At 71.0% G+C, this 57,145-nt stretch carries 48 protein-coding genes and 1 CRISPR repeat array (2 of these 49 cut by a window edge); of the genes, 23 read left to right on the top strand and 25 right to left on the bottom strand.

Going from position 1 to position 57,145, the window contains the following annotated elements; translation table 11 throughout:
- Positions 1–301, top strand: the 3' portion of a protein-coding gene (cas2e, locus tag KBX00_RS11070) for a type I-E CRISPR-associated endoribonuclease Cas2e (RefSeq protein WP_301547712.1). The gene continues 107 nt to the left of window position 1, outside the view; 301 of the gene's 408 nt are visible here — the last part of the coding sequence; its start codon lies off the left edge, out of view; its stop codon occupies positions 299–301.
- 312 nt (positions 302–613) lie between these two features.
- A CRISPR array of direct repeats spans positions 614–2,838; the repeat unit is 29 nt; unit sequence CTGCTCCCCGCGCACGCGGGGATGATCCC.
- A gap of 686 nt (positions 2,839–3,524) precedes the next feature.
- On the opposite strand, the gene KBX00_RS11065 is transcribed toward cas2e, so the two are convergent.
- A complete protein-coding gene (locus KBX00_RS11065; RefSeq protein ID WP_210825918.1) occupies positions 3,525–4,604 on the bottom strand; it encodes a tartrate dehydrogenase in 1,080 nt (359 codons plus the stop codon).
- The gene (locus KBX00_RS11060; protein ID WP_210825917.1) at positions 4,601–5,290 is read right to left on the bottom strand and encodes a GntR family transcriptional regulator; all 690 of its coding nucleotides are present in this window, start codon (positions 5,288–5,290) and stop codon (positions 4,601–4,603) included. Before KBX00_RS11060 ends, KBX00_RS11065 begins: the two co-directional genes overlap by 4 nt.
- Positions 5,291–5,391: 101 nt before the next feature.
- Here KBX00_RS11060 and KBX00_RS11055 point away from each other — a divergent pair, with 101 nt between their 5' ends.
- The 6 genes from KBX00_RS11055 (at position 5,392) to KBX00_RS11030 (ending at position 11,563) form a co-directional block, all read left to right on the top strand.
- Positions 5,392–6,666 (top strand): MFS transporter, encoded by a 1,275-nt coding sequence (locus tag KBX00_RS11055; RefSeq protein WP_210825916.1) that lies wholly within the window; start codon positions 5,392–5,394, stop codon positions 6,664–6,666.
- A gap of 10 nt (positions 6,667–6,676) precedes the next feature.
- Entirely contained in the window at positions 6,677–7,609 is a 933-nt protein-coding gene (locus KBX00_RS11050) for an NAD(P)-dependent oxidoreductase (RefSeq protein WP_210825914.1), read from the top strand.
- Positions 7,606–9,216, top strand: a complete 1,611-nt coding sequence (locus KBX00_RS11045; RefSeq protein ID WP_210825911.1) for an FAD-binding dehydrogenase — start codon at positions 7,606–7,608, stop codon at positions 9,214–9,216. Before KBX00_RS11050 ends, KBX00_RS11045 begins: the two co-directional genes overlap by 4 nt.
- A gap of 6 nt (positions 9,217–9,222) precedes the next feature.
- Positions 9,223–10,584: an acyclic terpene utilization AtuA family protein gene (locus tag KBX00_RS11040; RefSeq protein WP_210825909.1), complete on the top strand. Its 1,362-nt coding sequence runs from the start codon at positions 9,223–9,225 to the stop codon at positions 10,582–10,584.
- Entirely contained in the window at positions 10,581–10,898 is a 318-nt protein-coding gene (locus KBX00_RS11035) for a DUF4387 domain-containing protein (protein ID WP_210825907.1), read from the top strand. The genes KBX00_RS11040 and KBX00_RS11035 overlap by 4 nt, the downstream gene beginning before the upstream one ends.
- 158 nt (positions 10,899–11,056) lie before the next feature.
- Positions 11,057–11,563, top strand: a complete 507-nt coding sequence (locus KBX00_RS11030; RefSeq protein ID WP_210825905.1) for a hypothetical protein — start codon at positions 11,057–11,059, stop codon at positions 11,561–11,563.
- 72 nt (positions 11,564–11,635) lie between these two features.
- Here the strand turns inward: KBX00_RS11030 and KBX00_RS11025 are convergent, their stop codons facing one another.
- From KBX00_RS11025 to KBX00_RS11005, 5 genes are all read right to left on the bottom strand, one after another.
- Entirely contained in the window at positions 11,636–12,430 is a 795-nt protein-coding gene (locus KBX00_RS11025; RefSeq protein WP_307868437.1) for a carbohydrate ABC transporter permease, read from the bottom strand.
- 83 nt (positions 12,431–12,513) lie between these two features.
- Positions 12,514–13,536 (bottom strand): carbohydrate ABC transporter permease, encoded by a 1,023-nt coding sequence (locus KBX00_RS11020; protein WP_210825903.1) that lies wholly within the window; start codon positions 13,534–13,536, stop codon positions 12,514–12,516.
- A gap of 10 nt (positions 13,537–13,546) precedes the next feature.
- On the bottom strand, positions 13,547–14,845 hold the full coding sequence (locus KBX00_RS11015; RefSeq protein WP_210825902.1) for an ABC transporter substrate-binding protein: 1,299 nt from the start codon (positions 14,843–14,845) through the stop codon (positions 13,547–13,549).
- Positions 14,846–15,493: 648 nt separating this feature from the next.
- Positions 15,494–16,228, bottom strand: a complete 735-nt coding sequence (locus KBX00_RS11010) for a hypothetical protein (RefSeq protein WP_210825901.1) — start codon at positions 16,226–16,228, stop codon at positions 15,494–15,496.
- A complete protein-coding gene (locus KBX00_RS11005; protein ID WP_307868436.1) occupies positions 16,221–16,808 on the bottom strand; it encodes an RNA polymerase sigma factor in 588 nt (195 codons plus the stop codon). The genes KBX00_RS11010 and KBX00_RS11005 overlap by 8 nt, the downstream gene beginning before the upstream one ends.
- A 68-nt stretch (positions 16,809–16,876) precedes the next feature.
- On the opposite strand from KBX00_RS11005, the gene KBX00_RS11000 reads away from it, so the two are divergent.
- Positions 16,877–18,124, top strand: a complete 1,248-nt coding sequence (locus KBX00_RS11000) for a YncE family protein (protein ID WP_301547711.1) — start codon at positions 16,877–16,879, stop codon at positions 18,122–18,124.
- A 38-nt stretch (positions 18,125–18,162) separates the two neighbouring features.
- Here KBX00_RS11000 and KBX00_RS10995 read toward each other — a convergent pair whose 3' ends face one another.
- The 3 genes from KBX00_RS10995 to KBX00_RS10985 are packed head-to-tail and all read right to left on the bottom strand — an operon-like array spanning position 18,163 to position 22,404.
- Positions 18,163–19,620 (bottom strand): hypothetical protein, encoded by a 1,458-nt coding sequence (locus tag KBX00_RS10995; protein ID WP_210825899.1) that lies wholly within the window; start codon positions 19,618–19,620, stop codon positions 18,163–18,165.
- Positions 19,617–21,455, bottom strand: coding sequence for a dynamin family protein (locus KBX00_RS10990; RefSeq protein ID WP_210825897.1), 1,839 nt, complete (start codon positions 21,453–21,455; stop codon positions 19,617–19,619). The genes KBX00_RS10995 and KBX00_RS10990 overlap by 4 nt, the downstream gene beginning before the upstream one ends.
- 55 nt (positions 21,456–21,510) lie before the next feature.
- Positions 21,511–22,404 (bottom strand): IniB N-terminal domain-containing protein, encoded by an 894-nt coding sequence (locus KBX00_RS10985; protein ID WP_210825895.1) that lies wholly within the window; start codon positions 22,402–22,404, stop codon positions 21,511–21,513.
- 297 nt (positions 22,405–22,701) lie between these two features.
- On the opposite strand from KBX00_RS10985, the gene KBX00_RS10980 reads away from it, so the two are divergent.
- From KBX00_RS10980 to KBX00_RS10960, 5 genes are all read left to right on the top strand, one after another.
- The gene (locus tag KBX00_RS10980) at positions 22,702–23,970 is read left to right on the top strand and encodes an Hsp70 family protein (RefSeq protein WP_210825893.1); all 1,269 of its coding nucleotides are present in this window, start codon (positions 22,702–22,704) and stop codon (positions 23,968–23,970) included.
- Between the two features lie 5 nt (positions 23,971–23,975).
- Positions 23,976–26,495, top strand: coding sequence for a helix-turn-helix transcriptional regulator (locus tag KBX00_RS10975; protein ID WP_210825891.1), 2,520 nt, complete (start codon positions 23,976–23,978; stop codon positions 26,493–26,495).
- A 48-nt stretch (positions 26,496–26,543) separates the two neighbouring features.
- Positions 26,544–26,966, top strand: a complete 423-nt coding sequence (locus KBX00_RS10970; RefSeq protein WP_210825889.1) for a roadblock/LC7 domain-containing protein — start codon at positions 26,544–26,546, stop codon at positions 26,964–26,966.
- A 132-nt stretch (positions 26,967–27,098) separates the two neighbouring features.
- Positions 27,099–27,968: an AraC family transcriptional regulator gene (locus KBX00_RS10965; protein ID WP_210825887.1), complete on the top strand. Its 870-nt coding sequence runs from the start codon at positions 27,099–27,101 to the stop codon at positions 27,966–27,968.
- Between the two features lie 114 nt (positions 27,969–28,082).
- Positions 28,083–30,140, top strand: a complete 2,058-nt coding sequence (locus KBX00_RS10960) for an alpha-glucuronidase (RefSeq protein ID WP_210825885.1) — start codon at positions 28,083–28,085, stop codon at positions 30,138–30,140.
- 28 nt (positions 30,141–30,168) lie between these two features.
- Here KBX00_RS10960 and KBX00_RS10955 read toward each other — a convergent pair whose 3' ends face one another.
- Positions 30,169–30,819, bottom strand: a complete 651-nt coding sequence (locus KBX00_RS10955; protein WP_210825883.1) for a class I SAM-dependent methyltransferase — start codon at positions 30,817–30,819, stop codon at positions 30,169–30,171.
- 141 nt (positions 30,820–30,960) lie between these two features.
- Between KBX00_RS10955 and KBX00_RS10950 the strand changes: the two genes are divergently transcribed.
- Positions 30,961–31,845 (top strand): AraC family transcriptional regulator, encoded by an 885-nt coding sequence (locus KBX00_RS10950; RefSeq protein ID WP_210826141.1) that lies wholly within the window; start codon positions 30,961–30,963, stop codon positions 31,843–31,845.
- Positions 31,846–31,919: 74 nt separating this feature from the next.
- Entirely contained in the window at positions 31,920–32,528 is a 609-nt protein-coding gene (locus KBX00_RS10945; RefSeq protein WP_210825881.1) for a TIGR03086 family metal-binding protein, read from the top strand.
- Positions 32,529–32,576: 48 nt separating this feature from the next.
- On the opposite strand, the gene KBX00_RS10940 is transcribed toward KBX00_RS10945, so the two are convergent.
- Complete coding sequence (locus tag KBX00_RS10940) at positions 32,577–33,449, bottom strand: SDR family NAD(P)-dependent oxidoreductase (RefSeq protein ID WP_210825879.1); 873 nt, start codon at positions 33,447–33,449, stop codon at positions 32,577–32,579.
- A 101-nt stretch (positions 33,450–33,550) separates the two neighbouring features.
- On the opposite strand from KBX00_RS10940, the gene KBX00_RS10935 reads away from it, so the two are divergent.
- On the top strand, positions 33,551–34,396 hold the full coding sequence (locus KBX00_RS10935) for a helix-turn-helix domain-containing protein (protein WP_210825877.1): 846 nt from the start codon (positions 33,551–33,553) through the stop codon (positions 34,394–34,396).
- Between the two features lie 44 nt (positions 34,397–34,440).
- Here KBX00_RS10935 and KBX00_RS10930 read toward each other — a convergent pair whose 3' ends face one another.
- On the bottom strand, positions 34,441–34,899 hold the full coding sequence (locus KBX00_RS10930; protein WP_210825875.1) for a GNAT family N-acetyltransferase: 459 nt from the start codon (positions 34,897–34,899) through the stop codon (positions 34,441–34,443).
- An 86-nt stretch (positions 34,900–34,985) separates the two neighbouring features.
- Between KBX00_RS10930 and KBX00_RS10925 the strand changes: the two genes are divergently transcribed.
- Positions 34,986–35,486, top strand: coding sequence for a GNAT family N-acetyltransferase (locus tag KBX00_RS10925; RefSeq protein WP_210825873.1), 501 nt, complete (start codon positions 34,986–34,988; stop codon positions 35,484–35,486).
- Positions 35,487–35,626: 140 nt separating this feature from the next.
- On the opposite strand, the gene KBX00_RS10920 is transcribed toward KBX00_RS10925, so the two are convergent.
- Entirely contained in the window at positions 35,627–36,388 is a 762-nt protein-coding gene (locus KBX00_RS10920) for an SDR family NAD(P)-dependent oxidoreductase (protein WP_210825871.1), read from the bottom strand.
- 77 nt (positions 36,389–36,465) lie between these two features.
- Between KBX00_RS10920 and KBX00_RS10915 the strand changes: the two genes are divergently transcribed.
- Positions 36,466–36,915 carry a MarR family winged helix-turn-helix transcriptional regulator gene (locus KBX00_RS10915; RefSeq protein WP_210825869.1) on the top strand — a complete coding sequence of 150 codons (450 nt, stop codon included), beginning with the start codon at positions 36,466–36,468 and terminating at the stop codon, positions 36,913–36,915.
- A 75-nt stretch (positions 36,916–36,990) separates the two neighbouring features.
- On the opposite strand, the gene KBX00_RS10910 is transcribed toward KBX00_RS10915, so the two are convergent.
- The 6 genes from KBX00_RS10910 to KBX00_RS10885 all read right to left on the bottom strand — a co-directional run bounded on the left by KBX00_RS10910 (position 36,991) and on the right by KBX00_RS10885 (position 45,253).
- Positions 36,991–37,674 (bottom strand): DUF624 domain-containing protein, encoded by a 684-nt coding sequence (locus tag KBX00_RS10910; protein ID WP_210825867.1) that lies wholly within the window; start codon positions 37,672–37,674, stop codon positions 36,991–36,993.
- Positions 37,671–39,191, bottom strand: coding sequence for a xylan 1,4-beta-xylosidase (locus KBX00_RS10905; protein WP_210825865.1), 1,521 nt, complete (start codon positions 39,189–39,191; stop codon positions 37,671–37,673). Before KBX00_RS10905 ends, KBX00_RS10910 begins: the two co-directional genes overlap by 4 nt.
- A 71-nt stretch (positions 39,192–39,262) precedes the next feature.
- Positions 39,263–40,900, bottom strand: a complete 1,638-nt coding sequence (locus KBX00_RS10900; protein WP_210825863.1) for an extracellular solute-binding protein — start codon at positions 40,898–40,900, stop codon at positions 39,263–39,265.
- A 47-nt stretch (positions 40,901–40,947) separates the two neighbouring features.
- Complete coding sequence (locus tag KBX00_RS10895) at positions 40,948–41,880, bottom strand: carbohydrate ABC transporter permease (protein WP_307868434.1); 933 nt, start codon at positions 41,878–41,880, stop codon at positions 40,948–40,950.
- Positions 41,877–42,857 carry a sugar ABC transporter permease gene (locus KBX00_RS10890; protein ID WP_301547710.1) on the bottom strand — a complete coding sequence of 327 codons (981 nt, stop codon included), beginning with the start codon at positions 42,855–42,857 and terminating at the stop codon, positions 41,877–41,879. The genes KBX00_RS10895 and KBX00_RS10890 overlap by 4 nt, the downstream gene beginning before the upstream one ends.
- Positions 42,854–45,253 (bottom strand): glycoside hydrolase family 3 N-terminal domain-containing protein, encoded by a 2,400-nt coding sequence (locus tag KBX00_RS10885; protein WP_301547709.1) that lies wholly within the window; start codon positions 45,251–45,253, stop codon positions 42,854–42,856. The genes KBX00_RS10890 and KBX00_RS10885 overlap by 4 nt, the downstream gene beginning before the upstream one ends.
- Before the next feature lie 296 nt (positions 45,254–45,549).
- Here KBX00_RS10885 and KBX00_RS10880 point away from each other — a divergent pair, with 296 nt between their 5' ends.
- From KBX00_RS10880 to KBX00_RS10870, 3 genes are all read left to right on the top strand, one after another.
- Positions 45,550–46,581: a LacI family DNA-binding transcriptional regulator gene (locus KBX00_RS10880; protein ID WP_210825858.1), complete on the top strand. Its 1,032-nt coding sequence runs from the start codon at positions 45,550–45,552 to the stop codon at positions 46,579–46,581.
- 21 nt (positions 46,582–46,602) lie between these two features.
- Positions 46,603–47,649, top strand: a complete 1,047-nt coding sequence (locus KBX00_RS10875) for an acetylxylan esterase (protein ID WP_210825857.1) — start codon at positions 46,603–46,605, stop codon at positions 47,647–47,649.
- Positions 47,650–47,911: 262 nt separating this feature from the next.
- Positions 47,912–49,345, top strand: coding sequence for an endo-1,4-beta-xylanase (locus tag KBX00_RS10870; protein WP_210825856.1), 1,434 nt, complete (start codon positions 47,912–47,914; stop codon positions 49,343–49,345).
- A 98-nt stretch (positions 49,346–49,443) separates the two neighbouring features.
- Here the strand turns inward: KBX00_RS10870 and manD are convergent, their stop codons facing one another.
- The 3 genes from manD to KBX00_RS10855 all read right to left on the bottom strand — a co-directional run bounded on the left by manD (position 49,444) and on the right by KBX00_RS10855 (position 54,018).
- The gene (manD, locus tag KBX00_RS10865; RefSeq protein ID WP_210825855.1) at positions 49,444–50,640 is read right to left on the bottom strand and encodes a D-mannonate dehydratase ManD; all 1,197 of its coding nucleotides are present in this window, start codon (positions 50,638–50,640) and stop codon (positions 49,444–49,446) included.
- Positions 50,641–50,844: 204 nt separating this feature from the next.
- Positions 50,845–52,452, bottom strand: coding sequence for an RICIN domain-containing protein (locus KBX00_RS10860; RefSeq protein ID WP_210825854.1), 1,608 nt, complete (start codon positions 52,450–52,452; stop codon positions 50,845–50,847).
- A gap of 192 nt (positions 52,453–52,644) precedes the next feature.
- The gene (locus KBX00_RS10855) at positions 52,645–54,018 is read right to left on the bottom strand and encodes a PHB depolymerase family esterase (RefSeq protein ID WP_210825853.1); all 1,374 of its coding nucleotides are present in this window, start codon (positions 54,016–54,018) and stop codon (positions 52,645–52,647) included.
- A gap of 217 nt (positions 54,019–54,235) precedes the next feature.
- On the opposite strand from KBX00_RS10855, the gene KBX00_RS10850 reads away from it, so the two are divergent.
- Entirely contained in the window at positions 54,236–55,867 is a 1,632-nt protein-coding gene (locus tag KBX00_RS10850; protein ID WP_210825851.1) for a glycosyltransferase 87 family protein, read from the top strand.
- Between the two features lie 5 nt (positions 55,868–55,872).
- On the opposite strand, the gene KBX00_RS10845 is transcribed toward KBX00_RS10850, so the two are convergent.
- Both KBX00_RS10845 and KBX00_RS10840 read right to left on the bottom strand, forming a co-directional pair.
- Positions 55,873–56,124, bottom strand: a complete 252-nt coding sequence (locus KBX00_RS10845; protein ID WP_210826187.1) for a hypothetical protein — start codon at positions 56,122–56,124, stop codon at positions 55,873–55,875.
- A 27-nt stretch (positions 56,125–56,151) separates the two neighbouring features.
- Positions 56,152–56,871: a spermidine synthase gene (locus KBX00_RS10840; protein WP_210825849.1), complete on the bottom strand. Its 720-nt coding sequence runs from the start codon at positions 56,869–56,871 to the stop codon at positions 56,152–56,154.
- 111 nt (positions 56,872–56,982) lie between these two features.
- Here KBX00_RS10840 and eccB point away from each other — a divergent pair, with 111 nt between their 5' ends.
- Positions 56,983–57,145 carry the 5' end (the start) of a type VII secretion protein EccB gene (gene eccB / locus KBX00_RS10835; RefSeq protein WP_210825847.1) on the top strand. The gene runs 1,214 nt beyond the window's last position, so the window shows 163 of its 1,377 coding nt (coding positions 1–163); the start codon lies at positions 56,983–56,985; its stop codon lies beyond the right edge, outside the window.

Below are 57,145 nucleotides of genomic sequence, written 5' to 3'. Positions count from 1 at the left end.
GATCCGGCAGCGACTCTGGGCCAAGGTCGTCGAGATGGCCGGACCGGGACGGGCACTGCTGGTCCACCAACAGCCGGGCGAGCAGCGGCTCTGCTTCCAGGTGCACGATCACCACTGGCAGCCGGTGAACCTCGACGGCATCACCCTGATCCGCCGACCCGCTGCCCGCCCCACCTACAATCCCGCCACGTCCCGAGGCTGGAGCAAGGCGTCGAAGCGCCGCCGCTTCGGCCGCCGAGGCACAGACAGCGCCGCTCCCGTGGCAAGGGCCTCGGAGCAAGGTGAACACCGCGACAGCTGACCCCCAGACCACCGGGTGCTTCCGGATTTCCCGCTCATGGCCGCACGGGCACAGGATCTGTCGGGCCAGGTTCTGAAAGCAACGGTTGCTCCGTCGCCGAAACAGCACCTCGCCGCCGGCGGCTCGCCGCCGTGCTGCCCGGCACCATTCGCGCTGCGGGTGACCCTCGCCATGGCACCCGCTACCCTCGACCCAGGCTTCCGCCGCACCACGTCCCACCACCGGTGACCCATGGCAGAGGAGCGAAGGATCTTGAGAGTCAAAGTGAAGGAAAACAGCACAGTTGATCTTTAGCGCCGCAGGTCAGGAAGTCTGCTCCCCGCGCACGCGGGGATGATCCTGACTACGCGCGGCTGCGTCTTAGCCGCGCCGACTGCTCCCCGCGCACGCGGGGATGATCCCCCTCAGCGTTGAGCAGCGCCTGAGCCCTACGGCTGCTCCCCGCGCACGCGGGGATGATCCGGGATGGCGGAGCGCGGCGGAGGCGAGGGCGGCCTGCTCCCCGCGCACGCGGGGATGATCCCGTGTCTGGGCTGCGGGGCGTGGCCGGGTGACTCTGCTCCCCGCGCACGCGGGGATGATCCCAGCCGGGGTCGGCTCCAACGAAGGGGCTGGCCCTGCTCCCCGCGCACGCGGGGATGATCCCTCACCGAACCCCGCGACGCCGAACGGCGCGTCCTGCTCCCCGCGCACGCGGGGATGATCCCTCCGTCCAGGCCGACTTCACCGCCGGGGAGTCCTGCTCCCCGCGCACGCGGGGATGATCCCTCCCACAACGCCGTGCTGGCGGACTTGATCCACTGCTCCCCGCGCACGCGGGGATGATCCGATGTCGTCCCACATCGACCGGTACTGGGCGACCTGCTCCCCGCGCACGCGGGGATGATCCCGGGTGAACGTCGGTTCGATGCACGCCGCGGCGCTGCTCCCCGCGCACGCGGGGATGATCCCACGCTTAGCCGCGAGCTGCTCGACGCCGGATCCTGCTCCCCGCGCACGCGGGGATGATCCCGATTCCGATACCGACCAGTGCCAGCGGCAGAACTGCTCCCCGCGCACGCGGGGATGATCCCCAATCAAGATCGAGGGTCTGTCGGAGTTCACCCTGCTCCCCGCGCACGCGGGGATGATCCCGACGTGGCATGATGCGCGAGCCCACCCCGCCACTGCTCCCCGCGCACGCGGGGATGATCCCGAGACGTACGGCCTCACGAACGAATTAGGTCTCTGCTCCCCGCGCACGCGGGGATGATCCCCGGGTGACGGTGTCCCGCTCGTTCGGCAGCTCCTGCTCCCCGCGCACGCGGGGATGATCCCGCGCCGCGACGGTGCTGGCCATGCTGGCAAACCTGCTCCCCGCGCACGCGGGGATGATCCCAAAGACCATGAACATCCGGAACTGCCGACCGCCTGCTCCCCGCGCACGCGGGGATGATCCGTCGACCCCACCGCCCCCGCCGAAGCTCGCCACCTGCTCCCCGCGCACGCGGGGATGATCCCGGGACCAGTTGGTGGACGACCGATGAGGAGCCCTGCTCCCCGCGCACGCGGGGATGATCCCTTGCACCATTAGTGCGTGCGGTTGGTCTACTCCTGCTCCCCGCGCACGCGGGGATGATCCCCTGCAACTACTGACCGACAGTGCTACGACCGGCTGCTCCCCGCGCACGCGGGGATGATCCCCTGCAACTACTGACCGACAGTGCTACGACCGGCTGCTCCCCGCGCACGCGGGGATGATCCCCGGGGGGCCGGCAGTGATGCCCCTTTCAGAATCTGCTCCCCGCGCACGCGGGGATGATCCCAACGGCGGCCAGTGCACGGCGAGGCTCGACGTCTGCTCCCCGCGCACGCGGGGATGATCCCCACCCTCGCACGACGCATCCTGAACATGCGACCTGCTCCCCGCGCACGCGGGGATGATCCCACGACGGCGGCCGCCTGGTCGCCGGTGAAGGACTGCTCCCCGCGCACGCGGGGATGATCCCGACGGCGAGTTTGGCGCGGAGTACCGGGCGTTCTGCTCCCCGCGCACGCGGGGATGATCCCTACCAGGGTCTGGTGCACGATCCCGCCGAGGCCTGCTCCCCGCGCACGCGGGGATGATCCCTACCAGGGTCTGGTGCACGATCCCGCCGAGGCCTGCTCCCCGCGCACGCGGGGATGATCCCGGCACCACCCCCGACGTGGCCGGGGCACGCAACTGCTCCCCGCGCACGCGGGGATGATCCCGGGGGTGGACAGCGACAACCGCCAGCACCACTCTGCTCCCCGCGCACGCGGGGATGATCCCGGGATGAACCCGTCCGCCCGGCGGGTGGGCACCTGCTCCTCGCGCACGCGGGGATGATCCCTGCTCCCCCGAATGGGAGATGAACGTGGAGATCTGCTCCCCGCGCACGCGGGGATGATCCCGGGCGATGGGTGTCCGTTCGTATCTCGCCACGCTGCTCCTCGCTCAGGCGGGGGTGATCCCGAGGGACGGGACCGGCAGCTGGAGCAGACCCGTTGATCCCCGCGCACGCGGGGGTGATCCCCGGGCTGTCGGTGTACGGGTTTCAGTGCAGAGCCAGGTACGCCAGACGTACACAGGCCGGGATGTCTGCCGCTCCGGCTCGGCCGGCGGCTGCGGACGCAGTGACTCCTTCCTTGCTCACGCTGGGTTACCAGTAGAGCAGGGTCGGCACCTGGTTCGCGGAGATCCTTACGGCCAGGTGATGGCCCGTGGCAGGGTGTGTGGGCCCTGTCGAGCTGAACCGGTTGTGCTATCACGCCGTGCGCTGTCGCGGTGGCCACGGGCTGTGACCCGGACTGCGTTCCGGCTGCGATCCGTTTGCGCTATCAGGTCGACAGCATCCACACACCCCACCCCAAGCCTCCTGCCGCAACGGGTCGGACGTCGACAGAGCCCATAGTCGCCTTGATCAACATGAGGATGCTCCTGGCGGTCGGGCGATGGGTGCGACCCGGCGCGTGCGCATCGGCAGATCCACGTCGAGTGATGAAGATCGGCTGGGCTTCCGCAAACCCCACGCAACGTCACCGACTTGGATCGCGGCCAAGTCGAGGGCTCTCGCCGACCAGGATCGAGATTGGCGCGGTGTGCACTCCGCAGCCGTACCTTCCGCACCCGGACCTGTACGCCGACACGGGCCTCCGCGCAGCTCACCGGCCACCTGGCCTGCTCCCCGGGCACGCGGGGTGATCCCGCCGGGGGTGAGGCTCAGCGCTCGCGGACGCGTTCGGCGATCGCGTGGCTCAGTTCGGCGGTGGTGCCGGTGCCGTGCAGGTCGGGGGTGAGGGGCGACTCCTTCGGCCCGAGTGCCAGGACGTCCTCGATGGCGCCGAGGAGGTGGGCGGCGGCCTCGGGGTGGCCGAGGTGGTCGAGCATCATCGAGCCGCACCAGATCTGGCCGATCGGGTTGGCGATGCCCTGGCCGGCGATGTCCGGCGCGGAGCCGTGCACCGGCTCGAAGAGGCTCGGGTGGTGGCGGTCGGGGTTGATGTTGGCACTGGGGGCGATGCCGAGGGTGCCGGTGCAGGCCGGGCCGAGGTCGGAGAGGATGTCGCCGAAGAGGTTGCTGGCGACGACCACGTCGAACCACTCGGGGTGCAGCACGAACTGGGCGGCGAGGGCGTCGATGTGGAACCTGTCGACCCGTACGCGGGGGAACTGCTCGCCCATCGCGGCCACCCGCTCGTCCCAGTACGGCATGGAGATGGCGATGCCGTTGCTCTTGGTGGCCGAGGTGAGGTGCTGTTTGGGGCGGCGCTGCGCCTGCTCGAAGGCGTAGCGCAGCACCCGGTCGACGCCGATCCGGGTCATCACCGTCTCCTGGAGCACGGTTTCCCGGTCGGTGCCCTCGAAGATGCGCCCGCCGACGCTTGAGTACTCACCCTCGGTGTTCTCGCGGACCACCAGGAAGTCGATGTCGCCGGGCTCGCGGTCGGCGAGTGGGCTGCGGACGCCGGGCATGAGCCGGCACGGCCGCAGGTTCACGAACTGGTCGAAGGTGCGCCGGAACTGGAGCAGGCTGCCCCAGAGTGAGATGTGGTCGGGCACCACGGTGGGCCAGCCGACCGCCCCGAAGTAGATGGCATCGAAGGAGCGCAGCGTCTCCTCCCAGTCGGGCGGCAGCATCCGCTGGTGCCGCTGCCAGTAGTCGGCGCTGGCGAAGCCGAAGTCGGTGAACTCCAGCCGTAGGCCGAAGCGCCCGGCGGTCGCCTCCAGGGCTTCGATGCCAGCGGGTACGACCTCCTTGCCGATCCCGTCGCCGGGGATGACGGCGATCCGGTGGGTCATCGGCCCCTCCGCAGTGCGTCGAGGCCACCCTCGGCGTCGGCGATGGCGATGCGTTCGGCGGTGGCGGAGTCGCCGGCGCGCAGCGCGCGGACCAGGGCGCGGTGGCTGGTGTAGCGCTCCATGCCGAAGGTGTCGTCCTCGGCGACCCGCCGCAACAGCAGCTCGCGCCGCTGGGGGCGGGTGAAGACCCGGCTCTGGTCGAGCATCCGGACGAGGACCGGGTTGTGGGCGCAGGCGTTCACCGTCTCGTTGAACTCCACCATGGTGTCGAGCAGCGCGGTGAGGTGCCGCTCGGTCGGCAGGCCCTGACTGCGGCGCTCCTTCAACAGGATCAACAGGTCGTCGGCCCGGTCGAGGATCTCGTCGAGGGTGTCGAGCTGGTCGGCGGTGGCGTGCCGGGCGGCGAACCGGGCGACCAGCCCGCGCAGGCCGACCTCGACCTCGGCGAGGTCGTCGATGGCGGCGTCCCGGATCTCGGCTACCAGCACCGTACGCGGCCCGATCCGCTCGATCAGCCCGTCGGACTCCAGTCGCCGCAGGGCCTCGCGGACCGGGGTGGGGCTGATCGACAGGCGTTCGGCCAGCCCGCGCTCGGTCACCTTCTCTCCCGGTGCGAGCTCACCGGCGGCGATGGCGGCGCGGACCTGACGGTACGCCTGGTCGCCGAGCGTCTCGGTCACTGTCATGGCCACACCCTAACGCATGCCATCGCAAAAGTTACACGCGACTGTTGACGAGATTGCTATAGCAAACTAGCGTGACGCGGCACACGTTACGTGGAGGCGACATGGCCGAAATGAAAACCCGCGACGAGGTGTCGTATCGAAAGATCACCTTCTTCATCGCGCTCGCGCTGTTCGCGCAGGAGTCGACCTGGAACTTCTACGACAACCAGGTGCCCGTCCTGCTGCGCGAGCACGTCACGAGCGCCGCGCTCGTCGGCGCGCTGATGGGCATGGACAACCTGCTGGGAATCTTCATCCAGCCCTGGATCGGCAACCGGTCGGACAACACCCGGACCAGGTGGGGGCGGCGCATCCCGTACCTGGCGGTGGGCATGCCCCTGGGCGCACTGTTCTTCCTGCTGCTGCCCTGGACCACCTCGCTGGTCACGCTTGTCGCGGTGATGGTCTGCTACGCGCTCGTCGCGAACACCATGCGACCGCTCGCCGAGGCGCTGACCCCGGACTTCGTACCACCACAGCGGCGCGGCCGGACCAACGCCGTAGTCAAGATCGCCACGTCGCTGACCATCATCGTGGCGTCGCTGATCAGCCTTCTGGTGGTGGACGACCACCCTCGGGCGGCCTTCGTCATCCCGGCGGCGATCATGCTTGTCGTCACCGCCGTGATCATCATGAAGGTGCGCGACAGCCGGTCCCCGGCCTATCAGGCCGCGGTGGCCGAGGACGCGAACGCCGGACCTGACCAGACGAAATCACCACTGTGGCGGGTCGTCACCGAACTGGTCACCAGCCGGGACCGGCGCCGGGTACTGCTGCTGCTCACCGTCTTCCTCTTCGGCGGCGCCTGGTTCGCCTCCCGGTCGCTGATGACCCCGTACGGCATGGAGGTGCTGGGTCTGACCCGTGGTGAGGCCGGCGGGCTCACCCTGCCCAGCGGCGTCGCGTACCTGATCGCGGCCTATCCGGCCGCGCTGGCGGCCGAGCGCTTCGGTCGGCTGCGGGTGATCCTGATCGGCATCGCCGTCTTCGCCGGGGCGCTCGCGGCCGGTGCCGTCGTGCGGACCCCCACCGGCACGGTCGTGCTGTTCTGCCTCGCCGCCATGGGTGCCGCCGGGTTCCTGATCAACGCGGCGGTCGCGTTGTGGAACCTGGCCCCGTCCAGCCGGATGCTCGGCGCCTACACCGGGCTCTACGCGGTCACCTGGTATCTCGGCGGCTTCGCCGGGCCGGCGCTTGTCGGTGCCGCGGTCGACCTCGTCGGCTGGAACTGGATGCTGCTCGACATCGCCGTGCTGGCCACGCTCGCCGCCGTGGTGGTGATCCGGCTGGCCCGCCTGGAACGGACCCGCGAGACGACCCCCGCCGTAGCACAGTGAGAGAGAGCCGATGCCGACCATCCTGATCACCACTGACTACCTGAGGCCAGGAGACGAGGTGGACAGCTATCTCACCGGCCAGGGCTTCGTCACCCGGCATCACCCGATGCGCGGGCCGCGTGAGCCGGCGGAGCTGATCGCCGCGCTGGCCGGTGCCGACGGCGCGCTGATCGCGAACGAGCCGGTGACCGAGCAGGTGCTGGCGGCGTCGCCCGGGCTGCGGGCGATCGTGCGCACCGGCGTCGGGTACGACTCGGTGGACGTCGCGGCCGCCACCCGCCTCGGCATCAGCGTCAGCAACCTGCCCGGCATCAACGCCAACGCGGTCGCCGAGTACACGATCGCCTTGCTGCTGGCCCAGGCCCGGCACCTGGTGCCGATGGCAGCCGGGGTCGCGGCCGGCGGCTGGCCGCGCAAGGACGGGCACGAGCTGTGCGGCAAGACCCTCGGCCTGATCGGCCGGGGCGCGGTGGCCCAGCGGGTGCGACCGCTCGCCGAGGCGTTCGGCATGACGGTGCTGGGCCACGAGGTGCCCCTGGAAAGCCTGCTCCGCGACGCCGACTACGTGTCGGTCCACACCGCGCTGACCCCGCGTACCCGGCACCTGATCGACGCGGCGGCACTGGCCCGGATGAAGCCGACCGCTCATCTGATCAACACGGCACGCGGCCCGATCGTCGACGCGGCCGCCCTGGCCGAGGCGGTCCGGTCCGGCCGGATCGCCGGTGCGGCCCTCGACGTGGTGGACGTCGAACCGCTGCCCGCCGACAGCGTGCTGCGCGGTGTCGACGGCATCACCGTCTACTCGCACATGGCCGGCCAGACCACCGAGGCCCGCCGCGACGCCGGCCTGCTCGGTGCCCGCGAACTGGCCGCCGCCCTGGCCGGGAAACCACAGACCTCCGTCAACGCCCACCTGATCGACCCGGAGCAGAGAAGATGACCGCTGACGTGATCGTTGTCGGGGCCGGCCTGGCCGGTCTCGTCACCACCGCCGAGCTGGTGGACGCCGGGCACAGTGTCCTCCTGCTCGACCAGGAGCCCGAGCAGAGCCTCGGCGGCCAGGCGTTCTGGTCGTTCGGTGGGCTGTTCCTGGTCGACTCGCCCGAGCAGCGCCGGATGGGCATCCGTGACTCGCGGGAGCTGGCCTGGCAGGACTGGCTGGGCAACGCCGGGTTCGACCGGCCCGAGGACGAGTGGCCCCGGCGCTGGGCCGAGGCGTACGTCGACTTCGCCGCCGGCGAGAAACGCGCCTGGCTGCGCCAGCTCGGCATCAAGCTGTTCCCGATCGTCGGCTGGGCGGAGCGCGCCAACAACTCCGTGCCCCGCTTCCACATCACCTGGGGCACCGGGCCGGGCCTGCTGGAGCCGTTCATCGCCAAGCTGCGCGCCGGGAAGGTCACGGTCAGGTTCCGGCACCGGGTCGACGAGATCGTGCGAACCAACGGCGTCGTGTCCGGCGTACGCGGGAAGATCCTCGAACCGAGCGGCGCGGAACGCGGCGCCGCCACCAGCCGGACGGCCGTCGCGGACTTCGAACTGTCCGCGCCCGTGGTGGTGGTGACCTCCGGCGGCATCGGCGGCAACCACGACCTGGTCCGTCGCAACTGGCCGGAGCGACTCGGCACGCCGCCCGAGCACATGATCTCCGGAGTGCCGGCCCACGTGGACGGCCGGATGATCGACATCGCTGCGGCGGCTGGCGGAGCGGTGATCAACCCGGACCGGATGTGGCACTACGTGGAGGGGTTGCAGAACTGGAACCCGATCTGGGCGGCGCACGGTATCCGCATCCTGCCCGGGCCGTCCTCGATCTGGCTGGACGCCCTCGGGAAGCGGTTGCCGGCGGAGCTGTCGCCCGGCTTCGACACCCTCGGCACCCTCGCCCACCTGCGGTCCACCGGGTACGACCACAGCTGGTTCGTGCTGACCCAGAAGATCATCGAGAAGGAGTTCGCGCTGTCCGGGTCGGAACAGAACCCGGACCTGACCGGCCGCAGCGTCCGTCAGGTGCTGGGCCGGATCCGGGCCGGTGCGCCGGCACCGGTCGAGGCGTTCAAGAACCGCGGTGCGGACTTCGTCGTGGCGTCCGACCTCGACGAACTGGTCAAGGGGATGAACGCGCTGACGGAGACGCCGTTGCTGGACCCGGCCGAGGTCCGGCGGGTGGTCGAGGCGCGCGACCGGCAACTGGACAACCCGTTCACCAAGGACCTGCAGATCGCCGCCATCCGGAACTTCCGCAACTACCGGGGCGACCGGCTGATCCGGACCGCCCCGCCGCACCGGATCCTCGACCCGAAGGCCGGACCGCTGATCGCCGTACGCCTGCACGTGCTCACCCGCAAGACCCTGGGCGGCCTGCACACCGACCTCGACGGGCGGGTTCTGGACGCCGCCGGGCAACCGGTGCCCGGCCTCTACGCCGCCGGCGAGGCGAGCGGCTTCGGTGGTGGGGGCATGCACGGCTACCGCGCCCTGGAGGGCACCTTCCTGGGCGGCTGCCTGTTCTCCGGCCGGCAGGCCGGCCGAGCGATCGCCAAGAAGTGAGGAACGATGTCCACCAACCCTGACTCCGTACGCATCCTCGTGCCGGTCGGCATGCTCGGCGCCGGCTTCCCGCCGGAGACCGTCGAGCGCGGCCTGGCCCTCGGCGCCGACGTGATCGCCGTGGACGGCGGCTCGACCGACTCCGGGCCCTACTATCTCGGTGCCGGTACCGCCAAGACCGCCCGCGCCGCGGTCGCCCGCGACCTGCGCCTGCTGCTGCGGGCGGCGGCTACCGCCGGCATCCCGCTGGTCATCGGCTCGTGCGGCACCAGCGGCACCGACGCCGGCGTCGACTGGGTCGCCGGCATCACCCGGGAGATCCTCGCCGAGGAGGGCCTACAGCTGCGGCTGGCCACGATATACAGCTCGCAGCGGGCGGCCGAGCTCGATCTGGACCGGATCCGCCCCCTGCCACCGGCCGGCGAACTGGACCGGGCGACCCTGGAGAGCTGCACCAACATCGTCGGGATGATGGGCCACGAACCGATCGCCGCGGCCCTGACCGCCGGTGCCGACGTGGTCCTCGCCGGACGGGCCACCGACACCGCCGTCGCCGCCGCCTATCCGCTGCTCAAGGGGATGCCGGCCGGACCGGTGTGGCACGCCGCGAAGATCGTCGAGTGCGGCGGGCAGTGCACCACGAACCCGCGTGCCGGCGGTGTGCTGGCCACCGTCGACGCGACCGGCTTCACCATCGAGCCGCTCGATCCGGGCAACGCGTGCACGCCCACCTCGGTGGCCGCGCACATGCTCTACGAGACGGTCAACCCGTTCACCATGCGCGAGCCGGCCGGCACCATCGAGGTCGGCGACGCGGTCTACCAGGCCCTGGACGAGCGGCGCGTCCGCGTCGAGGGCTCCCGGTTCGAGCCCGCCGCGCAGCACACCATCAAGCTGGAGGGCGCCCGGATCACCGGGTACGAGACGATGTCGTTCACCGCCATCCGCGACCCGCACATCCTCGGTCAGATCGACACGTGGACCGCCCTGCTCCGGAAGATGATCACTGAGTGGGTGTCCGGGACCATCGGGCTGGGCGAGGGCGACTACGCCTTCGACATCCGCCGGTACGGCTACGACGCGATCCTCGGCTCGCTCGATCCGGCTACCGGGCCGCCCCGCGAGGTGGGCGTGATGCTCCTGGTCCACGCGGCCGACCAGGAGACCGCGACGGCGGTCGCGAAGGTGGCCAACCCGCTGCTGCTGCACCTGCCCACGCCGGACATGGACTACCTGCCCAGCCTCGCCTTCGCCACGTCGCCGGCCGAGACCGAACGCGGACCGGTGTACGAGTTCGTGCTCAACCACGTCGTCGAGGTGTCGTCGCCGACCAGCCTGTTTCGCGTCTGCCTGGAGGACAACCGATGACCGTCGTCGCCGATCTCGCGCTGGAGGTCCGGTCGAAGAACGCCGGTCCGTTCTGGGTGACGATGGAGGTGTTCGCCCGCGACGCCGACGCGTACGCGGTCCTCGCCGACCCGTCGTTCCTGGACGCCTCGGTGATCGCCCACCGCTACGGGGTCACGGCGGAGGACGTCCAGTTCTACCGGATCCCCGCGCTGAACGTCGTGAAGATCTCGTTCCCGCGGCCGGTGGTGCAGGGCAGCCTGCACGACCGTGACATCCACGCCGGTCAGCACCATGTGCCGCTGGCCTTGCTTGCCGTCCCGCCCGTCACCTGACCGTCTCGCCGCCCCGGCGCGGCGACCCGCTTCCGCCGGGCACATCCGGATCTCGGCCATACCTGAGCAAAGGCGGGGGAATTTACCGATTCAAGTTTCGGCGGGTCGTGCTGGAGTGGTCACGGGGCGGCAAGCGGTGCCGCGGCGGAAGGATGACCATGGAAACCCTCGGAAGGCTGGCCCGGGCTGCGGTCCTCGGTGGGGCGCTCGCCATGCTCGTGGCGTGCGGGAGCGATGCCGGCTCCGGTTCTTCGACGCCGGAGGCGGTGGAGAGCGTCACGGCTCCGGACGATGCCGCCGGGTCCCTGACCGAGCCGGAGGGCGAGGAGTGTGCACGCCTCACCACCGACGAGGTCGCGGACGTGATCGGGGCGCACGACGGTGGCCAGCACGACTACCAGCTCGGCGGCTGCGTGTGGACGGCGACCTCCGGTGGGCAGGCCATCCATGCCACGGTCCTGTCCAAGGACGAGTACGAGGCGGTGGCCGAGATCGGGGAGCCGGTGAGCGGATCCGCCGACGGCGCGGTCTACGACGACATCCACGGCGAGCTGTGGTTCCCGTGTGGCGGTGACTTCTGCGGCATCAAGGCCGACATCGGTGAGTCGGACCGGCGCAAGGATGTCGCGCTGCGGATGGGCACGCTCCTGCAGGGCCGGGTGTAGCACCTGAAACGCCACGGCCGTCTCGACACGATCTGAGTCGTACCGAGACGGCCGTGGGCGCAGCTGCTGAGGTCAGCCCTTCACAGCTCCGGTCAGTCCGCCGACGATGCGGCGTTGGAACAGGCTGAAGAACACCAGTGCCGGGATCATCGACAGGGAGGTGAACGCCAGGACCTTGGCCGTGTCGACCGAGTACTCCGAGGCGAAGGCCTGCACGCCGAGGGGCAGCGTGAAGGTCTCCTCCCGGTTCAGGATGAACAGCGGCAGCAGATAGCCGTTCCAGCTCTGGATGAAGGTCAGGATGGACACGGTGATGACGCCCGGCATGGCCAGCGGGAGCACCATCCGCCAGAAGAAGCCCAGTCGGCTGCAACCGTCGATCGACGCGGCCTCCTGGATCTCGTCGGGGATCGCCCGTACGAACGGGACCAGGATGATGATGGTCAGCGGGATGCCGAACCCGATCTGCGGCAGGATCACCCCCGCCAGCGTGTTCATCAGCCCGAGCGTCTTGACCAGGATGTACAGCGGGGTGATCGCCACGGTCAGCGGGAACATCAGACCGGCGGCGAACAGCGCGTACATCGCCCCCCGACCCCAGAACCGGTAACGCGCGATGATGAAGCTGGTCATCAGACCGAGCGTGACCACCCCGGCCGTGGTGGCCAGGGCCACGATCGTGGAGTTGAAGACCTGCTGCCAGAAGGTGCTGCCGGTCAGCACGTCGAGGTAGTTCTGGGTCTGCCAGGTGGTGGGCAGCCCGGCGGGGTCGGTGGTGATCTCCGCGTTGGTCCGGAAGCCGCCCAGGATGATGTAGACGACCGGGGCCAGCATCGTCGCGATGAGCAGCAGCGCGACGAAGTACACCGACGGGTCCGTCCAGCTGAACGGTCTTCTGGACCGGGATGACCTGTGCGGTGCCCTGCGCCCGGTTACGGCGGTCACGGCCATCAGCGCCTCCCTCCGGTGATCGCGCCCTCGGTGTCCCGGCGCAGGATGAACCGCTGGTACAGCAGGGCGGCGAAGAGCGAGATGAAGAACAGCACCACGGCGACCGCGTTGCCGTACCCGTACTCTCCCGCGTTCCGTCCGTTGGCCACCATGTAGGTGGCCATCGTCGACGTCCCGGCCGTTGCCGCCACGTACTGGCCCCAGATGATGTAGACCAGGTCGAACAGCTGCAGGGCGCCGATCATCGACAGGAAGGCCCAGATGCGGATCGTCGGTCCGAGCAGCGGCAGCGTGATGCGTCGCTGGATCTGCCAGTACGACGCGCCGTCGATCGCCGCGGCCTCCGTCAGCTCCTCCGGGATGCCCTGTAGGCCGGCGAGGAAGAGGATGACGGCGAAGCCGATGTACTTCCAGGTGAGGATGCCCATCAGCGTCCAGATCGCGATCTTCGGATCGGCCAGCCAGTCGGTCTGGAGCCAGCCGAGCCCGACTTTCTCGAGGACGGCGTTGACCACGCCCTCCCCGTGCAGCATCAGGCTCCAGCCGGTGCCGACCACCACTTCGGCGATCACGTACGGGATGAAGACCAGCACCCGGATCAGCGTCTGCCCCCGCATCTGCCGGTTCAGCAGCAGGGCGAGCAGGATGGCCGCCGGGCCCTGGAGCAGCAGCGACAGCACCACGATGATGCCGTTGTGCCGCAGGGCGTCGATGAAGGTGCTGTCCTCGAAGATCAGCAGGTAGTTGCGGAGGCCGACGAAGTCCTCAGCGGGCCCGTAGCCCTGCCAGCTGAAGAAGCCGTAGTAGGCGGCCATGGCCACGGGAAGGATGACGAAGGACAGGAACACGATGAGTGTCGGCCCCGTCATCAGTGCGATTTCCAGCCGGGCGGCCCAGCCGATGCCCTTGCGCCGGCGGCGCGGGGCCGGGGGCGACACGACCGGCGTGTCACCCCCGACCTTCGTCAGACCCGGTGTCGGGTCCGGCGCGAGCCGTACGCTCTCGTGTTGCGTTTCAGACATGGCGGTGGGACTACTGCGTCCTCTTGGCGGCGTCCTTGACCGCGTTGACGATGCTCTGCGGGTCCCCCTTACCGGCCAGCATGTTCACCACAGCGGTGTTCAGGGCGTTGCCGACGTTCTGCCCGTAGACCGTGTCGAGCCACTGCGAGACGAACGGTGCCTGGTTGTAGGCGGTGAGGATGGACTGCAGGTGCGACTCGGTGACGGCGGCCTGCGCCTCGCTGTTCACCGGCGGCGCGTTGAACGCCTCGTAGTAGGCCTTCTGCACGTCGGTCTTCGCGATGTAGTTCAGGAAGGCGGTGCACTCGGCCTTGGGGGCCTGTGCCGAGCAGGAGTAGCCGTCGACGCCGCCGAGAATCGCGCCGGGCTGACCGGCACCACCCTCGATGCTGGGGAAGGGGAACCAGCCCAGGTCGGGCAGCGGCTTCTGGTCCGGGGTCAGGGAGGCGATGACGCCGGGGTTCCAGGCGCCCATCAGTTCCATCGCCGCCTTCTTGTTGGCGAGCAGACCGGCGGAGCTACCGGCGCCCTGCTGCGCCGACGTGGTCAGGAAGCCGCTGTTGAACGGCTCGCTCGCGGCGAAGTTCTGCACGTCCTGGCCGGCCTTGAGCCAGCAGGGGTCGTCGAAGTTCATCGTCTGGCCGGCCTGGGTGATGGTCTCCGAGCTGCACTCCCGCAGCGCGAAGAAGTAGTAGTAGAAGGCGGCCGGCCAGGCGTCCTTGGCGCCGAGCGCGATCGGCTGGACGTCCGCCGCCTTCAGCTTGGTCACGGCATCCTGAAGCTCGGCGAGGGTGGCCGGGGGCTGGGCGATGCCTGCCTTGGCGAACAGGTCCTTGCTGTAGAAGAAGCCGCCGGGCAGCACCGCCACGGGCATGGCGTACACCTTGCCCTCGATCGTCTGCGCGGTGAACGACCCTTCGGAGATCACCTTCTTGGTGTCGTCGGTGATCGAGTCGGTGAGGTCCATCAGCTGGCCGGCCTTGACCATCGCGGCCATCTTGCCGCCGCCGCGCTGCATGAACACGTCGGGTGCGTCGCCGGAGTTGAGCGCGGTCTGGAGCTTGCCGTCCAGATCCTCGTTCTGGATCGACTGGATCTCGATCTTCACGTTCTGGTTCGCGGCCTCGAAGTCGGCGACGGTCTTGTCCCAGAAGGCCTTGCCCGGGCCGATACTGGCGTTGTGCCAGAAGCTCATCGTGACCGAGCCGTCACTGTTGCGACCCTCCGAGTCGCCACCGCCGCAGGCCGCCGTCGCCAAGACGCCGGTTGCCAGGGCCACCGACACAGCCAGTAGTTTTCTCGCCCTCATCAATCTTCCCTCTCTGCCGATTCCGCCCACCTGAAACAACCTCTGCGGACGAGTCGCCGGCCGGAACGTGCACCATGGCGACGCCGAAAGGTTTGTTTCCTGTCGACAGGCGCTGGTCCGGGCTCGGCTCGCGGTCGCATCGCGATCAACCTCGGAGTGACCCAGGCCACCGACGGCCAAAACGGTCGCAGACTTGTCCGAAAAAAACAAGACACGTTTCCGAAACTTCCGTGACCTAGGGCCGGAGGTGGCGACCTCGCTGGTCAGTCGGTCTTGCGGGCGGCGGTAGCAGGGCGGTCACGATGGTGGCTCTGCGTGACAGCGTGTTCGCGCTAACAATCAGTGCTCTGCATTAGGGTCGGAATCGTCCGGTAGCTGGACCGAGTGGTCCTCCGCGCCGGTCTGACGAACTGATCGCGCCCGGCCTGGTCCCGGAAAAATCCCGGTAGGAGTCGAGGGCGCCGTCACCCGGTCTGCCGGACGAAATCGTTGTCGGCCCGTTACGAAGGTGAGACACGACCGCGGCGGGCGGGCCGGTTGGCGAAGCTCGCAGGTCACTGGTTGATCACGCTTACATTCGCAATTCGGCGGAGGCGTCATCGGCGTCGGATGACCGTGACGAAACGCGAGAAAACCGGCGGTAGGCCGCTACTCCAGCGTGGTGGCGATCGTGATCGCCTCCGCCATGGTCAGGTCGCCCTCCAACCGATACGTCACCCCGGCCTCCTCCCAGATCAGGGTCGCGGCGGCGAGGCGGGCGCTGGCCTGGTGAACGACCCCGTCGCGATCGGTGTAGGAGACCGGGTGCGGGCCGCCGACCCAGATCGCCTGGGCCGCACCCACCTGAGTCCACTCGGCACCCGACCCGCCGGCCTGCTTGACGAAGACCGGATCGAGCCGGCCGTCGAAGATGTCCAGGCGGAGGGTGCCGGCCCGGTAGAGCAGGCTCGCCACCCGGTACCGGCCGGCGTCGTCCGGATCGGCCAGCAGTGCCCGCTCGGGCGGACCCAGCACGACCGGCGTCCGGATCGGGAAGCGCACCAGCCGTCGCGCCTCGTCGAGGGCGGCGGAGCGCTGCCCCGGCGGCGGCGACGGCACGCCGCTCGGCGGCGTCACGACCGGCGAGGTGCTGATGGTGACGCCGGCGAAGCGCAACAGGTCCGTCATCACGTCGGCGAGCGCGGCCCGTCCCGGCGGCAGCACCGCCACCAGCAGCGCGGCCAGGGCCGCCGCCAGCGCGTACCGCCGGCGTCGTCGGCCCGCGTCGCGGCGGGTGGCTGGTGCGGCGGCCAGCCGGGCACGGACCCTGGCCGTGACGTCCGGTGGCTCGGGGGTCGCCAACCAGGCGGACAGGTCACGTAGCTCCCGCTCCAGGTCATCCACGGCCGACCTCCTCGACGGCGAGCAGACCGCGCAGTTTCACCAGCGCCCGCGAGGTGCGCGACTTCACGGTGCCCCGGGGCCAGCCCAGCATGGTGACCGTCTCGTCCTCGCTGAGGTCCAGCAGGAAGCGGCAGACGATCACCTCCCGGTCCCGGGACGGCAGCGACCGCAGGGCCCGCACGAGGGTGTCCCGCCGTTCCCCGGCCAGGACCGCGCCGACGGCGTCGTCCTCGACGACCTCCGAGCCCGGCGCCACCCGCGCCGCGCGCAGCACCAGCCCGTCGCGCCGCTGCCGGGTGCGGTGCAGGTTGCGTGTCTCGTTGGCCACGATCGCCAGCAGCCAGGAGCGGAACGACGCCTCGCCGCGATAGCGGCCGAGCTTGCGGTACCCCTTCACGAACGCCTCCTGGATGACGTCCTCGGCATCGGAGCCTGCGCCGAGCAGCACCGCGGTGCGGTACGCGGCCGCGGTGTGCCGGGCGACCAGGGACTCGTACGCCGCCAGGTCACCTGCCTGCGCGCGGGTGACGAACTGCTCGTCGTCCAGGGCTACCTCCGGTGGGATCACCCCTACTGACACCGCCCACACCGAACGGGTTCCATCGTGTCGAGGGGGAACCCGGGAGGCTCAGGCGGTGTCACCGGGTCATGATGGCGAACACCACGATCTCGCGGCGTACCCTGCTGACCACCCTGGCCGGGGTCGGAGCCGCCACCCTGGTCGGCTGCGACCCGACCCCGGCCGCCGCCGACCCGCTACCGGACCCGCTGCTCGTCGACCTCGACGACGGCCTGACCGTGTTGCGGGGCACCGACCGGCAGTCGATCGGCCCCGGGGTGGCCACCGCCGACGGGCGGTTGGTGTGGACTGCCGTGGCCGACGGCGCCGACACCCTGCTGTGGCGCGTCGACGCGGGCCGCGGCAGCGCCTCCGAACGGGTACGGCTGCCGGGCCGGTGGGTGCCGCAGACCGCCGCCACCGACGGCACCCGGCTGGCGCTGACCACCGAACACCTCAGCGCCACCGGCGACCGTCCCGCCGGGCGCGACGAGACGCCGGTGCTGATCGTCGACACCGCGGGCGTGCGGCAACGGCTGCGGCTGCCGGGCAACGTCGTGCCGGAGGCGTTCACCCACGACCTGGCCGGACTGTTCGTGCTGGAATGGCTGCCGGCGGCCGCACCGGACCGCTACCGGGTACGCCTGGTCGACCTCGCCACGGGTGTCGCCGGGCCACTGCTCACCCGCGCCAAGACGCAGGTTCCGCCCGACGCGGAGGAGGAGATGCGCGGCGACGGACGGCAGGCGGTGCTGGCCCCGAACCGCACCGTGCTCTACACGCTCTACACCCACCAGCCCGACCACCAGCACACCCGGGACCGCATCAGCGGCCGGCCGGGGCGCGACGTACACGCCTTCGTGCACACGCTGCACCTGGACCAGCGGTGGGCGTACTGCGTGGACCTGCCGCACCCGTTCGGCGAGGGTGCCGCCGCCGGCCACACCCTGGCGATCACCCCGGACGGCGGCCGGCTCTACGTCGCCGACGTCGGCTCCGGCGCCGTCGCGGAGATCTCCACCGAGGAGCTGACCGTACGCCGCGTCGCCGCCCTCGCCACCGGTGGTGCTCCGGCGCACGCGGTGGCCTCCACCGAGCGGCTGTTCGTCGGTGCCGGTACCGCCGTGCGGGCCGTGGACCTGGCCAGCCTCGCCGTCACCGCCGAGCGGGCGACCGCCGACCCGGTCAGCGGTCTCCTGCTCAGCCCGGACGGCAGCCGCCTCTACCTGGGCCAGCGGGCGGCGGTGTGCTGGCAGGATCCGGTCACCGGCGGTGAACTCGGCCGCGCCGCGGTGCCCGGCCTGGTGGGCCTGCACGGTCCCGCCCGGCCGGCCTGACCGGCGACCAGCCCCGGTGCGGCCGGTCGTCATCGGCCCTAGTGGGCGTGGGCGGCGCTCAGGTCGGCGAGCAGGCCCTCGCAGCTGCGGGCCACGACCTGCGCGCCGCGCCGCTGCGGCAACGGGAGTCCGGGGTCCTCGGCCCGTTCCCGCCACCGCCAGTGCGCCTCGGCGGCGGTCTCCCACAGCCACGCCAGCGTCGCGTCGGGCGCGATGCCGAGCCGGGTCGCCAGCTCGTCACCGTCGCCGCCGACCAGCCGCCGGGCCTCGGCCGCCAGCTCGGTGTCGAGGCCGAGCCGACCGTCGCGCAGCGCCGCCAGCAGCCGCGATTCGGCGAACTCGTGCGCACCGGCGAGCAGCTGCTCAAGCGCGGCGAACAGGTCGGCCGTGGCCGGACCGGGTTCGTCCCGCAGCAGCGCCTCCACCGCGATCAGTGCCGACCGGGCCTTGAGCACGTGCCGGCGGTCGACGAGGAGGCGGTTGAGTGACTCGCGCAGCTCGCCGAGACCGCTGCGCCGGACCAGCTCGGCGGCCAGGGCCACCCGGTTGTCGCAGCCGGTGCGGACGAGGGTGGTCGCCAGGCGGATCCCGACCACACCGAGTCGCTCCAGCAGCGCGCTCCGGGCGGCCGCGTCCAACCCGGCCGGTGGCTCGCCGCGGGCGAACCGCTCGGCGGAGAGGAGGTACGGCTCAAGCTCGGCACGCGGCACCCGGGACAGGCTGGCCAGCGCGGCGAAATCACTCTCGCCGAGCACCCGACCGGCCAGGCCGAGCAGCCCGCTGCACGGCACCACCGTCACGCACAGCGCGTCCACGTGCGGGTCCCGTAGCGCCCGTCGGGCGAGCTGACGGGCACTGAGCAGCGCGTCGACCCGACCACCACCGGACTCGTCCACCCGGGACAGCACCATGATCGTGTGGACCGGTGCGGCCTGCCCGACGACGCCCTCTCGGGTCACCCCCAGGATCCGCAGGTCGGCGCCGCGGGCGTCGCGGGTCAGGTACAGCAGCGCATCGGCCTCCCGCAGCACCCGCGTCAGTACCGGATCGGCCGTCCGCTCGTCGCTCGCGCCGATCGCCGGGGTGTCCAGCAGGGTCACCTGCCGCAGCGAGCGGGCCGGCCACCGCACCACGATGTCGCGCAGTTCGCCGGCCCGCCAACCGGTGAGGTCGACCCGCATCCCGGTGCCGGATCGCTGCACCGCCAGTCGCTGCGGCGGATGACTTGTGGAGTACGCGGTGGCGTCCGGCTGCGGCCCGTCCTCGTACCAGGTGAAGGCGCTTCCGTCGACCGGGGCCACCTCCTCACCCATCAGGGCGTTGAGCAGCGTCGACTTTCCGCTGCGCCAGCCGCCGACGACGGCGACCCGCAGCGGCTGGTCGTAGCGGGCCAACTGGTGCCGCAGCGCCTCGGTGGCGCGGGGATTGTCGCGGTAGCCGTGCAGCGCCCGGTGCAGCAGGTCCCGGACCGCCGCGTCCAGCCGCGCGCCGGTCATGCCAGTGACGCCGGGCGGGCGGCGGTGACCTGCTGCGCCTGCTCGTAGAGCTGGGCCAGCCGGATCATCCGCTGCTGGATCTCGCGTTGCCGTCGCTCCCGGGCCGCCGCGTCGGTGTCGGCAGCCTCCTTGGCGCTGCGCAGCGACTCGATGATGGCGGTCTGCAACTCGTCGGTGAGCGCGGCGAAGTGGTCCCGCAGCACCCGCTGTGCCCGGCGGGCGGCGTCCCGGCTGTCCTTGCTGACCTGGATGAAGAAGTCGTCGACGTGCCGCTGCACCGCCGTCTTGACCGTGGCCTGTCGGCGGCGTAGCAGCTGTTTGCCCTCGTCACGGATGCTCTTGCCGCCGAACAGGGCGCCGGCGCCGATAGAGATCGGATTGATCATCGGCAGGCCGGCGAGCGTCAGCGCCAGGCCGAACATCAGCAGCCCACCGTAGGAGCCCTTCATGCCGGTGAACACCTTCTGGCCGACGGTGAACCGGTCGACGGTGGGACGCTCCAGCTCCGGCACCGGTGCGCCGTACTCCACCGAGGCGGCCAGCGGCCACGGCGGCAGCGACCCGTGCCCGTACCTGGCGAACGACTCGGCGACCCGGCGGGCGACCCAGTCGCACCGCTGGACCAGCCACCGCCGGTTCTCCGTGGCCGCCTCGACGAGGCTCTGCTCCAGCCACTGCGCGACGGCGTCCCACGCCACCAGCGGGTCGGCGGTCTCGAACGCCTCGTCGACCATCCGCAGGATCTGCCGGGTACGGTCGCGTAGGTCGTGCTCGATGTCGGAGATCAGATCGGCCATCTCGTCGGTCAACGTGTTCTGCCACCTGGTGGCGCACCGGCGCAGCTCGTCGACCTCGCGTTGCGCCGCGTGCAGCCGGGCCATCGGTGCGGACTCCTCGGCCGAGCGCTGGTCGGTCAGTTCCGCCCGCAGCGGCGCGGCGAGCTGTTCCACCACGGTGCGCGCGGTCAGCACCACGGCGGCCCGGGCCAGGGTGTCGGGCTTGGCGGCCAGGTGCCGCCGGAGCAGGGCGATCAGCGCCGGGAAGCCGGACTCCGCGTTGAGCGCGTGGTCGTCGGTGGCGGCGGCGTGCAGGCGCAGCGCGGCGGACACCGCGATCAACGGGACCGGCACCCCGGCGTCGGCCAGGTGCCGCCGGTTGCGGTCGGCCACGGCCCGCCAGTCCGGCACCAGGTCCGTCTTGGTCTGCACCACGGCAACGTTGGAGTGCGACCGGGTGAGGTGCAGCAGCATGTTCAGTTCGTTGACCGACAGGTCCCGAGTGGAGTCGGTGACCAGCAGCACGGTGTCCGCGCGGGCCAGGGCGGCGACCGGAGTGCCGGCACCCACGGCCGCGACGTCACCGCCGCCCGGCATGTCGACGAGCACCACGCCGGCGCCGAGCAGCGCGCGGGGCAGGCCGATCTCGATGTACGCGGGGCCACCGCCGGGCAGCCGGCCGGTGCTGCCACCAACTCCGGCGGCGATCTGGTCGGTCGGCACCGGTGTTCGTTGCGCGGCCGGCGGATCAGCAGCCGGTGGCGTTCCCGGTCTCGACAGCGGCGTCTGCACCACCGTCGCCGAGGCGACCTCGGCGTGCCGCAGCACCGTCGGCAGGACGGTGGTGGTCCCGTCACCGACCGGGCAGACCGGCGCGTTGACGATCGCGTTGACCAGCTGGCTCTTGCCCTGGTTCGGCTCGCCGACGACGAGCACGGTCAACGTCGGATCGAGCAGGTGGGCGCGCTTTAGGCGAACCGCCTGAAGCAGGTCGCCCCGACCGTGTTCCTGGCACGTGCGGGCGATGTCGTCGAGCGCGTCGAGCCAGATTCCCGCCATCACCGCACTAAGTGTGCTGAATTCGGCGCAATTATCAAGTGCGAAGCGGCGGGTGTCAGAGGAGACCGTCGGTGAGGCCCAGCACCCCACCGGTCGAGGTGGAGGCCTCGCCGTGGGTTGCCGTGTCCCCGCTCACCGAACCACTGACCCCGCCGTCCAGCAGCCCCGCCTTGCCGCCGGTAACGCCGCCGGTCACGCCGCCCAGCAGGCCGTCGACCTGCCCGGTCACACCGCCCACAGTGGAATCGAGGTCCAACGACGGCACCACGCCACCGGTGTCGCCGGTGAGGCCCAGCCCGCCGAGGGTGTCGTCGACACCGAGCGAACCGACCAGATCGCCGACCTGACTGGTGGTGCCGGGAAGCAGACCCGACGTGGTGTCCAGCAGCCCGGAACCGGTGCCGTGCACCGCCGACGCAGGGTCACCCACCGCACCGGTGACGTCACCGAGCGCCGGCTCCGTGACACGGTCGATCGGGGCCACGACGTCCGCGTCGAGGGTGTCGGCCACATCGTGCACGCCGGACAGGTCCACGCCGACCCCGGTGGGGTTCACGCCCACGCCGACTCCCGGGAAGACGCTCGCCCCCGCGGTCACCGTCGACGGGTCGACGGCGATCGTGCCGAGCACCCCGGCCTTGACGTCCACCCCGGAGTGGGAGCTGCCGACGCTGATCTGCTGGGCCACGGTCTGCAACTGGCTGATCGCGTCGGTGGCGTCACCGACGAGCGGGTCGAGACCGAGCTGCCCGGTCACCGGGGCGACCGGGGCCAGCCCCTGCACCGGGGCGTAGTCCACCACCAGCGGCACCACGTCCTGGACGTCGGCGGCGGTGATGTCACCGAGGCCGGCGGCCCGCAGCGCGCCCTCGGGGTCGAGGTCGAACGCCGACCGGGCGTCCGCGTCGGTCAGCAGGTTGAGCACGAAGTCGTGCAGGGTCTGGTCCATGTTGGGGGTTCACTCCTCGGCGAAACGTCAACGACCGGTGATCGCCGACGACGCTACGGGCGGTGCCCGGGACCGGGCATCGGGGACGATCCCGCAATCCGACCCGTTCGATTAGGGGCATCGGGACTCTCGTACGTTAGGGGGAGTGGGGGACCGGCGCCCGCCGAAGTTGGGGCTCCTGATGCCGGAGTGATCTCTGGTACGAACGTAGGAGCCCACGGGGTCCCCCGGGGCGGCCCGTATCGGCGGGCCTGTCCGGCCCGCCCCCACGGCCGACGCGGTCAAGGAAGAAAGCAGATGGCCTACGTGCTCGGGATCGACATCGGCAACACCAGCACCGTCGCCGCGGTCGCCCGCCACCGTGACGGGCACTGGAGCCACCCGGAGCCGGTCGCCCTGCACCCCGGGCCGGGTCCACTGCCGTCGACGCTGCTGCTGTCCGCAGACGGGACCTTCACCCTCGGCGACGGCGATGAGCCGGAACGTACCGCGCGGGGGTTGCTGAGCCGGGTCGGCGACGATGTGCCGCTGCTGCTCGCCGGCGAGCGGTACCGGCCGGAGACGCTCGTCGCGCTGCTCGCCGCGCACGTGGTCGACCAGGTTCACGGTGCCCGGGGCGCGCCGGCCGAGATGATCGTGCTCAGTCACCCCGCCTCCTGGGATCGGTACCGTCGTGACCTGCTGCACCACGCGCTGTGGGACTACGGCCTGGGTGCGGTGACACTGCTGCCCCGCACGGTCACCGTCGCGGAGGGACACGCCGCCCGGGGCTTCGCCGGTGGGACCGCCGCCGTGTACGCGCTCGGCGGCGGCACCTTCGAGACCGCACTGGTCCGGCGCAACGCCCGGGACCGGTACGAGACCGTCGGCGTTCCCGCGACGCTGGCCCGACTCGGCGGGGCCGACTTCGACGAGGCGCTCGCCGGGCACGCACGGGCCGTGCTCGCCCGGGATCTGGCCGCCGCCGGTCCCGGTGCCCGTGCCGCCCTGCGTCAGCTGCCGGCCGAGTGCGAACGGGCCAAGCGGGAGCTGACCGTCGGATCGCAGACCGACGTGGCGTTGGCCCTGCCCACCGGGCCCGTCCGGGTGCCGGTGACCAGGCTGGAGTTCGAGGAACTGATCCGGCCGGCCGTGCAGGCCACAGTGGAGCTGCTGGCACAGGCCGTCCGCGCCGCCGATCTGACCCCCGCGCAACTCGACGGCGTGCTGCTGGCCGGTGGTGCCAGCCGGGTGCCGCTGGTCGCCGAGCTGCTCGCCACCGCCGGATTTGCGGTGGAGACCGCACCCGACCCGCAGCACACCGCCGCGGCCGGCGCGGCCGCCGCCGGCACCCGGATCCTGTCCCCACGTCCCCTGCCGGTCGGCCCGCCACCACCGGCCGGCACCCCCGCCACCGTCGCAACCGCCTCCGTCGGGTCGATGGCGCGCACCAGCACCCCGCCACCGGCCGACGACCTGACGCCACCCGACGAGCCACCGCCCCGCCCGCCGATCCGCTACCCGCCCCTCGACCTGCCGAAGCGATCCCGCCGGAAGCTGGTACGCAGCCCGGGGCACGAAGGATGACCGCAATGATGCCGAGCGCCGTGGCGGACAGCCCGCTGGTCCTCGCCGCCGACGCGACCGACCTGCTCGACGCGATCACCGCGGAGCCGGCGGCACCGCTCGCCCTCGGGGTGACCGGACCGGGCGGCCACGGCCGTACCCGCTACCTTCAGGAGGTGGCCGCCCGGTACGCCCGGGCCGGCGTCACCGTGCACACGGAGGTGCCCGCCACCGACGACGGGTACGCCCCCGACACGGTGCTGCTGATCGACGACGCGCACCTGCTCGACGAGGCCCGGCTGCACACGCTGCGGCGACTGGTGGCCGACCGCCGCCACCGCATCGCGATCAGCTACCGACCGTGGCCCCGACCGGCGGCCCTGACCGAGCTGACCGACGCGCTGCGCCGCGAGGGACGCCAGCTCCTGCTCACCCCGTTCACCCGGGCACGCACCGCCGCGTACCTCGCCGCCGTGCCCCGCCTCGGTCGCCGCGCCGACCTGGTCGACTTCGTGCACACCCAGACCGGTGGGATGCCCCGGCACGTGGGATGGCTGGCCGACGGGCTGCGCGAGCAGGAGACGACCACCGGCGTACCGGGCGACCTGCCCCGCCAGGTGGTGCTGCACCTCGGCCCCGACCTGGAACAGCTCTCCGCCGACGTGCGGCGGCTGCTGATCGCGCTGGCCGCCGGCGTTCCGCTGCCTGCCGAGGCGCTGCGCCCGCTGCTGAACCGCGAACCGACGGAGATCGACGACCTGGTGGCCGAGGCGCGGGCGGCGGGCCTGCTCGGCGCCGACGGCCGCCCCACCCCGCTGGTGCGCCGGGCGGTGACCGTGCTGAGCCCGGCGGCCGACCGTACCGCCGTCTGGCACCTGCTCAGCGAGCTGGCGCTCAACCGGGGCGCGCCGGTGCTGCCGCTGGTGCGTTCGCTGCTGGCCGCCGGTGTCGCCGGTGACTGCCCGGCCGACACCCTGGAGGCGGCGGCGGAGGAGGCCCTCGGCGGCGAACCGGCGCTGGCGGCGCACCTGTTCGCCGCGGCCGGTGCCGCCGGTCGACCCACCGGCGTCCGGCAGGCGGTCGCCGCCGCCCTCGCCGGTGACCTCGACCTCGCGCTGCGGTTGGCCGACCGGCTGCTCACCACCGCACCGTCGGCCGGCCGGGCGGAGGCCGCGCTGGTCGCCGCCACCGCGCTGGCCCACCGTGGACAGTCCGACCGCAGCGTCGAGTTGTACCGCTGGTCCGGCGGGGTCAGCGCACACGCCTTCGCCACGGTCGGTGCCCTCGCCGCCGGCCGGCCGACCGACCACCCCGAACCAGTCGCGGACAGTCCGCCGACGTTGCCGGCCGGCGCCGCCCGGCTGATGGCCGACGGGGTACGCGAAAGCGTCCACGGCACCCCGTCGGCGGCCCTGTCCACCCTCGTGCAGGCGGCGGCCCTGCTGGAGCCGGACGGGCGGGCGGTGCTGCTGCCGGACAGTCCCGCCGCGCTGGCGGCGCTGACGGCCGTGCACTGCGGCGAACTGGACATCGCCGAACGGGTCCTGGACCGGGCCCTGGCCAGCGGCATCGGCGGGCCACTGCTGACCGGCCGGCACCGGCTGCTGCGCGCCTGGATCCTGATGACGCGGGGACGGGTCGCCGCCGCGAGCGAGCAACTCACGGAGGCGACCGCCGGTGTCGCACTCGAATCCCGCGACCTGCTCTTCACCGCCGGGCTGACCATGGGAATCGCCCGGCGCGCCAGCGACCTCGGCGCGTTGCAGCGCGGCTGGGTGCCCGCGCTGGAGGCGGTGGTCCGCCACCCGGTGGACCTGTTCACCCTGCTGCCGCTGGGCGAGCTGGCCATCGCCGGTGCCCGGCTGGGTGACCTGGGCCGCCTCCAGCCCTACCTGCGGGCGGCCCACGAGCTGCTCGGCCGGCTGGCCGACCCGCCCCTGTGGGGTACCCCGCTGCACTGGAGCGGACTGCACGCGGCGATCCTCACCGACGATCCGGCCGCCGCCGACGGGCACGTGACCGCACTTGTCGCCGCCGCCGGCCACAGCCGGTACGCCGCCGTGGTGGCCGCCGCGGCCGAGTGCTGGCTGGAGGTGTTGCGCGGCACCGTCGACCCGGCCCGGGTCGAGGCCGCCGCCCGGGGCCTGCACGACACCGGCCTGTGCTGGGACGGCGCCCGGCTGGCCGGCCAGGCCGCCATCCGTACCGCGGACCGGCGGGCGATGACGGCGTTGCTGGACTGCGCCCGGGCGCTTCAGGGCCGGTCCGCCGCCGAGGACCGCAAGCCGGCGACCGGTACCGTCTCGCACCGGCTCAGCGACCGGGAGCGGGAGGTGGCCGAACTGGTGGTCGCCGGTCTCACCTACCGGGAGATCGGGGACCGGTTGTTCATCTCGGCCAAGACTGTGGAGCATCACGTGGCCCGGATGCGTTCGCGGCTCGACTGCGCCAACCGCACCGACCTGTTGGCCATGCTTCGAACCATCCTGGCCGAACCGTCGTACACCACGAACGGACAGCCGTGGCCCCGACGGGCCGTGACCTGAGCCTCGGACCGGCCCGCATCACCGGTTCCGTAAACGAGAGGACCTGCCATGACTTCTGCGGTGGCCACCGCCGACAACCTCGGCCGCGCGCTCGACAACATCGTCGACCGCGTGCCGGGTGCCCAGTTCGCGGTGGTGCTCTCCCCGGACGGGCTCCTGCTGGGCGCCTCCCGGGGCATCGACGACGAACTCGCCAGCCAGCTGTCCAGCATGGTCTGCGGGCTTCAGGCACTGGGCCTGGCCGCCGCACGGGTCTGCGGTGACGGCGAGCTGCACCAGGTGGTGGTGCAGATGTCCCGGGCGTTCCTGTTCCACGCCACCACCGGCAACGGGGCCGTCCTCGCCGTCGGCATCGACGGCGAGGCGGAGGTCGGCGACATGGCGTACGAGGTGGCCATGTTCGTCGCGCAGGCAGGTGACCACCTTCCGGTGTACCTGGAACCGGTGGGCGAGCGCGTCGCGCTGCACTGACCTGCGGCGATGGCCGCTTCGGGTGACGGTGTGTCGAGCCTCGCCACCCGCCGCCGGGTGATCGGATCGGACCAGGACGATCGGGCGCGGCCGGGGGCGGGTGGGCCAGGCTGGATCTCGAAAGGAGGTCTCATGATCTCGGCACTCAACCGGCTCGTCGATCTCGTCGAGGAGCACCTCACCGAGGAACTCGACGTTCCCGGGGCGGCTCGGGCGCTCGGCACGACCGAGTACCACCTGCGCCGGATGTTCTCGTCACTTGCCGGTATGCCGCTGTCGGAGTACGTACGCCGGCGGCGGATGACCGTCGCCGCCGCGGACGTCGTTCGCGGCGAGGACGACCTGCTCGGCATCGCGGTGCGGTACGGGTACGGCTCCACGGAGGCGTTCGGCCGTGCGTTCCGGGCCGTGCACGGCGTCGGCCCGGGTGACGTACGCCGTGACGGAGGCCCCCTGCGTACCCAGCCACAGCTCAGGTTCCGCCTGACCGTCGAAGGGAGCATCCCCGTGGACACCCGCATCGTCGACCGTCCCGCGTTCCGGCTCATCGGACACGCCGCCCGGGTTCCGCTCATCCACCACGGTGTCAACCCGCACATCCAGCGGCACGTCACCGCCCTGCCGGCCGAGGAACACCAGCGGCTCAAGGAACTCAGTGACACCGAGCCGGCCGGTCTGCTCCAGGTCACCGACGGCGTCGACCCCGACGCCGTGGAGGGCACCGAGCTGACCTACCTGCACGGGGTCGCCGTCGCCGGGGAGACCACGGTCCCCGACGACCTGGACAGCGTCGCGGCGCCGGCCGGCACGTGGGCGGTCTTCCGGACCGCCGGAGCGTACCCGCAGCAGTTGCAACAGACCTGGGCCGCGACCGCGTCCGAATGGTTCCCGTCGAACCCGTGGCGGCTGCGGCCGGGCCCGTCGATCGTCGCGATCCTCGATCGCGCGGCCGACTTCAGCACCGCCACGTGCGAGCTGTGGCTGCCCGTCGAACCGGCCTGACGGGGATAGGTCCAGCGGCCGGTGGCCCGCCCGGCCGGCGGGCCGCCGGCCACCGGCCACCGGCACTTCCGGAAGTATCTTGACGCCTTTGGTGGGAACGTTACGATCTGCGCAATGACCGCCCCCGCCCCGACCGACGTCCACCCGGCCTGGTTGCCGCCCGAGGCGTTCCGCGCGATCGGCTCCCGGCACTGCGTCGTCCTCGGCAGCGGAGTGCTCGTCGACACGGTCGTCACCGAGATCGAGCAGGCCTGCGCCGAGCACGGCGGCACCGTCCGGCGTGCGGCGGACGGGCCGCCGCCGGGCCTGGTGCTCGCCCTGGTCCCGGCCGTCGGCGACGGCGGCCCAGCCGAACTCGACGCCGCCCTGGCCGACCTGGAAACGGCAGCCGGTGGGCCGCTCGGCGCGGAGGGCTACGCCCTGGCCCGCCACGGCGAGGTCACGGTGCTGCTCGCCGACCAGCCGGCCGGGCTGCTCTACGGGCTGTTCCACCTGACCCGCCTCGGCGAGTCGGCGTTCGGCGCACCGCACGAGGCGCAGCCGCACCGTCCCGCGATGCGCCGCCGCATGCTCGACCACTGGGACAACGTCGACGTGCACCCGGTGATGGGGCAGGTCGAACGCGGCTACGCCGGTGGGTCGATCTTCTGGCGGGCCGGCCACCCCCGCCGCGACCGGGCCCGGGTGCGGGCGTACGCGCGACTGCTGGCCGCCTGTGGGATCAACGCGGTGGCGGTGAACAACGTCAACGTCCACGCCACCGAGGCGCGGCTGCTCACCGAGCGGCTCGACGACGTCGCCGAGATAGCCGACGAGTTCCGCCCGTACGGCATCCGGGTGCACCTGTCGGTCACCTTCGCCGCGCCCGTCGTCCTCGCCGGCCTGCCCACCGCGGATCCGCTCGACGAGGCGGTGCGGGCCTGGTGGGCCGAGACCACCGAGGCGGTGTACGCCCGCATCCCCGACTTCGGTGGCTACGTGGTCAAGGCCGACTCGGAGGGACAACCGGGTCCGTTCAGCTACGGTCGCGACCACGCCGACGGAGCGAACCTGCTCGCCGAGGCGCTGGCCCCGTACGGCGGGGTGGTGCACTGGCGGGCCTTCGTCTACAACCACCGGCAGGACTGGCGGGACCGCTCCACCGACCGGGCCCGGGCCGCCTTCGACCACTTCGCCCCGCTCGACGGCCGCTTCCGGGACAACGTCATCGTCCAGGTCAAGCACGGCCCGATGGACTTCCAGACCCGGGAGCCCGTCTCCCCGGTAATCACCGCGATGCCCACCACCCGGATGGCGGTGGAGTTCCAGGTCACCCAGGAGTACACCGGCCAACAGCGACACGTGTGCTACCTCGCCCCCTGGTGGAGCGAGGCGCTCCGGTTCGGCTGGGGCGACGACGGACGTACCGTTGCCGGTGTGGCCGCCGACGGCGGCGGCCTGGTCGCCGTGTCCAACGTGGGCGACGACCCGTTCTGGACCGGACATCCGCTGGCCCAGGCCAACCTGTACGCCTTCGGCCGGCTGGCCTGGGATCCACGGCTGCGACCGGCGGAGGTGCTCGACGAGTGGATCGAGCTGACCTTCCACCCGGGCACCAGCGCCGACCCGGACCTGCTCCGCCGCACCCTGCACGAGATCATGGACGACTCGTGGCGTACCTACGAGCGCTACACCGCCCCACTGGGCGTGGGGTTCATGGTGCGACCGGGTCTGCACTACGGCCCCGACGTCGACGGATACGAGTACAGCCGGTGGGGCACGTACCATTTCGCCGATCGCGACGGGGTGGGCGTGGACCGCACCCGGGCCACCGGCACCGGCTTCACCGGCCAGTACCCCCGGCCGTGGTCCCGGGTGTACGAATCCCCGGAGACCTGCCCCGACGAACTGTTGCTCTTCTTCCACCACGTGCCGTACGAGCACGTGCTGCACAGCGGTCGCACCGTCATCCAGCACATCTACGACACCCACTTCGCCGGGGTGGCCGAGGTGGAGGCGGCCTGCCTGCGGTGGAAGTCGCTGGCCGGGTTGGTGGACGCGGCGGTGCACGCCCGGGTGACCGAACGGCTCGACGAGCAGCTGCGCTGCGCGCGAGAGTGGCGCGACCAGATCAACGCCTACTTCCACCGCAAGTCGGGGGTACCCGACGCGCACGGCCGGCCGCTGCACTGAGCCAGCCTGCGGTGCCGGCCCGACCGCCTCAGGGTGCCTCGGCGCGGTAGCAGGCGAAGCGGCCGAACCACGCCTTACCGCCGCCGTTTCTCGCCACACCGGTCAGGCCGGCGTCGACGAGCGCGGCCAGCACCCGCTCGGGAAGGCTGGCGGCCACCCGGGCGTTGCGGTGCGCCGCCCCGCCGCCCCGCCCGGACGGCGTGCCGTCGATGTCGAGCACGTGCAGCTCACCGCCGCGCCGCAGCACCCGCCCGGCCTCCCGGAGCGCCCGGGCGCGCTCGTTGTCGTCCAAATGGTGCAGCATGAACGCGGACAGCACCCGGTCGACGCTGTCGTCGGGCAGCGGCAACGCGCCGGCGAACGCCTGCTCGTACCGGATCGGCAGCCGGTGCCGGGCCGCCTTGCGGCGGGCACGGCGCAGCGCGGCCGGGTCCGGGTCGATGCCCAGCGCGTCGATGTCCCGCAGGCGACGCCCGAGCGCGGTCAGCAGGTTGCCGGTACCGCAGCCGATCTCCAGGATGCGCTGGCCGGACCGGAGGTTCGCCCGGTCCATCAGCTGTCCGTGGATGCGCCCGATGCCGGCGAGGCGGGAGAACGGGTCGTAGAGCGGAAGCAGCCAGTGCTTACCCATGCCGGGCAGGTACTGCTGCGGGGCGGTGTGGTGGGACGGTCCGGTCATGTGACGCTCCGATATCAGACGAAGTTCGGTCGTACTCTCAGCGTCATGGAGCGCGACACCGTGGACAATGGCGTAACTGTGGACTGGATGCGACAAAGTTCGGTTCCGGCGTCCCGCGCCGTCGGGGTGACCGGGCAGGGCGTGCCGGTCATCGGGTTCGATCGGGTGGCCGGCCTCGCCCCGGTGGCCGTGGCCCGCGTCGCGCCGGGCCTGCCGGTCGCGGACCCGGCCCCCGCAGGTGCCCACACCCACGACTTCCTGGTGCTGTTCTACGCGCATCGCGCCGACGGCCGGCTGGTGATCGACAGCCGCAGGTGGACGGTGACCGACGGGGACCTGTTCGTCATCGCACCGGGGCAGGTCATCTCCTTCCGCGACCCGGTCGAGACCACGGTCGTCGACGGATGGGCGGTGTGGTTCCCGACCGACGTGATCCGGCCCGGAAGGTCGGGCGCGTACTCGTCGTGGCGGTCACACCCGCTGCTCCTCCCGTTCGCCCACGGCACCGACCGGGCCCAGCGGCTGCGCGTCCCACCGCCCGACCGAGCGGGCTGGGTGGAGCGCTTCGTCTTGCTCGACACCGAGTTGCGCGCCCGGCGCGACGGCCATCAGGAGGCCGCCCTCGCCCACCTGACCCTGCTGCTGGTGGCCGTGGCCCGGTTGCCCACCGACGTCGCCGACCAGCTGCGGTCGGCAGAGGAGCCGCTGCTCGCGGCCGTCTTCGACGTCGTCGAGCGGCGTTACCAGGAGCCCATCTCACTCGCCGACGTCGCCGCCGAACTGGCCCTCACCGCCGGGCACCTCACCACCGTGGTACGCCGCCGGACCGGCCGGACCGTGCAGCAGTGGCTGGCGCAGCGCCGCATGCAGCAGGCCCGCCTGCTGCTCACCGACACCGACCTGACCGTGGCGACGATAAGTCGCCGGATCGGCTACTCCGACGTCAGCTACTTCATCAAACGCTTCCGCGCCGAACACGGAGTAACCCCGTCCCAGTGGCGCCACGCCACTGCGGGCACCTCCTGATCGGCCGCCGGCACGCGCTGTTCTGTCGGTCCCGGCGGGTAGCGTGCGGAGGCGTCCGCGACGAAGGAGCAGAGATGATCGACAGTGCCGGCAGCCCGGATCTCGAACCCGCAGCCCGCGCGTTGCAGGCGCTGCTCCCCGGGGTCACCGACGACCAGCTCTCCGGTCCCACTCCGTGTGCCGGCTGGACGGTCGGCGACCTGCTCGACCACATCATGGGGCTGACGCTCGCGTTCCGGACGGCTGCCGAGAAGGGACCGGATCCCGCACCGAACGGTCCGGGCGAGCCCGCGGCCGACCAGCTCGACCCGCAGTGGCGCAAGCTACTGCCGGGGCAGCTCGACGAGTTGGTTGCCGCCTGGCGCGAGCCGGCGGCCTGGACGGGCGAGACCGCGGTCGGCGGGGTACGGCTGCCGGCCGAGATCATGGGCGTCGTCGCGCTCGACGAACTGGTCGTGCACGGGTGGGATCTCGCCCGCGCGACCGGCCAGCCGTACGACCTCGACGACCGGACCCTGGAGGCGGTCCACCGCCTGGTGTCCCAACAGGCCAGCAGTGACGGCACCCCCGGCCTGTTCGGGCCGTCGATCGCCCAGCCCGCCGAGGCTCCGCTGCTCGACCGGGTCCTCGGTCTCACCGGCCGCGACCGTGACTGGACGCCCCCGGTGACCGAAGCCCGGTAGCACTCCGGGGATCGTCGTGGTGCCTGAGCGCGGGTCGTCGCGTGGCCGTCATGTCGCGGTGAGAGCCTGCGCGGCCTCGAAGAGTTCGCCCTCCCGCTGTGGATCGTAGGATGCGTCCGAGGAACGCTCGGCCTGCCCGAGGTTCACATAGGATCCGCTCGGTGCCACGGCCGGACCGGTCGCCACCTGCGCCAGGTGACGGCCGGCGGTGCGGGGGCTCACCGACAACGGGGTGAGGGTGAGCAGCGGCAGCACCCGGGCCGCCGTGAACCGTACGATCGGACCCGCGTCGCGGGTCAGTCCGGTACCCGGAACGAAGCCCGGATTCCAGCTGTACACCTCGGTGTTGTCCAGTCGCCGCGCCCACTCGTGCACGAGATAGATGACGGCGAGCTTGCTCGTCGAGTAGGCGGTCCGCCCGGCTACCGAGGTGTGCGGCCCGTCGGGACGGGCCAGTTCCGCCGGCGGCCGCCACACCGGCGCGGGCGCGAGCCCCAGGTTGTGCCGGAAGTCCCCGAAGTGGGTGTCCGAGGCCGTGATCACCGCTCGCCGTAGCTGGTCGCCGAGCAGTCGCAGCAGGAGGTGGTTGGCGAGCACGTTGACGGCGAACGTCACCTCGTACCCGTCGGCGCTGCACCGGGCACCGCTGGTCACCTGTAGCCCCGCGTTGCCGACGAACGACGTCACCCGGGCCCGCCGCATCACGTGGTCCGCCGCGGCGCGTACCGAGTCCAGGGAAGCCAGGTCGGTGCGTACGCCGTACACCTGTTGGTTTCCGCTCCTGTCGCGCAGGGACTCGGCCAGTCCGCCGGTGCGGTCGGTCACGAACATCCGCAGCCCTGGGTTCGCGGCGAGCATCGCAACCGCCGCGTGCCACCCGATTCCCCGGCTGGCGCCGGTCATCAGCATCGTCTCGGTCATGCCTCGACCGTGGCCGCAGCGGCGGCGCGTAGCCAGCACCCGGTGCGACGGTAGGACCAGCAGTACCAGGCCGGGCCTCGGTCGGTCGTGATACTGGTGAGGTGACAAGTGCGTTCGGTGCCGCCGTCCGGGCCTGGCGGGACCGGCTTTCCGCCGCTGACACCGGCCTGCCCACCACGGCCCGCCGCCGGGCGGCCGGTCTGCGTCGCGAGGAGTTGGCATCCCTCGCCGGCCTGTCGGTCGACTACGTGATCCGCCTGGAGCAGGGTCGCGCCCGCAACCCGTCCGCGCAGGTCGTCGCGGCTCTGGCCCGGGCCCTGCAACTCGACAACGCCGAACGGGACCACCTGTACCGCACCGCGGGTCTCCTGCCGCCCGCCGCGGGTGACGTGAGCACCCACATCCCGCCGGGCGTGGCCCGCATCGCCGCCCGCCTGGGCGACGTCCCGCTGGCCGTGTTCTCGGCCGACTGGACGCTGCTCACCTGGACCCCGCTGTGGGCGGCCCTGTTCGGCGACCCGGCCGTCATCGCCCCGGAGGAGCGCAACCTCCTGCGTGTCCTGTTCCTGCCGGGCGCGTCGCTCGCCTGGCCGCGCGTCGCCCCCGACGGTGCCTCCGCTGCCCTGCCGGCCGCCCTCGTCGCCGACCTGCGCACCACGGCCGCCGCCCATCCGCATGACCGCCGGCTGGCGGCACTTGTCGCCGCGCTGCGCTCCGCCAGTCCGGAGTTCGCCGCCCTCTGGGACTCCGGGGCGGTCGCCGCGCACGAGAGCGAACGCAAGACGGTCGCGCACCCGGCCGTCGGCCCGGTGACCCTGGACTGTGACGTGCTGACCGCACACGGTTCCGACCTGCGCATCGTGGTGTACACGGCGCCCGCCGGCTCCCCGGATGCCGACAAGTTGGACCTGCTGCGCGTCACGGGAGTAACCGCGATCACCGACTGAGGCGCTGCACTCCGCCGCCGGACAGTCCGGCCGTCACCGCTTCCTCAACGGCCGCACCGGTCCGGGCGATCCCATGGCCAGTCGGTGGCGATCCAGTTCGCGACGGCGCTGGCGAGCGGCACGTCCAGGTCTGCCCGGTCGACCCGCACCCAGGACTGGACGGTGACGTCGTACTCCTCGGAGGCCGACGGGTAGAGGTAGACGCAGCCGATGACGTCGCCGTCGACCGGGTCGAGGACGGTGAAGGTGAAGCCGGTGCCGCTGGTGAAGTCGTCGGCATGACGGCGCAGGTCGGCCAGGTTCTTCTCCAACGACATGCCGCTCGGCGGGGGCCAGTTGCCGTCCGGGTAACCAGGTGTGGCGCGGATGTGCTCGATGCTCGTCGTCCACGCGGCGTGATCCGCCACGTTGTGCTGCGGGCCCAGCGGTTCGAGGCGGAACCGGTCGGTGGTCAGCGACGTCGGTGGGGTGAAGCCCGGTGGTACGAAGGCGTCCGAGGTCATGGGTAGAGACGCTAATGCGCTTGCCGGTCTGCACGCACCCGCGTTTACTCGTCGGAACATGACACCGCTGGGACGGTGACGGCGATGTGGAGGGCGAACAGCCATTGGGTCCGTCTGATGCCTCGTCACTGGGATCACCTGCGTCTCGTCGTGCTGGTGCCGAAGATGCGCGGGCAGTTGCGGACCTGCTCATCGCCGCCCGCCGTGCTGCGGTCGGCGCGATTCCGCCGGCCGTTCATTCGGACGGGGAGATCCGCGAATGGGTCAGGGGCGTCGTCATCGCTGAACGGGAAGTGTGGCTGACGGAGGATGGCCGCCAACTGCCGTTGGCCGTGCTGGTTCTGGACGGCCACTGGATCGACCAGCTCTATGTCGATCCCGCCTGGACCGGTCGTGGGTTGGGCGCACAACTGATTGAGCTTGCCAAGTCCCGCCGGCCGGAGGGCCTTCAGCTGTGGACGTTCGCGGCCAACACCGGCGCGCAGCGGTTCTACCGTCGGCACGGCTTCGTTCCGGTTGAGGCGACCGACGGGTCGCATAACGAGGAGAAGGCCCCGGACATCCGCTTTGCCTGGCAGCCGTCGTAGCTTGCCCGTCGAGGGAACGTTCTCTCCCGCTGCCGGCGTCCACCGCCTGATTCGAGACGGAGATTGCCGCCGATCCGGCCGGCGGGTTGCGGGAACGGGAAATCATCGACACGTTCGGGCACCGGTGGTTCGTGCCGGCGTCACCCGCGGACGAGTTCCCGACCACCGGCCAGCGACACCGTCTGGCCGTTGACGTGACCGTTCGCCGCCGATGCCAGGTAGGTGACGGCGGTGGCGACGTCCTCGGGGGTGCAGATGCGGCCGGTGGGAGTCTTCGCCGATTCGGCGGCGACCGCTTCCGGCCCCAGGAACGGAGCGGCCAGTGCCTTGTCGGTGAGGGTGAAGCCGGGGCGCACGATGTTTGTCAGAATCCCGTGGCGGGCTTCCCGGACGGCGAGCACCCGCGCGGCGGTCTCCAGCGCGCCCTTTGCGGTGGCGTAGGCGAGTGGCCCCGCCATGGGCTGCGCGACGATGTCGGTCGACACGACGACGATGCGTCCCCAGCCGCTGGCGCGCATGGCTGGCAGAGCCGCATCGATCAGTGCCAGCGGACCGACGGTGTTGACAGCCAGCGACGTGGTGAGACCACCGATCTCGTCGGTGTCGAAGGAGGGCCACTGCACGGCGTTGGCGATCAGGGCGGAGACCGGTCCGAGTCGTTCGGCGATCTCCTCGATGACGCCGGGCATGGTGCTGGGACCGTGGTGATCCAGGTGGATGGCGCAGGCCCGGCCGCCGGCTCGCGTGATGGCACCGACCACGTCGAGGGCGCCGTTGTGGTTGGTGTACCAGGACACGGCGACGGAGGCGCCCTCGGCCGCCAGGTGCAGGGCGGTGGCGCGGCCGATGGCCCCGGAGGCCCCGGTGACGAGGGCGACCCTGTTCGACAAACCGGTTTCCATGACAGCTCCATAGTCGGCTATAAGTTAGCCGACTATGGACTAGCTGGCGCCGGCCCGTCAACTCGTACACTGCCCGGGTGGAACTGACGGATGTCCTGGCCACCAACAAAGCCCTGGTCAAGGTGGCCAAGCTGTACCGGAGCGCGCAGGCCGACGTGCTCAGCGCACTCGCCCTGCACCCGGGGCAGGACGTCCTGCTGTGGCTGCTCGGCCAAGAACCCGACGGTATGACGATCTCCGAGATCGCCGCCCGGCTCGGCGTGGAACAGCCCACGGTGACCCGCAGCCTCAGCCGCCTCGATCAGGGTGGTTGGTTCGTCAGGGAACCCGTACCGGGCGATCGGCGTGCCACCCGGATCCAGTTGACCCGCAAGGGCCGGGCCGTCATCCCGAAGATCGAGGCGGCCTGGCGCACGCTCGCCGAGACCGCCACCGCCGGCATGGCGGCCGACCAACGAGCCGCGTTCGTCGAACTGCTTGAAAAGGTACGCGGGAACCTCCGCACTCTCGCCGCCGAAACCGAGTGAGCGAAATGTCCACGACGGATCACCACGTCGGCAGCGGGGGCACCTTGGGTGTGACGGGCGGCGTGACGGGCAGGCTCACTCGACGAACTCCTCGGTGATGATGTCGGTCATCGGCGCGCCGCCACGGACCAGCGCCAGCGCCAGCACCGAGCCGAGGGCGGCGAGCGCCGCCTCCGAGGCGACAATGGTGAGCGCCGTCGCCGCCACCAGCAGCAACGCGGTGCCGACGGCGACCACCGGGGTACGCAGCACGAAGTACCCGGCCAGCCGGAACACGTCGCGCAGCCGGAACGTGAACAGCGACGTGATCACCAGTGCGTTGACCCCGACCACCGACACCCCGGCGCCGACCAGCACCAGCGGCACCGCCCACCAGCCGGGCACCCCGGCCGCCGGCAGGTTGACCAGGTTGACCGCGATGACGGTCAGCCACATCAGCGCCGGCACCCAGACCAGCAGCGAGCCGGTCAGGTTGGCCCGGTAGCCGCGCCAGAACAGTCGCCCCGGGTGCAGCTCGGTCAGGTCGAGACGCTGCCGGTGCAGGGCGTACAGTGCGGCGGAGAACGCCGGGCCGAGCGGCACCGCACAGACCGCGACCAGCGGCAGGTTGCTCACGTGCCGCTCCAGCGCGAACAGCGCCACCAGCCCGGGAGCTGCGCAGACCAGCAGCAGCACCTCCACCACCAGCAGGGTGTAGATCAACGCCGTTACCCGGGACAGTGGGCCGGCACCGAACTCGCGACGGGCGGCGGTGCTCACGACGGCTCACCGCCCAGCAGTCGCCGCTCGTCCCACCAGGGCGGAGTCTCGTCGGTCACCGGGCTCACCTCGGCCAGGGTCACCTCGTGCCGAGCCAGGTGCAGGTCCAGTTCGACGCGGCCGGCCAGCACCGGCAGCGACCCGTGCCGTCTGGCCGGCTCGGCGGCCTGCCGCAGAACGTCCAGTTGGCGGGCGGTGGGGGAGGGCGGTCGGCCCAGCTCGCACCAGGCCCGCCAGGCGTTGCCGGACTCCTCGCTGACCGAGGAGCGCAGCAGGAACGCGGTGTGGGCGGCCGGGTCGGTGACCGGCAGCGACAGGCGTACGGTGTGGCCGTCCACCGGTTCACCGCCGGTGACGTCGACCGGCGCCCAGGCCAACACCGCGATGCGGCCGGTGTCGTCGCGGGTGACCAGGTGATCCGCGCCCCGGGCGAGGATCTGCGTACCCAGCCGGTTCATGAAGGCGTACAGGTGGTACGTGGGTTTACGGAGCTGCCGGTGGGTGAGCAGGCCGAAGCCGCCGTGGAACAGCGTCGTCGGGATGCCCACCTCCTCGAACACGTCGCTGAAGGTCCAGTACGCGAAGGAGTCGACCAGGTCGTCGCCGCCGGCCAGCACCGGGGCGAGGTAGGCGGCGTGGAAGGCGGTGTCGTGGATCGGGTTGTCCGGGCGGTACGAACTGTTGAACTCGGTGATGTGCACCGGCAGGTCGGCCAGCGCGGTGCCGGCGAGTAACCGGCGCGGGCTGGCGAACTGTTCCAGCAGCCGCTGCGCCGGTGCCAGGGTCTGGTGTACGCCGAACGGCACGTGCTGGGCCGGGCCGGAGGTGTAGGCGTGCCGGCTGACGAAGTCGATCGGCACCGAACGGTCGGTGACGAACTCGGCGAACCGGGGCAGCCATCCGTCGTCGGCGCCGGGGGAGAGTGCCGGGCCACCGACCTTGAGGTCGGCGTCGACGTCCTTCACCGCGTGCGCGGTCACCTCGTAGAGCCAGTGGTAGGCGTCGGCGTCGGCGTCCTGCCAGAACTCCTTCAGGTCGGGCTCGTTCCACACCTCGATCGGCCAGCCGCGTACCTCGTCCAGGCCGTACCGGTCGACGAGGTGACCGATCGTGGCCCGGACCAGGTCGGCCCATTCGGTGTGCGATCGGGGCGGCGTGACGTTGCCGCGCCACCAGAAGACCGTCTGCTCGCCGCTGGCCAGCCCGGAGGGCATGAAACCCAGCTCCACGAACGGCCTGATGCCCAGCTCAAGGTAGGCGTCGACGATCTGGTCGAGATAGCCGAAGGCGTGCCGGACGTGGCGTCGGCCCTGGTGGTCGTACGGTCGGTGCACCCCGACGCCGTCGCTGAGCAGGCCGTGCCCGCGGAGGTACCGGAAACCGATCTCGCGTTGGACCAGGGCCAGCGAATCCTGGTAGTCGCGGCGCAGGGCCAGGTCGAGCCGGCCGGTGCCGACGGCGAGGCGCCATGCGTCGCTCAGCCGGCCGACGGGTTGGTCCGCAACGGTGATCCGCATCGTCGTTCCTGTGCTCGGGGTGGAGGGTGCCCGGTCCGGTCGCGCCGACACGACCGGACCGGACAGGTCTGCTAGTTCTTCTCCTGGTAGCGCTTGTGCGCCTCGTTGACCAGTTCCAGGTAGGAGTCCATGTTCTTGCTCTTCAACTCCGCCACGTAGGCGTCCCACTCGGCGAAGTCACGCTGCCCGAGCACGAACTGGAGCGTGGCCTGGTAGACGTGGTCCTTGAGCGGGGTCTCCCAGAGCGACACCTGCTCGCGTTCCTCGTCGTTGAGCGGGTACGGCGGCGGCACCGCCTTCGGTGCGCGGGCGTTCATCACCTGCTGGAACTCCTGCTCCTCGGGCGAGAAGAACGCCTGCACCAGCTCGGGCTTGCCGCCGTACGCGAACACGCCGTTGCCGAAGCCGAAGTCCTTCTGGAGGTGCTTGGGTGCGCCGGGGTTGAGGCCGATCATGTCGACGTCCGGAGCGAGGGTCTTCTTGCCGGTGGCGTCCTTGACGAAGGTCGTCCCCTCAACGCCCCACTTGGCGAACTCCTGCCCCTCGTCGGAGTACCAGAGCCAGTCGACGAACTGCATCATGGCCACGAAGTTCTTGCTGTCGCGGGCCTTCGAGGAGATCATCATGCCGTTCTCCAGCCGGCTGGCCGGGTTGATCTCGCCGGCCGGGCCGATCGGCAGCGGGATCTTGGTGATCTTGGCCTTCGGGTTTGTCGCCGCCAGGTCCGGCCGGTAGTCGTTGACCAACGTCTGCGCGTTGCTGCTGATCACGAAGGACTTGCTGTTGGCGAGCTTCTGCCGGGCCAGGTCGTCGGTCTGGGTGAAGCTCTCCGGGTCGAGCAGCTTCTCCGCCACCAGCTTGTTGAGGTACTGCAACATCTGCTTGTACTGCTCGGTGGCGCCGGTGTACTCGAACTGCTGCGCCTGGGCGTTCCAGGTGACGTGCTGGAAGTTCCAACCCGCGCCTTCCAGGCCGTACGACGCGGCGAGCATGTTGAGCAGGTTGCCGGCCGGGTTGGGCTGGCTGAACCGGTCGGAGAACGGGTAGACGTCCGGGTACGCCGCCTTCATCGCCTTGAGCATCGTGTATACCTCGTCCCAGGTCTTCGGGACCTCGAGGTTCAGCTCTTCGAGGATGTCGGTGCGGACCGCCAGGGAGTATTCGTGCCAGGGCTTCTCGTGCAGGCCGGGCAGCAGGTAGAACTTGCCGTCCTGCTGGCGCAGGGTGTCCATCTCAGGCTTCAGGTTCCACTTCTCGATCTTGTCCTTGAGGTTCGGCATCAGATCGAGGTAGTCGCTGACCGGCAGGATCGCCCCCGACGAGACGTAGGCGTGCACGTCCGGCGGATAGGTCTTCGGGATCAGCAGCGGCGCGTCGCCGGCACCGATGAGCAGGCTGCGCTTCTGGTTGTAGTCGCTCAGCGGCACGGCGACCTTTTCGAGGCTGACGTTCGTCCGGGACTTTAACTCCGTCCAGAACAGCCAGTCCTCCTTCAGCGGATAGTTCGGGTGGTTGTTGTAGAGGACGGAGAAGGAAAGCGGCTCGGTGGCCTTGAACTGGGTCCCGACGGCGTAGTTCTCCATCGCGCCGGCCCGGTTCTCCGACAGGTCCTCGCTGTCGGGCGAGTCGTCGCCACAGGCGGCGACGCTGCCGAGGGCCAACAGCACGGCGGCAGCCGCCGCCGCGTGACGCCACGATCTGCGGAACATGGCGGGTTCCTTTCAACTCGGTGGTGGGAGAGGGTGTTCGCTACTGGTCAGCCCTTGACCGCGCCGAGCATGATGCCCCGGACGAAGTACCGTTGGACGAAGGGATAGACCAGGAGGATCGGCAGAGTGGTGAGCACGATGGTCACGGCCTTGAGCGTCGCCTCGGCCTGTACCTCGTTCGCCTCGGTGATCGCCCCGACGTTCTCCGCGCCGGTGGCGCCGGCGATCAGGTTGCGCAGGTACACGGTGACCGGCCAGAGTTCCTGCCGGTCCATGTAGAGGAACGCCGCGAACCAGGAGTTCCAGAACGCCACCGCGTAGAACAGCACCATCGTGGCGACGATGGCCTTCGACAGCGGCAGCACGATCCGCAGCAGGATGCCGTACGTGTTGAGCCCGTCGACGGCGGCGGCCTCCTCCAACTCTGTCGGCAGGCTCTCGAAGAACGCCTTCATCACCAGCAGGTTGAACACGTTTATCGCGTTGGGCAGCGCGATGGCCCAGACGCTGTTCTTCAGCCCCAGGCTGGTCACCAGGACGTAGTTGGGGATGAGGCCGCCGGTGAAGAACATGGTGAAGACCGCGATGCCGACAAGCGCTCCGCGCCCCTTGAGCTGCTTCTTCGACAGCACGTACGCATAGCAGGTGGTCATCACGATCGAGATGACCGTGGCGGTGACCGTGTAGAACACGGTGTTGCGGTAGTTCGTCCAGAACAACGGGTCGGACATCAACAGCTGGTAGGTGTCCAGGGTGAACCCGCGCGGCACGAGGTTGACCTGACCGGCGATGATGTACGCCTCGTCGCTCAACGAGCGGGCCACGATGTTGACGAACGGGTAGAGCGTCACCATCACCACGAGGGTCAGAACGATGCCGTTGACCACCCGGAACACCCGGTAGCCCCGGGTCTCCTGGATGCCGCGGCGACGGGGACGGTTCGCGGTCTCGGCGGGCCGCTCGGCGGTGTCGACGGTCACCACAGGCTCGTCCCCACCGTGCGACGGGCGATCAGGTTCGCCGAGACGACCAGGATCAACCCGATCACCGCCTCGAACAGCCCGATCGCGGCGGCGTAGCTGAAGTTGCTGGACTGGAAGCCCATCCGGAACAGGTAGGTGGACAGGACGTCGGCCGTCGGATAGGTAAGTGGGTTGTACAGCAGCAGGATCTTCTCGAACCCGACCGCCATGAAGGTGCCGATGTTGAGGATCAACAGCGTCACCATTGTCGGCCGGATGCCCGGCAGCGTGACGTGCCAGGTCTGCCGCCACCGGTTGGCGCCGTCGATGCGGGCCGCCTCGTAGAGGTCGTCGTCGATGGTGGTGAGCGCGGCAAGGTAGAGGATCGTGCCCCAGCCCACCGTCTGCCAGACCTCCGAGGAGACGTAGATGGTGCGGAACCACTCCGGCCGTTGCAGGAACGGGATCGCCTCACCGCCACCGGCCCGGACGAGCTGGTTGACCGTGCCGTCCATCGACAGCAGCTGCATGACGATGGCCGCCACGATCACGATGGACAGGAAGTGCGGCAGGTAGGACACCGACTGCACGAGGCGCTTGAGCTTGCGGGCCCGCACCTCGTTGAGCAGCAGCGCCAGCACGATCGGCAGCGGGAAGCAGAACAGCAGGGTCAGCGCGCCGAGCACCAGGGTGTTGGTGAAGACGTTCCAGAACGTCGGGTCGTTCAGGAACATCTTGAAGTAGCGCAGGCCGACCCAGTACTCGCCGAAGATGTTGCCGCCCGGCTGGAACCGCCGGAAGGCGATCACGTTGCCCAGCATCGGCAGGTACCGGAAGATCAGGAAGAACAGCAACGGCAGGATCGCCAGCGAGTACAGCTGCCAGTCCCGCCGCAGTGCCCGCCGCCAGGTCTGCCGGGGCGCCCGTGATGGCGGCTTCGGTGTCGTCGTGTCGGGGCTCGGCGTCGGCGTGGTCAGGGTGGTCACGCTGCTCATGGCCGGTCCTCCGGCGTGGGCCCGGCGACCGGTTCGACGCGCACCCGGGACAGCAGCTCGCGGTGATGCCCGACCTCGCGTTCGCCGCCCTCCAGCCGTAGCGCCAGGCTGGCCGCCACGTCCCCGCTGGAGCGGCTGAGCCGCAGCTCCACCTCGCCGGGCTCGACCACACGCCGGCCGTGCACGCCGGTGAACGAGGTGACGTCGGCGGGGACCGTGAAGCTGACCCGGGCGGCATCGCCGGGCTCGAGCGGAACGCGCGCGTACCCGATCAGGCGCACCACCGGTCGGGTGGTCTGCGCCACCGGATCGTGCAGGTAGAGCTGGACCAACTCGGTGCCGGCCCGGGCGCCGGTGTTGCGGACCGTGACCCCGACGGTCACCTCCCCGTCGACCGGCCAGGTCGTCGGCTCCCCGGTGACGCCGCCCGGGGCGTCGCTGACCGCAGCGTCGCCCCACTCGAAGGTGGTGTAGCTGAGACCGTGGCCGAACGGGAACGCCGGCGTCGGGTCCACCGAGGACACCTTGGAGCGTCGGCCCAGGACGGGGGTGAGGTAGGTGCCGGGCAGCCCGCCGGCGTGCCGGGGCACGCTTACCGGCAGCCGTCCCGACGGGTCCACCTCGCCGCTGATGATCTCGGCCAACGCCTGGCCGCCGAGCTGGCCGGGGAAGAACGCCTGCACGATGGCGCTCGCCCGGTCCACCGCGTCACCCAGGGCGTACGGGCGGCCGGACAGGACGACCAGGACGACCGGGGTGCCGGCGGCCAGCACCGCGCGTACCAGTTCGTCCTGCACCCCGGGCAGTTGGAGGTCGACCGCGTCGCAGCCCTCGCCGGAGGTACCCCGGCCGAACATGCCGGCCCGGTCGCCGACGGCCAGGACGCAGACGTCGGCGTCGGCGACCGCCTGGACCGCCGCCGCGATGCCCGAGGTGTCGTCACCGGTGATGCCGGTACCCGGTACGTGGGTGAGCTGCGGATACCGCTGCGCAAGCGCCTCGCGCAGGGACGGGATCTCGACGCCGGTGCCGTGCTCGGGGTGGTTCACCCCGACGTGCAGCGGGAACGTGTAACAGCCGAGCATCGCCATCGGGTCGTCCGCGACCGGCCCGACCAGCGCGACCCGCTGGTCGGCGGCGAGGGGCAGCAGCCCGTCCTGGTTGCGGAGCAGGACGACGGACTGGCGGGCCAGTCGCAGGGCGACGGCCTGGCTGGCCTCGTCGTCGAAGCGCAGTGACTCGACGTCCGCCGGCAACTCCTGCCAGCCTTCGTCGAGCAGGCCCAGCTCGATCTTCTGGATCAGCACCCGCCGCAGGGCCCGGTCGACGAGCGCCTCGCTGACCTCGCCGGAGCGCACCGCCGCCGCCAGGGGCGCGCCGTAGGCGTCCACGGTGGGCAGCTCCACGTCGATGCCGGCCCGCAGTGCCAGCCGGGCCGCCGCCGCGGCGTCGGCGGCGATGCCGTGCAGAGTCTGCAGGAACCGGACCGCGAAGTAGTCGGCGACCAGCACGCCGTCGAAACCCCACTGCTCACGCAACGTCCCAGTGAGCAGCTCCGCGTCGGCCGCCGCCGGCACACCATCGATCTCGGCGTACGAGTTCATCACCGATCGCGCCCCGCCCAGACGCAGGGCCATCTCGAATGGCGGGAGGATCACGTCGGCCAACTCCCGGCGCCCCATCGCCGTCGGCGCCAGGTTACGGCCGCCCCGCGACGCCGAGTAGCCGGCGAAGTGCTTCAACGTCGCCACCACGCCGGCCCGTTCCAACCCGCGAACGTACGCCGCGCCGATCGTGCCGACCAGATAGGGGTCCTCGGCGATCGTCTCCTCGGTGCGCCCCCAGCGGTAGTCGCGGGTGACGTCCAGCACCGGGGCGAGCCCCTGATGGACACCGGCCGCCCGCATGGACCGGCCGATCAGCCCGGCCATCTCCTCGACCAGTTCCGGGTCGAAGGCCGCGCCCCAGCTCAGCGGCGTCGGATAGACGGTCGCCCGCCAGGCGGCGAAGCCGGTCAGGCACTCCTCGTGCACCTGCGCCGGGATCCCGAACCGGCTCGCCGCGATGATCTGCGCCTGGGACGCGGCCAGGGACCGCGCGCCGAGGACCGGATCGACGGGCGCCGTCCCGAACGGCCGGGTCAGCTGCCCCAGGCCGTGCCGGATCGCCTCCGACCAGGGCGGAATGTGCTCGACCATGTCGGTCTGATGGGGAGCGACGCCCTCGCCGGAGGCGTCCGCTCCGACCCACAGCCCGACCAACTGGGCGAGCTTCTCCTCAAGCGACATCAGCGGGATGAGCGCGTCGGCCCGCTCGTCCGGTCGCAACGTCGGATCACGCCACCGATCGGCGTGAGTGGACGCCAATCGGTCGTCGACGGGCAGCTGACTTGTCATGCGAACCCCTCCGGCCGGGGCCGGGAGGTTCTCCCGGCAGGCCACGCCGACCGCCGCGGAACACGGCGATTATCGAAATTTTCGGAAACCAGTCGGACACCTGTGTCGGGGAACCTAAGTGCGTCGACAGGGTGTGTCAAGGGTTGCGGAAAGACTGTTCAGCACACACCTGTCGTGCGGGTAAGCGATTGCCGGCATTCATCGTCGCGAGTGCGCAGCATCGACTGGGGTCACCCTCTGGTGGCTCGTAGCGTGATACAGTCTCCGAAATTTTCGGAATCGTTGCAGAGGATCGGATGGCAGAGAAGCGATCGTCGGCAGGGCTGGGCTCCGCGACCATCGCGACCATCGCCCGGGAGGTCGGTGTCTCCTCGGCGACGGTGTCCAAGGTCCTCAACGGACGGTCCGACGTCGCCGCCGTGACCCGGGCACGGGTCGAGGCCAGCCTGCAACGACACCGCTACCGTCGACGCGCCCGCCGCGCCCCGGGCGAGGGCCAGATCGACCTGGTGTTCCACGAGTTCGGGTCCGACTGGGCCCTGGAGATCATCAGGGGGGTCGAGGCGGTCGCCGCCCTGACCGGGGTGAACGTGATGTTGTCGCAGCTCAGTGCCGCCCGACGGCCGCCACAGGCGTGGGTCGACGCGGTTGTTGCCCGGCGTCCCCTCGGGGTGCTGCTGGTCATGTGCAACCTCACCGATCCGCAACGGCAACAGTTGCAGCGCCAGTCGATCCCGGTGGTCGTCATCGACACCGACAGCGCCAGCGTGGCGTCGGTGCCCACCGTCGGCTCGAACAACTGGAACGGCGGGCTGATCGCCACCCGACACCTGTTGGATCTCGGGCACCGGCGAATCGCGGTCATCTCCGGTCCGCGCGACGTGCTCTGTGCCCGGGCCCGCACCGCCGGCTTCCGTTGCGCCCACGAGGAACTCGGCGTTCCGGTCGATGCCACGCTGATCCGGCACGGCAACTTCCACCTCGACGCCGGCTACACCCATGGCATCGAGTTGCTCAGCCGGCCGGACCGGCCGTCGGCGATCTTCGCCGGCTCGGACCTGCAGGCGCTCGGGGTGTTGCGGGCGGCCCGGCAGCTCGGCCTGGACGTGCCGGGTGACGTGTCGGTGGTCGGCTACGACAACCTTCCGCTCTCGGCGTGGGTCGGTCCGGCCCTGACCACGGTCCACCAGCCCCTGCGCGACATGGCCGGCACCGCCGCCCAGATGCTGCTCGATCTCGCCCGCGGCAACGCCCTGCCCACCAGCCGGATAGACCTGGTCGCCGAGTTGGTGATCCGGGAAAGCACCGCACCGCCACCGCATCCGTGACCGAGCCCGCTGCGAGGAGCCATGCCCCTGTTCGACCTTCCGCTGGACCAGTTGCGGCAGTACGCGCCAGCCGTGGCCGAGCCCGCCGACTTCGACGAGTTCTGGCGGTCGACCCTGGACGCGGCGGCCCAGTCGCCGGTGCTGCTCGACGTGCGACCTGAACCGACCGACCTGCGGCTGGTGGAAAGCTGGGACGTCACCTTCGCCGGGTTCGGCGGCGATCCGGTCCGGGCCTGGTACAACCGCCCGGCCGGGGTGGACGAGGCGTTGCCGGTGATCGTGGAGTACGTCGGCTACGGGCGTGGCCGAGGGTTGCCGCACGAACGCCTGATCTGGCCGGCCGCCGGCTACGCCCACCTGCTCATGGACGCCCGGGGACAGTCCGGCCGGTACGGCGCCGGGGACACCCCGGACCCGCACGGCGCGGCACCCGGGGGGCCGTCGCCGCTGACCCGCGGCATCATGGCCCCGGAGGGCTACTACTACCGCCGGCTCATCACCGACGCGGCACGCGCGGTCGAGGCCGCACGCGCTCTTCCCGGGGTCGACCCGCACGGTGTGGTGGCGGCGGGCAACAGCCAGGGCGGCGGGCTGGCCCTTGCCGTCGCCGGGCTCGACGTCGAGCTGGCCGCCGTGCTCACCACTGCGCCGTTCCTCTGTCACCCGCAGCGGGCCCTCGAGATCACCGAGGTGGGGGCGTACGGCGAGATCGTCAACTACCTGGCGGTCAACCGCGACGCGGAGCCGGCCGTGCGTCGCACGTTGTCCTACGTCGACGGGGTCAGTTTCGCCCGTCGGGCCCACGCGCCGGTCCACTTCGGCATCGGGCTGCGGGACATGGTGTGCCCCCCGAGCACCGGGTTCGCCGCCTACAACCACTACGGCACCGCCGCGTTCGGCCCTCGTCCCGAGCGGGTCATGCACGTCTATCCGTTCAACGGGCACGAGCACGGCGAGGCCACCCACGTACGGCGGCAGTTGCGCTGGCTGGCCGGTGTGCTCGGCGACGACCCCGCGGACCGGTCGCACGGGCCGAAACTTTCGGCGGCCCAGATCTCACCGGCGTGACACATCACCTGTGGCGCAGCGGCGGCGGCGGAGTCGGATCGTGCGGACGACGAGCGGGCAAAGACTTCTCGGGTGCGTTGAGCTTTCGGACCTGTTTCGATAAGGTTTTCGATACAACAGCCTCGATCTACTCACGATGACCGGCTGAGTGCACCGGCCGACGCGGCATCCGGGCGACCGCGTCGGCGACGGAGAGTCGTCGTGTTGGGCAGTAGTCGGGGCCGGCTTCTCATCAGCACGGCTTCGTCGAAAGGCTCATGCCATGAACAACGCCCACGCCCGCGCCAGCGGGCGGTCGGCTACCCGACTGCGACCGCGCGCCGCGCTGGTCTCGGCCGCAGTCGGTCTCGCCCTCGTCGCCACCAGCATGGTGGTGGCGACCTCCAGCGCCCAGGCCGCCGAGAGCACCCTCGGTGCGGCTGCCGCCCAGTCCGGCCGGTACTTCGGTGCCGCGGTGGCGGCGAACAAGCTCAACGACTCGACATACGTCGGCATCCTCAACCGTGAGTTCAACTCGGTCACGGCCGAGAACGAGATGAAGATCGACGCGCTCGAGCCGCAGCAGAACAACTTCACGTTCGGCAACGCGGACCGGATCGTCAACCACGCCCTGTCCCGGGGCTGGAAGGTGCGCGGTCACACCCTGGCCTGGCACTCCCAGCAGCCCGGCTGGATGCAGCAGATGGAAGGCACGGCGCTGCGCAACGCCATGCTCAACCACGTCACCCGGGTCGCGACCTACTACCGCGGCAAGATCGACTCGTGGGACGTGGTGAACGAGGCGTTCGACGACGGCAACAGCGGTGCGCGCCGCAACTCGAACCTGCAGCGCACCGGTAACGACTGGATCGAGGCCGCGTTCCGGGCCGCCCGCGCCGCCGACCCGGGCGCCAAGCTCTGCTACAACGACTACAACACCGACAACTGGACCTGGGCCAAGACCCAGGCCGTCTACCGGATGGTGCAGGACTTCAAGCAGCGCGGCGTGCCGATCGACTGCGTCGGGTTCCAGTCGCACTTCAACGCCCAGTCGGCGTACAACAGCAACTACCGCACCACGCTGTCCAGCTTCGCCGCGCTCGGCGTGGATGTGCAGATCACCGAGCTGGACATCGAAGGCTCCGGCAGCCAGCAGGCCAACACCTACCGCAACGTGGTCCAGGACTGCCTCGCGGTGCCCCGCTGCAACGGCATCACCGTGTGGGGCATCCGGGACAGCGACTCGTGGCGCTCCTACGGCACCCCGCTGCTGTTCGACAACAACGGCAACAAGAAGCAGGCGTACACGGCCACCCTGGACGCGCTGAACGCGGGCGGCACCACGACCCCGCCGCCCAGCTCCCCGCCGCCCAGTTCTCCGCCGCCCAGCTCGCCGCCGCCCAGTTCTCCGCCGCCCGGTGGATCCGGATGCACCGCATCGGTGACGTCGCTGGACCAGTGGAACGGTGGCTTCGTCGCTCAGATCCGGGTCACCGCAGGCCCCAGCAGTTTGAACGGCTGGGCGGTAACCATCGGGCTTCCGGGCGGTAGTGCGTTGACCAACACGTGGAACGCCAACCCCAGCGGTACCAGTGGCAACGTGACGTTCCGCAACGTCAGCTACAACGGTAGCGTCGGCGCCGGCGGCACCGCCGACTTCGGCTTCCAGGGCACCGGTACCGGGCCATCCGGTAGCTTCGCCTGCTCCGGGAGCTGATCCGTCAGCACCAGACCGGGCCCGGCGCGGACATGTCCGCGCCGGGCCTTTGGTACGCCAGGTGCCGCCTGGCTCAGCGGTTCAGGCCGAGTGCCACGTCACCAGTTGTGCAGAGTGCCGTCCTGCAAGCGGTTCACCGGCAGCGAAGCCGGCCGGTACGGGTACCGCGCGGCCAACTCCTCGTCGATGTCGACGCCGAGCCCCGGTTCCTCCGACGGATGCAGGAAACCTTCGGCGAAGCGGTACGAGTGCGGGAAGACCGCGTCGGCCTCCTCGGCGTACGGCAGGTACTCCTGCAGACCGAAGTTGGGGATGCTGACGTCGAGATGCAGGGCCGCGGCCAGGCACACCGGGGACATCGTGGTGGTGCCGTGCGACCCGCTGCGTACGTGGTACAGGTGGGCGAGGTCGAAGATGCGGCGGAGGTGGGTGATGCCTCCCGCGTGCACGACGGTGGCCCGTACGTAGTCGATGAGCTGCTCGGTGATGAGCTGCTGGCAGTCCCAGACGGTGTTGAACACCTCGCCGACGGCGATCGGCGTGGTGGTGTGCTGACGGATCAGCCGGTAACCCTCCTGCAACTCCGCCGGTACCGGGTCCTCCAGCCAGGTCAGCGCGTACGGCTCCAGGGATTTGCCCAGCCGGGCGGCCTCGATGGGGGTGAGCCGGTGGTGCACGTCGTGCAGCAGTTTCACCTCCGGCCCGAACTCGCTGCGGACCTGAGCGAAGACCGACGGTACGTGGCTGAGATACCGTTCGCTGCTCCACACGGTCTCGGCCGGAACGGCCGTACCGGCCGGCCTGTCCGGTCCCACCCCGTAGGTGTCGAGCAGCCCGGGCACGCCACACTGCACCCGGACCGCGCGGTACCCGAGATCCAGGTGGCGGGCCAGCTCGGCGAGGAGTCCGTCCACGGTGGGCGCGTTCGCGTGGCCGTAGACGGTGACCCCGTCGCGGCTGCGGCCGCCCAGCAGTTGGTACACGGGTAACCCGGCCACCTTGCCCTTGATGTCCCAGAGCGCGGTGTCCACCGCCGCGATGGCGCTCATTGTCACCGGACCGCGCCGCCAGTACGCGCCCCGGTACAGGTACTGCCAGGTGTCCTCGATCCGGTCCGCCTCCCGGCCGATCAACAGCGGCACGACGTGCTCGGTCAGGTAACTCGCGACCGCGAGTTCCCGGCCGGCGAGGGTGGCGTCGCCGACCCCGGTCACCCCGTCGTCCGTCACGATCTTCAGCGTGACGAAGTTCCGGCCGGGACAGCTGACGATGACCCGGGCATCGGCGATCTTCATCCAGGCTCCTCACCGGCGGCCGACGGGATCGACGCGAGCCAGTCTGGGATCGCCCTCATGATCTGTCAACCGGCCCCCGGCCGGGGCCGCACGAGGGTGCTGGTCGAGCGCCTGACGTTCCCGGCGTACCCGCGCGCCGGGTGGTTGCTCGCCGGACCGACGTGGCCGGGGCCGCCCGGGGACATCCGGACGGCCCCGGCACGGTCAGCAGCGGCTGATGCTCGAATTGCTGAGGGTGACGTTGCTGATGGTCAGGTTGGTCGTGCAGGGGCTCTCCAGGATCCGGCTGTTGGCCAGGGTGAAGTTGCGCAGGGTGATGTCCCGGTTGCCGGGGAACTCCGTCCGCGCCGCCAGCCGGACCTCGCCGCCACCGCTGATGGTGCCGCCGCCCGCGGCGATGTCCACGCCGTAGCAGTTCTCGATCAAGATCGCGTTGTTGCCGGTGTTGGCGATGTCGACCCGGTTGACCGCCACGCCGCCGGACTCGGAGACGCAGAAGATGCCCCGGCCGCCGCCGCGTGCCCGGACGGTGCCGACCCGGATGTTGATCGGGTAACCGGAGCCGATCCGCCCGGCACGGTTTGCGGTACGGAACGCCGCGTAGCCGGTGCCGGTACCGGCGTTCTCCGCGTCGACCGTGGTCACGGTGGCGTTTATGGTCTCGTTGAGCAGCAGGCCGGAGCCGCCGACGTTACGGGCGGTCACGGTGCCGACGGTCAGTCCGTCCACGCCGTACGTCTCGACGCCGTGGGTGCTGGTGCCGGAGACGTACACGTTGTCGATGCGCACGTTGCGGGTCCACTGGCTGGTGTCGCCCCGGTTGTCGATGCGTACCCCGAGGCCGCTCGACACGCGCAGGTCGATCTGGCCGAGGATGACGTTCGTGACGTTGCGCATGAAGATGCCGTAGAGGGGCGTGCCGGTGACGATGAGGTTCTGCACCTCGACCTGGGTGGTGCCGCGCGAGTAGATCGGCGCCTGGTCACCGGAGCCGGAACCGGTCACGTTTATCGTGCCGCAGACGTCGATCGTCGTGTAGCTGGGCAGGGAGATGCGGGAGCCGGCGCTGATCGAGCCGGAGCCGCGTACCACCACCCGCTGCTTGCTGGTCCGGCCGGCGCTGAGGCTGTTCACCGCCGCCTGCACGGCGGACCGCATGTCGCCGCCGGTGTAGACCGTGCTGCCGCCGTTGCGGGCGGTCCAGGTGCCGCCGTTGAGTGTCGCCTCGGCCTGGAACGAGCCGCTGCCGCAGCCGTTGCCGTTTCCGCCGCCCAGGGTGACCAGCTGCCACTGCTGGTTGGCGCCGTCGTGGTCCTGGTACTGGGAGATCATGCCGCCGTCGGCGGTGGACCAGCCCCACACGTCGAGCACCTTGTTGGAGTGCCGGTTGACGAACCGGACGTACCCGCCGGCGGAGTCGGCGAGGCGGAAGTGCTGGCGGGTGTTGCCGCTGGCTGCGGTGTTCTGTACGAGTTGGACGCCGTCGTTGGCGTTCGGCAGTTCGAGGACCTTGCCGCTGTGCACGGAGCGGACCTGGTAGTAGCCGCTTCCCACGTCGACGAACCGCCACTGCTGCACGGCGGCGTCGTTGCGGGTGTACTGGTTGATCGGGGCGTTGTCGGCGGTGGACCAGTTCCACACGTCCATCGCCTTGCCGCTGTGCCGGTTGACGAACACGTAGGTGGCGTTGGGGTCGACCGTCGCGGCCTGGGCGCTCGGCGAGGCCACCTGCACGCCGACGGCGAGCAGCGCCATTGTGGTGACGACGACCAGCCAGCGCCGCGCGCCTCGGCTTCCTGTGCTGAACAGCATGCGGGTTCCTCCGGGGACGGGTGCGGTGGTGGAGCGCGTGCCGGAGTGGTGAACGACGCAGAGCAAGCGCTTTCCTGACATCGACAGGAATATATCTTCTGGTCCGCCCCCAATCCAAATGGGCCCCGGCGACGCCGGTGTCCGTACGGTGGCAGCGGTACGGACACCGGGCCGGCCGGGAGCGGGCGACGGTCAGCTGACCGCGCAGGCGGTGCCGTTGAGGGTGAACGAGGGCGGGCTGGCGGTGTTGCCGCTGTGGTTGGCCTGGAACCCGATGGTGACCGAGCCGTTGGGGGCGATGGTCGAGTTGTAGGAGACGTTGCGGGCGGTCACCGCCCCTGACGTCGGCGAGTAGGTCGCGTTCCAGCCGTTCGTGATGTTCTGCCCGGCGGGCAGGGTGAACGACAGGTTCCAACCGTTGACCGCCGCGACGCCGGTGTTGGTGATGGTCACCGACGTGGTCAGCCCGGTGTTCCAGGCGTTCACCGCGTACCCGACCCGGCAGCCCGTGCCCGGCGGCGGCGTGGTGGGCGTCGGCGTGGGAGTCACCGTCGGCGTCGGCGTCGGCGTCGGCGTCGGAGTGGGAGTGGGAGTGGGGGTGGGGGTGGGGGTGGGCGTGGGGCTGGTCGGCGTCGGGGTGGGGGGCCCGGCGTCGAGCCCGAAGAAGCGGATCGCCTGCGCGGCGTCGACCGGCAGGTTGTGCGACACGCCCTGCATGCTGATCGCCTCGACCGGTGCGTTACCGGCGGAACCGCCGTACCGGGTCCGGGTGTAGCCGGACTGCGGGCTGTCGGTGAAGGTCGGGGTCTGGCTCAGCCCGTGCAGGTTGGTCCACTGCTTGATCTGCTCGCCGAAGTTCGGGTAGCGCAGGATCTCGTCGTTGGTGCCGTGCCAGATCTGCATCCGTGGCCGGGGCCCGGTGTAGCCGGGGTAGGCGTTGCGCACCAGGTCCCCCCACTGCTGCGGGGTGCGGCTGATCTGCCCGTTGGCGCACTCGCTGTTCCACTCCGAGCCGCCGGTGGTGGCGAAGCAGCCGAAGGGCACCCCGGCGAAGGCCGCACCGGCGCGGAACACGTCCGGGTATAGCCCGAGCAGGACGTTCGTCATCATCGCGCCGGACGAGGTGCCCGTCGCGGCGATCCGGGCCGGGTCCACCGGGTAGCGGTTCCGGACATGGTCAACCATCGACATGATGCCGACCGGGTCGCTGCCGCCACCGCGACGCAACGCCTGCTGCGAGTAGACGTCGAAGCACTGGCTGCTGCGGGTCACCGACGGGTAGATCACGATGAAGCCGTACTGGTCGGCCAGGCGGGCGAACTGGGTACCCGAGTACATCGCGGGCCCGTTGCCGGTGCAGTAGTGGGACACGACCAGCAGGCCCGGCCGGGGCGCGACCCGGTCCGGTACGTACAGGTACATGCGCAGGTTGCTCGGATTGGCACCGAAGTTTGTCACCTCGGTGAGCGTCGCCGCCGACGCCGATGTCGGGAGCGACAGCGCGGCCAGCGCGGTCAGGACGATGGTCGCCAGGGCGGCGCACCACAGTCGGATCGCCTTCTTCATGGAACGGGTCCTCCGGACGGAAGGGGACATGGTGGTGTTCCGATCGAGGGCTGCCCGGTGCCCTACCTCGTCCGGCTCTCAGAACATCGACGATTGTCTTCGTGGGATCGGAGGCGTCACAAGGCGTGGTGGCGCAGCCGCGCTGAGCGGTGGCAGGGCCGCGCCGAGCGGCGAACAGCCTCGCGCCCAGCGGTGTGGGGACCTCTATTCTCTGTCCATGCGGGATCGTCGGGCGGCGCTGCTGTGGGTGGGATTCGCGGTCGCGGCGCTGGTCTCCGTCGCATTGGTGCTGCGACGCCCGGACCGCCTGTCCGACCTGCACATCTATCACGGGGCGCTTACCGACCTGCGTGCCGGGCGTCCGCTCTACGGGTACGTGGCGCCGAACGGCGGACCGTTCACGTACCCGCCGTTCGCGGCGCTCGTCCTCTGGCCGATCACCACCGTGCCGCTCGGCGTGGTCGAAGCGCTCTGGCTGGCGGCGACCTGCGCCTGCGTCATCGCCCTCGCCGTACCCGTCGGTCGCCTGCTCGCCGCCGGCCGCGTCGCCGCACCACGCCGTGGCCCGACCGAGGGCCGGGCGAGGACGTCGGCGGCGGTCAGCATCGCGGCGGTCGCGGCGGTGCTCATGGTCGCCGCGCCCGTGCAGAGCAACCTGCGCTTCGGTCAGGTGAGCATCTTCATCGTGCTGATGGCGCTGCTCGACGGGATGGCACCACCGTCGCGGACGCGCGGCCTGCTGGTCGGCGTGGCGGCGGCGATCAAACTGACCCCGCTGCTGTTCGTGCTCTACTTCCTGGTCTGCGGCCGGTACCGCGACGCCGCCCGCGCGTTGGCCGCCTTCGTCGCCTGCGGGGCGCTCGCCCTGGCCGCGCTGCCCGCCGAGAGCCTGACCTACTGGGCGGGTACGGTCACCCAGACCTCCCGGATCGGCAACCTGGCGTCCTTGGGCAACCAGTCGGTGCACGGGATGCTGCTTCGTCTCGGCCTGGACGCGGCAGCCCTTCCGCTGGTCTGGGCCGCCCTGGTGGTCGTTCTCTGCGCCCTGGCGTTGCTACGGGCGCGCACGCTGCACCGGCTGGGGCGTCCGGGGCACGCGGCGGTGCTGGTCGGCTGCGCCACCGTGGCCGCGTCCCCGGTCTCCTGGACCCACCACCAGGTCTGGACGGTGCTGGCCGCGATGCTGCTGGTGGGCTCCGTCGGCGTGACCCGGCGGGTCGCCGGCGCCCTGCTGCTGGCCAGCATGCTGTTGTCGCTGGGTGCGGTGCTGGCACCGGTGTCGATGCGACCCGGTGTGCAGTTCCTCTTCGAGAACGCCCGGGCCGTCGGTGCGGTCGCGCTCTGTGTGGCGGGGTTCGGCGCGGTCGCGCTGACCACCGCCCGCGCTCATCCCGCCCGGTCCCTCGGGCGAGGGTGGTCGCGGGTGGCCGTCGCGTCCCTCGGCGCGCTGGCGTTCTTCGCCGTGCAGCCGTTGCCCGCCGGAGCCGATCCCACCTTCAAGGCGTACGGCCTGCGGGACGTGGTCAACTCGCGGTACTTCTTCGTCTGCCGGGGGCAGGCGGAGTGCGCCCGCTACGGCACCGGTGCCCCGGTCACCTTCGGCACCCGCAGCGAGAAGACCAAGGTGCGCGTCAACGGCGTGGTCTCCGAACAGGTGGCGCGGCTGGACTACCACTCCGCTCCGGGCGGCCCACCCCGGACCATCCCGCTGCTGGCCGCCTATCCCGGGGTGCGGACGTTCTCGTTCCGTTCGGCCACCATGACCCACGGACGGCTGATCGCCTACGCCGCCGACGGACGGGCCCTGGCCCGCTACGACGACGAGTTGACCGCCGCGACGGGGACGTGACCGGTTCAGCGGCGGTTGGGGTAGTTGTGGGCGGTCCGGCGGCCCTTGACGAAGGCCAGCACGATCACCGCGGCGAGCGCGATGACGCCGATGATCACCAGCCAACGGACCGCTTCGAGGAGCAGGCCCAGTAGGACCAGCACCCCGGCGACCACGCCGACGACCCAGAGCAGGGCACGCATCTCCACCTCCCACCCGGCCGCCCGGCCAGTCCGGGCGCGGTTGCCGGACCGGCTACCCGCTCTCACCCGGATCATGCCGTCCGCGTGGGTACCCGCCCCGGCTCAGCCGGGCAGCTGCCCCAGATAGACGGTGTTGGCCGACTCGCCGCCGGTCAGCGGGTTGGCGAACCGCACCACATGGCTGCGGTGGGTGGGGAACACGGCGGCCAGGGCGGCCTCGAAGTCCGGGTCCGGTGGGTCGTCCGACCAGAGGGCGAACACCCCACCTGGATGCAACAGCCGCGTCAGCCGGCGCAACCCGTCCGGCCGGTAGAAGGCGGCGTGACTCGGATGCAGCGGATGCCGTGGGGAGTGGTCGACGTCCAGCAGCACGGCGTGGAAGCGACGCCCGGCGTCGTCGGGGTCGAGGCCGTCCGGACCGGCCACCCGGGCGAAGAAGTCGGCCCGCACCAGCCGGGTACGCGGGTCCGTGGCCAGTCCGGCGGCGAACGGCAGCAGACCGCGCCGGTGCCAGTCGATCACGTCCTCGACCGCCTCCACCACCAGCAGGCTGGCCACCCGGTCGTCCGCCAGCGCGGTGCGGGCGGTGTAGCCGAGCCCCAGCCCACCGACGACCACGTCGAGGCGGTCACCAGCCAGCGCCGCCAACCCCAACCGGGCCAGCTCGACCTCCCCGGCGGTGAACAGGCTCGACATCAGAAACTCGTCGTCGAGCTTGACCTCGTACACGTCCCGGTCGAGCCGGGGATCGCGACGTCGACGCAGACTGATCTCGCCGATGGGTGTCGGCCGCCAGGCCAGTTCCTCGAAACGTACGCTCACCGCCGGAATGCTACCCACCGGTGAGTTGCCGCCCACGGTGTGACGCACGGTCCTCGGGACATCGACGCAGCGCATATCCTGTGCGCCGACCGTCTCGCCGGAGGGGAAACGATGCCGTCGCGGCAGGATCAGCTGCACTCGTACCAGTTCACCGTTGCGCGGACGGTGGCCGCGCTGGTGACCCGGGACAGCGATCCGGCGCTGTCACCGACGCGCCGGCTCGCCGGAGCCGCGCTGGCAAGCATCCTGGTGGCGGCCATCGGCCTGGGCGCCA

It is taken from the genome of Micromonospora sp. C95, assembly GCF_018070465.1.
Taxonomy (GTDB): domain Bacteria; phylum Actinomycetota; class Actinomycetes; order Mycobacteriales; family Micromonosporaceae; genus Micromonospora.
This window is presented reverse-complemented; position numbering and strand designations above follow the sequence as displayed.

What these genes read in the sequence shown, in the direction of transcription:
- KBX00_RS11065 (WP_210825918.1), bottom strand. Translation starts at nt 4,604, where the DNA reads ATGACCCACCGGATCGCCGTCATCCCCGGCGACGGGATCGGCAAGGAG.
- KBX00_RS11060 (WP_210825917.1), bottom strand. Translation starts at nt 5,290, where the DNA reads ATGACAGTGACCGAGACGCTCGGCGACCAGGCGTACCGTCAGGTCCGC.
- KBX00_RS11055 (WP_210825916.1), top strand. Translation starts at nt 5,392, where the DNA reads ATGGCCGAAATGAAAACCCGCGACGAGGTGTCGTATCGAAAGATCACC.
- KBX00_RS11050 (WP_210825914.1), top strand. Translation starts at nt 6,677, where the DNA reads ATGCCGACCATCCTGATCACCACTGACTACCTGAGGCCAGGAGACGAG.
- KBX00_RS11045 (WP_210825911.1), top strand. Translation starts at nt 7,606, where the DNA reads ATGACCGCTGACGTGATCGTTGTCGGGGCCGGCCTGGCCGGTCTCGTC.
- KBX00_RS11040 (WP_210825909.1), top strand. Translation starts at nt 9,223, where the DNA reads ATGTCCACCAACCCTGACTCCGTACGCATCCTCGTGCCGGTCGGCATG.
- KBX00_RS11035 (WP_210825907.1), top strand. Translation starts at nt 10,581, where the DNA reads ATGACCGTCGTCGCCGATCTCGCGCTGGAGGTCCGGTCGAAGAACGCC.
- KBX00_RS11030 (WP_210825905.1), top strand. Translation starts at nt 11,057, where the DNA reads ATGGAAACCCTCGGAAGGCTGGCCCGGGCTGCGGTCCTCGGTGGGGCG.
- KBX00_RS11020 (WP_210825903.1), bottom strand. Translation starts at nt 13,536, where the DNA reads ATGTCTGAAACGCAACACGAGAGCGTACGGCTCGCGCCGGACCCGACA.
- KBX00_RS11015 (WP_210825902.1), bottom strand. Translation starts at nt 14,845, where the DNA reads ATGAGGGCGAGAAAACTACTGGCTGTGTCGGTGGCCCTGGCAACCGGC.
- KBX00_RS11000 (WP_301547711.1), top strand. Translation starts at nt 16,877, where the DNA reads ATGATGGCGAACACCACGATCTCGCGGCGTACCCTGCTGACCACCCTG.
- KBX00_RS10995 (WP_210825899.1), bottom strand. Translation starts at nt 19,620, where the DNA reads ATGACCGGCGCGCGGCTGGACGCGGCGGTCCGGGACCTGCTGCACCGG.
- KBX00_RS10990 (WP_210825897.1), bottom strand. Translation starts at nt 21,455, where the DNA reads ATGGCGGGAATCTGGCTCGACGCGCTCGACGACATCGCCCGCACGTGC.
- KBX00_RS10985 (WP_210825895.1), bottom strand. Translation starts at nt 22,404, where the DNA reads ATGGACCAGACCCTGCACGACTTCGTGCTCAACCTGCTGACCGACGCG.
- KBX00_RS10980 (WP_210825893.1), top strand. Translation starts at nt 22,702, where the DNA reads ATGGCCTACGTGCTCGGGATCGACATCGGCAACACCAGCACCGTCGCC.
- KBX00_RS10975 (WP_210825891.1), top strand. Translation starts at nt 23,976, where the DNA reads ATGATGCCGAGCGCCGTGGCGGACAGCCCGCTGGTCCTCGCCGCCGAC.
- KBX00_RS10970 (WP_210825889.1), top strand. Translation starts at nt 26,544, where the DNA reads ATGACTTCTGCGGTGGCCACCGCCGACAACCTCGGCCGCGCGCTCGAC.
- KBX00_RS10965 (WP_210825887.1), top strand. Translation starts at nt 27,099, where the DNA reads ATGATCTCGGCACTCAACCGGCTCGTCGATCTCGTCGAGGAGCACCTC.
- KBX00_RS10960 (WP_210825885.1), top strand. Translation starts at nt 28,083, where the DNA reads ATGACCGCCCCCGCCCCGACCGACGTCCACCCGGCCTGGTTGCCGCCC.
- KBX00_RS10955 (WP_210825883.1), bottom strand. Translation starts at nt 30,819, where the DNA reads ATGACCGGACCGTCCCACCACACCGCCCCGCAGCAGTACCTGCCCGGC.
- KBX00_RS10945 (WP_210825881.1), top strand. Translation starts at nt 31,920, where the DNA reads ATGATCGACAGTGCCGGCAGCCCGGATCTCGAACCCGCAGCCCGCGCG.
- KBX00_RS10940 (WP_210825879.1), bottom strand. Translation starts at nt 33,449, where the DNA reads ATGACCGAGACGATGCTGATGACCGGCGCCAGCCGGGGAATCGGGTGG.
- KBX00_RS10930 (WP_210825875.1), bottom strand. Translation starts at nt 34,899, where the DNA reads ATGACCTCGGACGCCTTCGTACCACCGGGCTTCACCCCACCGACGTCG.
- KBX00_RS10920 (WP_210825871.1), bottom strand. Translation starts at nt 36,388, where the DNA reads ATGGAAACCGGTTTGTCGAACAGGGTCGCCCTCGTCACCGGGGCCTCC.
- KBX00_RS10905 (WP_210825865.1), bottom strand. Translation starts at nt 39,191, where the DNA reads ATGCGGATCACCGTTGCGGACCAACCCGTCGGCCGGCTGAGCGACGCA.
- KBX00_RS10900 (WP_210825863.1), bottom strand. Translation starts at nt 40,900, where the DNA reads ATGTTCCGCAGATCGTGGCGTCACGCGGCGGCGGCTGCCGCCGTGCTG.
- KBX00_RS10890 (WP_301547710.1), bottom strand. Translation starts at nt 42,857, where the DNA reads ATGAGCAGCGTGACCACCCTGACCACGCCGACGCCGAGCCCCGACACG.
- KBX00_RS10885 (WP_301547709.1), bottom strand. Translation starts at nt 45,253, where the DNA reads ATGACAAGTCAGCTGCCCGTCGACGACCGATTGGCGTCCACTCACGCC.
- KBX00_RS10880 (WP_210825858.1), top strand. Translation starts at nt 45,550, where the DNA reads ATGGCAGAGAAGCGATCGTCGGCAGGGCTGGGCTCCGCGACCATCGCG.
- KBX00_RS10875 (WP_210825857.1), top strand. Translation starts at nt 46,603, where the DNA reads ATGCCCCTGTTCGACCTTCCGCTGGACCAGTTGCGGCAGTACGCGCCA.
- KBX00_RS10870 (WP_210825856.1), top strand. Translation starts at nt 47,912, where the DNA reads ATGAACAACGCCCACGCCCGCGCCAGCGGGCGGTCGGCTACCCGACTG.
- manD (WP_210825855.1), bottom strand. Translation starts at nt 50,640, where the DNA reads ATGAAGATCGCCGATGCCCGGGTCATCGTCAGCTGTCCCGGCCGGAAC.
- KBX00_RS10860 (WP_210825854.1), bottom strand. Translation starts at nt 52,452, where the DNA reads ATGCTGTTCAGCACAGGAAGCCGAGGCGCGCGGCGCTGGCTGGTCGTC.
- KBX00_RS10855 (WP_210825853.1), bottom strand. Translation starts at nt 54,018, where the DNA reads ATGAAGAAGGCGATCCGACTGTGGTGCGCCGCCCTGGCGACCATCGTC.
- KBX00_RS10850 (WP_210825851.1), top strand. Translation starts at nt 54,236, where the DNA reads ATGCGGGATCGTCGGGCGGCGCTGCTGTGGGTGGGATTCGCGGTCGCG.
- KBX00_RS10845 (WP_210826187.1), bottom strand. Translation starts at nt 56,124, where the DNA reads ATGATCCGGGTGAGAGCGGGTAGCCGGTCCGGCAACCGCGCCCGGACT.